This is a genomic window from Lacticaseibacillus camelliae DSM 22697 = JCM 13995 (assembly GCF_001311195.1).
GTDB classification, from domain to species: domain Bacteria; phylum Bacillota; class Bacilli; order Lactobacillales; family Lactobacillaceae; genus Lacticaseibacillus; species Lacticaseibacillus camelliae.
The window spans coordinates 1-44,022 of the sequence record NZ_BBAJ01000014.1; the positions used below are offsets into that span (position 1 = coordinate 1).

39 protein-coding genes, 1 tRNA gene and 17 pseudogenes are annotated in these 44,022 nt (G+C 52.0%); 42 read left to right on the plus strand and 15 right to left on the minus strand.

The features are described from left to right. A partial coding sequence (locus tag JCM13995_RS03990; RefSeq protein ID WP_225350706.1) for an LPXTG cell wall anchor domain-containing protein occupies nt 1-632 on the plus strand: 632 nt, incomplete at its 5' end. Nucleotides 633-853: 221 nt separating this feature from the next. Here JCM13995_RS03990 and JCM13995_RS14300 read toward each other — a convergent pair. The 4 genes and pseudogenes from JCM13995_RS14300 to JCM13995_RS04010 form a co-directional block, all read right to left on the minus strand. Next, nucleotides 854-1,000: a hypothetical protein gene (locus JCM13995_RS14300; RefSeq protein WP_156314313.1), complete on the minus strand. Its 147-nt coding sequence runs from the start codon at nt 998-1,000 to the stop codon at nt 854-856. Next, on the minus strand, nt 994-1,350 hold the full coding sequence (locus JCM13995_RS03995; protein ID WP_054662738.1) for a GNAT family N-acetyltransferase: 357 nt from the start codon (nt 1,348-1,350) through the stop codon (nt 994-996). The genes JCM13995_RS14300 and JCM13995_RS03995 overlap by 7 nt, the downstream gene beginning before the upstream one ends. Before the next feature lie 1,252 nt (nt 1,351-2,602). Next, nucleotides 2,603-3,759 (minus strand): annotated as a pseudogene (locus JCM13995_RS04000) (site-specific integrase). A 117-nt stretch (nt 3,760-3,876) separates the two neighbouring features. After that, on the minus strand, nt 3,877-4,488 hold the full coding sequence (locus JCM13995_RS04010) for a helix-turn-helix transcriptional regulator (protein ID WP_054662744.1): 612 nt from the start codon (nt 4,486-4,488) through the stop codon (nt 3,877-3,879). A gap of 122 nt (nt 4,489-4,610) precedes the next feature. On the opposite strand from JCM13995_RS04010, the gene JCM13995_RS04015 reads away from it, so the two are divergent. From JCM13995_RS04015 to JCM13995_RS04090, 17 genes and pseudogenes are all read left to right on the plus strand, one after another. After that, nucleotides 4,611-4,889: a helix-turn-helix domain-containing protein gene (locus JCM13995_RS04015; RefSeq protein WP_054662747.1), complete on the plus strand. Its 279-nt coding sequence runs from the start codon at nt 4,611-4,613 to the stop codon at nt 4,887-4,889. A 70-nt stretch (nt 4,890-4,959) separates the two neighbouring features. After that, a complete protein-coding gene (locus JCM13995_RS04020; RefSeq protein ID WP_054662750.1) occupies nt 4,960-5,181 on the plus strand; it encodes a hypothetical protein in 222 nt (73 codons plus the stop codon). Between the two features lie 110 nt (nt 5,182-5,291). Then, a complete protein-coding gene (locus JCM13995_RS04025; RefSeq protein WP_054662753.1) occupies nt 5,292-5,483 on the plus strand; it encodes a hypothetical protein in 192 nt (63 codons plus the stop codon). Between the two features lie 46 nt (nt 5,484-5,529). Continuing rightward, a complete protein-coding gene (locus tag JCM13995_RS16695) occupies nt 5,530-5,661 on the plus strand; it encodes a hypothetical protein (protein WP_263849556.1) in 132 nt (43 codons plus the stop codon). Next, the gene (locus tag JCM13995_RS04030; protein ID WP_225350707.1) at nt 5,624-5,806 is read left to right on the plus strand and encodes a hypothetical protein; all 183 of its coding nucleotides are present in this window, start codon (nt 5,624-5,626) and stop codon (nt 5,804-5,806) included. The genes JCM13995_RS16695 and JCM13995_RS04030 overlap by 38 nt, the downstream gene beginning before the upstream one ends. Beyond that, nucleotides 5,790-6,612 (plus strand): annotated as a pseudogene (locus JCM13995_RS04035) (bifunctional DNA primase/polymerase). The gene JCM13995_RS04030 and the pseudogene JCM13995_RS04035 overlap by 17 nt, the downstream one beginning before the upstream one ends. Then, complete coding sequence (locus JCM13995_RS04040; RefSeq protein ID WP_082397708.1) at nt 6,605-8,029, plus strand: virulence-associated E family protein; 1,425 nt, start codon at nt 6,605-6,607, stop codon at nt 8,027-8,029. The pseudogene JCM13995_RS04035 and the gene JCM13995_RS04040 overlap by 8 nt, the downstream one beginning before the upstream one ends. A 262-nt stretch (nt 8,030-8,291) precedes the next feature. Then, nucleotides 8,292-8,633 carry a hypothetical protein gene (locus tag JCM13995_RS04045; protein WP_054662756.1) on the plus strand — a complete coding sequence of 114 codons (342 nt, stop codon included), beginning with the start codon at nt 8,292-8,294 and terminating at the stop codon, nt 8,631-8,633. A 13-nt stretch (nt 8,634-8,646) separates the two neighbouring features. Further along, nucleotides 8,647-8,982 carry a phage head closure protein gene (locus JCM13995_RS04050; RefSeq protein WP_054662759.1) on the plus strand — a complete coding sequence of 112 codons (336 nt, stop codon included), beginning with the start codon at nt 8,647-8,649 and terminating at the stop codon, nt 8,980-8,982. 4 nt (nt 8,983-8,986) lie between these two features. Continuing rightward, the gene (locus tag JCM13995_RS04055) at nt 8,987-9,184 is read left to right on the plus strand and encodes a hypothetical protein (protein ID WP_054662762.1); all 198 of its coding nucleotides are present in this window, start codon (nt 8,987-8,989) and stop codon (nt 9,182-9,184) included. Beyond that, nucleotides 9,181-9,618 carry an HNH endonuclease signature motif containing protein gene (locus tag JCM13995_RS04060; RefSeq protein ID WP_054662765.1) on the plus strand — a complete coding sequence of 146 codons (438 nt, stop codon included), beginning with the start codon at nt 9,181-9,183 and terminating at the stop codon, nt 9,616-9,618. Before JCM13995_RS04055 ends, JCM13995_RS04060 begins: the two co-directional genes overlap by 4 nt. Nucleotides 9,619-9,719: 101 nt before the next feature. Then, the gene (locus JCM13995_RS04065; RefSeq protein ID WP_054662768.1) at nt 9,720-10,190 is read left to right on the plus strand and encodes a phage terminase small subunit P27 family; all 471 of its coding nucleotides are present in this window, start codon (nt 9,720-9,722) and stop codon (nt 10,188-10,190) included. Beyond that, a pseudogene (locus JCM13995_RS04070) lies at nt 10,187-11,889 on the plus strand (terminase large subunit). Before JCM13995_RS04065 ends, JCM13995_RS04070 begins: the two are co-directional and overlap by 4 nt. Then, nucleotides 11,855-12,034 carry a hypothetical protein gene (locus JCM13995_RS04075; protein WP_054662771.1) on the plus strand — a complete coding sequence of 60 codons (180 nt, stop codon included), beginning with the start codon at nt 11,855-11,857 and terminating at the stop codon, nt 12,032-12,034. The pseudogene JCM13995_RS04070 and the gene JCM13995_RS04075 overlap by 35 nt, the downstream one beginning before the upstream one ends. A 4-nt stretch (nt 12,035-12,038) precedes the next feature. Then, nucleotides 12,039-13,217, plus strand: coding sequence for a phage portal protein (locus JCM13995_RS04080; protein WP_054662774.1), 1,179 nt, complete (start codon nt 12,039-12,041; stop codon nt 13,215-13,217). Beyond that, nucleotides 13,207-14,749, plus strand: a pseudogene (locus JCM13995_RS04085) (phage major capsid protein). Before JCM13995_RS04080 ends, JCM13995_RS04085 begins: the two are co-directional and overlap by 11 nt. A 58-nt stretch (nt 14,750-14,807) precedes the next feature. Continuing rightward, entirely contained in the window at nt 14,808-15,101 is a 294-nt protein-coding gene (locus tag JCM13995_RS04090) for a head-tail connector protein (RefSeq protein WP_054662777.1), read from the plus strand. A gap of 495 nt (nt 15,102-15,596) precedes the next feature. Here the strand turns inward: JCM13995_RS04090 and JCM13995_RS15155 are convergent, their stop codons facing one another. The 4 genes and pseudogenes from JCM13995_RS15155 to JCM13995_RS04105 form a co-directional block, all read right to left on the minus strand. Then, nucleotides 15,597-15,737, minus strand: a complete 141-nt coding sequence (locus tag JCM13995_RS15155; RefSeq protein ID WP_125580446.1) for a hypothetical protein — start codon at nt 15,735-15,737, stop codon at nt 15,597-15,599. A gap of 14 nt (nt 15,738-15,751) precedes the next feature. Beyond that, nucleotides 15,752-15,999 (minus strand): annotated as a pseudogene (locus tag JCM13995_RS04095) (GlsB/YeaQ/YmgE family stress response membrane protein). Between the two features lie 249 nt (nt 16,000-16,248). Beyond that, nucleotides 16,249-16,321, minus strand: a tRNA-Lys gene (locus JCM13995_RS04100). A gap of 170 nt (nt 16,322-16,491) precedes the next feature. After that, nucleotides 16,492-17,434, minus strand: a pseudogene (locus JCM13995_RS04105) (ribose-phosphate diphosphokinase). A 257-nt stretch (nt 17,435-17,691) separates the two neighbouring features. Between JCM13995_RS04105 and JCM13995_RS04110 the strand changes: the two are divergent. The 6 genes and pseudogenes from JCM13995_RS04110 (at nt 17,692) to JCM13995_RS04130 (ending at nt 22,205) form a co-directional block, all read left to right on the plus strand. Further along, nucleotides 17,692-18,453, plus strand: coding sequence for a tyrosine-protein phosphatase (locus tag JCM13995_RS04110; protein WP_054662780.1), 762 nt, complete (start codon nt 17,692-17,694; stop codon nt 18,451-18,453). A 149-nt stretch (nt 18,454-18,602) separates the two neighbouring features. Beyond that, a pseudogene (gene nagB, locus JCM13995_RS04115) lies at nt 18,603-19,308 on the plus strand (glucosamine-6-phosphate deaminase). 133 nt (nt 19,309-19,441) lie between these two features. Next, entirely contained in the window at nt 19,442-20,185 is a 744-nt protein-coding gene (locus JCM13995_RS04120) for a Cof-type HAD-IIB family hydrolase (RefSeq protein ID WP_439645199.1), read from the plus strand. Between the two features lie 600 nt (nt 20,186-20,785). After that, a pseudogene (locus JCM13995_RS17505) lies at nt 20,786-21,044 on the plus strand (hypothetical protein). Nucleotides 21,045-21,062: 18 nt separating this feature from the next. Continuing rightward, entirely contained in the window at nt 21,063-21,239 is a 177-nt protein-coding gene (locus JCM13995_RS15160; RefSeq protein ID WP_169790456.1) for a hypothetical protein, read from the plus strand. A 261-nt stretch (nt 21,240-21,500) separates the two neighbouring features. Beyond that, nucleotides 21,501-22,205 carry a deoxynucleoside kinase gene (locus JCM13995_RS04130; RefSeq protein ID WP_054662786.1) on the plus strand — a complete coding sequence of 235 codons (705 nt, stop codon included), beginning with the start codon at nt 21,501-21,503 and terminating at the stop codon, nt 22,203-22,205. A 54-nt stretch (nt 22,206-22,259) separates the two neighbouring features. Here the strand turns inward: JCM13995_RS04130 and JCM13995_RS17510 are convergent, their stop codons facing one another. From JCM13995_RS17510 to rpmH, 7 genes and pseudogenes are all read right to left on the minus strand, one after another. Beyond that, on the minus strand, nt 22,260-22,973 hold the full coding sequence (locus JCM13995_RS17510; protein WP_369385600.1) for a tRNA modifying enzyme MnmG family protein: 714 nt from the start codon (nt 22,971-22,973) through the stop codon (nt 22,260-22,262). After that, nucleotides 22,913-24,171: pseudogene (mnmG, locus tag JCM13995_RS04135) on the minus strand (tRNA uridine-5-carboxymethylaminomethyl(34) synthesis enzyme MnmG). Before mnmG ends, JCM13995_RS17510 begins: the two are co-directional and overlap by 61 nt. Nucleotides 24,172-24,220: 49 nt before the next feature. Continuing rightward, nucleotides 24,221-25,607: pseudogene (gene mnmE / locus JCM13995_RS04140) on the minus strand (tRNA uridine-5-carboxymethylaminomethyl(34) synthesis GTPase MnmE). A gap of 395 nt (nt 25,608-26,002) precedes the next feature. After that, nucleotides 26,003-26,740, minus strand: a complete 738-nt coding sequence (jag, locus tag JCM13995_RS04145) for an RNA-binding cell elongation regulator Jag/EloR (RefSeq protein WP_054662789.1) — start codon at nt 26,738-26,740, stop codon at nt 26,003-26,005. 13 nt (nt 26,741-26,753) lie between these two features. Further along, a pseudogene (locus JCM13995_RS04150) lies at nt 26,754-27,580 on the minus strand (membrane protein insertase YidC). A gap of 26 nt (nt 27,581-27,606) precedes the next feature. Continuing rightward, the gene (gene rnpA / locus JCM13995_RS04155; RefSeq protein WP_054662792.1) at nt 27,607-27,966 is read right to left on the minus strand and encodes a ribonuclease P protein component; all 360 of its coding nucleotides are present in this window, start codon (nt 27,964-27,966) and stop codon (nt 27,607-27,609) included. Between the two features lie 219 nt (nt 27,967-28,185). Next, nucleotides 28,186-28,326 (minus strand): 50S ribosomal protein L34, encoded by a 141-nt coding sequence (rpmH, locus tag JCM13995_RS04160; RefSeq protein WP_003568442.1) that lies wholly within the window; start codon nt 28,324-28,326, stop codon nt 28,186-28,188. A 635-nt stretch (nt 28,327-28,961) separates the two neighbouring features. Here rpmH and JCM13995_RS18165 point away from each other — a divergent pair. From JCM13995_RS18165 to JCM13995_RS04240, 18 genes and pseudogenes are all read left to right on the plus strand, one after another. Continuing rightward, nucleotides 28,962-29,033, plus strand: a pseudogene (locus tag JCM13995_RS18165) (hypothetical protein); the annotation flags it as partial. A gap of 204 nt (nt 29,034-29,237) precedes the next feature. Beyond that, a pseudogene (dnaA, locus tag JCM13995_RS04165) lies at nt 29,238-30,273 on the plus strand (chromosomal replication initiator protein DnaA); the annotation flags it as partial. Nucleotides 30,274-30,444: 171 nt separating this feature from the next. After that, a pseudogene (gene dnaN, locus JCM13995_RS04170) lies at nt 30,445-31,582 on the plus strand (DNA polymerase III subunit beta). A gap of 88 nt (nt 31,583-31,670) precedes the next feature. Continuing rightward, entirely contained in the window at nt 31,671-32,996 is a 1,326-nt protein-coding gene (locus JCM13995_RS04175; RefSeq protein ID WP_054662795.1) for a hypothetical protein, read from the plus strand. 250 nt (nt 32,997-33,246) lie between these two features. Further along, nucleotides 33,247-33,462 carry a S4 domain-containing protein YaaA gene (yaaA, locus tag JCM13995_RS04180; protein WP_054662798.1) on the plus strand — a complete coding sequence of 72 codons (216 nt, stop codon included), beginning with the start codon at nt 33,247-33,249 and terminating at the stop codon, nt 33,460-33,462. Then, a complete protein-coding gene (gene recF / locus JCM13995_RS04185) occupies nt 33,459-34,586 on the plus strand; it encodes a DNA replication/repair protein RecF (protein WP_054662801.1) in 1,128 nt (375 codons plus the stop codon). Before yaaA ends, recF begins: the two co-directional genes overlap by 4 nt. A gap of 12 nt (nt 34,587-34,598) precedes the next feature. Beyond that, nucleotides 34,599-36,570 (plus strand): annotated as a pseudogene (gene gyrB / locus JCM13995_RS04190) (DNA topoisomerase (ATP-hydrolyzing) subunit B). Between the two features lie 306 nt (nt 36,571-36,876). Further along, entirely contained in the window at nt 36,877-39,474 is a 2,598-nt protein-coding gene (gyrA, locus tag JCM13995_RS04195; RefSeq protein WP_054662804.1) for a DNA gyrase subunit A, read from the plus strand. A gap of 151 nt (nt 39,475-39,625) precedes the next feature. Continuing rightward, nucleotides 39,626-40,330, plus strand: a complete 705-nt coding sequence (locus JCM13995_RS04200; protein WP_054662807.1) for an MgtC/SapB family protein — start codon at nt 39,626-39,628, stop codon at nt 40,328-40,330. A 374-nt stretch (nt 40,331-40,704) separates the two neighbouring features. Continuing rightward, nucleotides 40,705-41,001, plus strand: coding sequence for a 30S ribosomal protein S6 (rpsF, locus tag JCM13995_RS04205; protein ID WP_054662810.1), 297 nt, complete (start codon nt 40,705-40,707; stop codon nt 40,999-41,001). Nucleotides 41,002-41,024: 23 nt separating this feature from the next. Then, nucleotides 41,025-41,602: pseudogene (ssb, locus tag JCM13995_RS04210) on the plus strand (single-stranded DNA-binding protein). Nucleotides 41,603-41,660: 58 nt separating this feature from the next. Continuing rightward, nucleotides 41,661-41,897, plus strand: a complete 237-nt coding sequence (gene rpsR / locus JCM13995_RS04215; protein WP_054662813.1) for a 30S ribosomal protein S18 — start codon at nt 41,661-41,663, stop codon at nt 41,895-41,897. 214 nt (nt 41,898-42,111) lie between these two features. Continuing rightward, nucleotides 42,112-42,354 carry a ClbS/DfsB family four-helix bundle protein gene (locus JCM13995_RS14870; RefSeq protein WP_054662816.1) on the plus strand — a complete coding sequence of 81 codons (243 nt, stop codon included), beginning with the start codon at nt 42,112-42,114 and terminating at the stop codon, nt 42,352-42,354. Then, nucleotides 42,338-42,484 carry a ClbS/DfsB family four-helix bundle protein gene (locus JCM13995_RS17515; RefSeq protein ID WP_369385603.1) on the plus strand — a complete coding sequence of 49 codons (147 nt, stop codon included), beginning with the start codon at nt 42,338-42,340 and terminating at the stop codon, nt 42,482-42,484. The genes JCM13995_RS14870 and JCM13995_RS17515 overlap by 17 nt, the downstream gene beginning before the upstream one ends. Next, nucleotides 42,438-42,647 (plus strand): annotated as a pseudogene (locus JCM13995_RS16705) (ClbS/DfsB family four-helix bundle protein); the annotation flags it as partial. The gene JCM13995_RS17515 and the pseudogene JCM13995_RS16705, both read left to right, overlap by 47 nt. A gap of 54 nt (nt 42,648-42,701) precedes the next feature. Next, the gene (locus tag JCM13995_RS04230) at nt 42,702-42,944 is read left to right on the plus strand and encodes a hypothetical protein (protein ID WP_054662822.1); all 243 of its coding nucleotides are present in this window, start codon (nt 42,702-42,704) and stop codon (nt 42,942-42,944) included. Continuing rightward, nucleotides 42,895-43,437: a hypothetical protein gene (locus tag JCM13995_RS04235; protein ID WP_156314314.1), complete on the plus strand. Its 543-nt coding sequence runs from the start codon at nt 42,895-42,897 to the stop codon at nt 43,435-43,437. Before JCM13995_RS04230 ends, JCM13995_RS04235 begins: the two co-directional genes overlap by 50 nt. Nucleotides 43,438-43,675: 238 nt before the next feature. Further along, the gene (locus JCM13995_RS04240) at nt 43,676-43,990 is read left to right on the plus strand and encodes a helix-turn-helix domain-containing protein (protein ID WP_054662828.1); all 315 of its coding nucleotides are present in this window, start codon (nt 43,676-43,678) and stop codon (nt 43,988-43,990) included. Nucleotides 43,991-44,022: the final 32 nt, after the last annotated feature.

The window sequence follows — 44,022 nt, forward strand, 5'->3', positions numbered from 1 at the left end:
CCGAGATTATCGGCCGCGCCACGATGAACGACATCAAAGACGGTTACGCCATCGGTCGCCAGGGCAAGTCCCCTACTGCCACAGCACTGAAAAATCAGGCTTTCACCAAGGGATACGAGCAAGGCGTAACGGATAGAAACAAAGTAATGAACGCCACGGCGGCAGCTCTAGCTCAACAGCGGCAAGATCAGGCCAACACCACTTTTAATGAATTTAAAAAGCAGGAAGCCCAAGCACTGTCGGATAAGTACTCGTTTAATAAAACTCAAGTAGGTACGCCAGAATCCATTACAATTGATGAATTAAAACAAGCCGGGTTTGATGCCAATGGTTTACCCTTAGTTAAGACTCGTACAGTTGTTGGCGACCCCCTTTTTGTCACAAAGGATCAGCTCCGCCAGGCAGGCTATGACGATAATGGGTGGGCGCTAGTTAAAGCTCCTACCAAAACTGACGCACCAGCTTCAATCACAAAAAAGCAACCCCAGAAAACGGTAGCAATGAGTAAACCAATCAGAAAGACATTGCCACAAACTGGTAGCACCAACAATGTGGTTGCGGCTAGTGTTGGCGCATTATCAGTCCTTGGGGCATTGTTTGGCATGGCTGGAAATCAGCGCAAGCACATCTAAACACTAGAAACGCAAAATTTTAACTCCCCTTACATTTTCTTCTTACACCAATAGCCTCATTCCATTTTTATGGGATGAGGTTTTCGTTTGGCGCAACTTTAAACTACTACTTTTACAATTTAGCTACCCCGTCCGGCGAAGATTGCGCTGAACAATCGCTTATCACAATCTGCTTAACGCATCACATACAAGTCGAATATGATTGAAATAATCAGCAAGGCTCACAGGCTTAACACTAGAGCAACTGCTTCATGTATCTGACCACGACTATCACGCCAGGATACCGCCTGGTGAGGATCTTGCTTAAAGCTCACCTTGGCATAAACATGCAGTGCGACCTCATTTGCTGCATCAACTTCAATCACCACATGTTTCGCGCCTGTGCACGCGCCACTATGGGCAGATGCTCGCGCAGTACTTGGCTACCAAAGCCATTTTGCTGGCAACTGAAATCCCCAATCGTGATATCAAACGTCAACGCATCCGAAGTTTTCATACTGTAAATGAATTCACCGATTGGCCGATCGTCGAGTAGGATGATATCCCACCCGGCGCCTGGCCGCGCCATATCGCGTGCGACCGTTGCGGCAATCTGATCAGTGGTTTTACTTATCCCCTCGGGAAAACCCACCGGCGCCATCACCCGGGGATCCCTGTACCAAGCCGCCATCACAGGATAGTCATCGGGTCTCACGGATCGGTATGATAATCTTCTCATCAACAACTCCCCTTTTCGAATAACCAGACAAATCTTCCGTTAAGGCAGGATGATTGTGCAGGCTCATAGTCGAGTTCTCCTTGTTGTGGTGATTCCATTCTACAAAGACTAAAGCGATGGACTTTTCTATTTAGTTAATTTGTTGCACTTGTGGTGTAAATCCTCGACGCATCATTCCAACTAGTTTCAATGATGTGACATCTCTTAGCTAAGCGTTGGGAAACCGAATTACAACCCGTTATAACGCTCGTAAGAGTCGCTCAGAAGCTCTCCCTGATCAATTTGGCATGGTTTACCATACCACAGCGCATAATAGGCCCGCCCTACGGTGATTAGGCAGAAGCACAAACATAGCCACGCACTCAAGAAGACGACATATTTCAGAATTTTTGGATAGTTGGGCACTGAGTTACTGCTTACTGGTTCGTTCTAATTTAAACATAGTGGCGACTGTCCCCAACCATAAAATCAGTGATATAAACCCCGTATGGACAACATGCGACATTAGAACAGACACAATGAGACACCAAAAGGGCAAGCCTTTGTAAAATTTTGGGTTAAACTTTATTTTCATCGTAGGCGCCCCTATTGCCGTAGTAACCGCTTCATACCGAATTGTACACCGCGTTCACAATCAATGCAGTATCAATTAATTAGGGAGTTTAGCTCGCTCCCCTGTCTGCAGAAATGCGATTAACCTCAGACGGGGATCCGGTCGTATGGTCCCGATATCCGGAATAATCCTAGATCACTCGCGCGAGAGGGTGTACGCTTCAGAAACCTGTAAAAATCTGACACCCGCGCATGATCCTACCTGCAATAACCTGCACTCGTAGCAATGAGCACCCATTTATCTCTTAGGTAGCGCGTAGTCGGAATGAACTCCCTAGCTCCGCTATCCCACAAATAAGCCCAGAAAACGCGACCTGGGGGGATTCTAGGACTCAATAATTATCTAAACAAAAAAACGCGTGACCTGTGAAAGGCCGCGCATCCCCGCTCGCTAATCGGATTTTCATTCTAAAAATCGCAAGAGTCGCTCTTTTGAATAGCCCGCTGTATCTCGGTAACTTTCCGCGAAATAAAAACGCGGTGCACCGGGCTTTATATAGCCACATGCACCACGATAATGTTGCTTTCTGGGTGGTCAGGGGAAACGTAACTGTTTCACATGAAACGCCTTAACCATGCACCCTAGAGCTGTTACCAACCAGCCTTAAAACTCCCGTGGTTTTCTCTGTGGTTTTCTAATTCAATTTTGCATATATTTGGCAAGTGCAGCAGTGGCCTCCGATTCTTGTTTCGCGCTGACATGAGCATACACGCCAAGCGTAATAGTCGGATCAGTGTGCCCGACCAACTTCTGTACCGAAGTGACAGGAACGCCGGCAATCAACAAGTTTGATATAAAACTGTGCCGAAACCCGTGGATAGTGATCCTTGGGGTGAGGTCATTATCATCTTGAATTTTATGCAGACGCTTTGAGGGCGTGTTCAATGACTGATAACCGTTTTTAGTATTGGTAAACAACAACTGGTCAGGCCCAATAGTATTGATGCCCAGTCTTAAGAACGATTTCTGCTGAATTCTGCGCCATCGCTTCAAGTACGCAATCGTTTGGTTGTCTACCGGAATTGTACGCCGCCCCGCTCGCGTCTTTGGCGCCTGAACTATTTGCCGTCCCTTATCGCCTTGCGTCAGTGTCTTGTTGACCTTCACGCTGTTGTCTTTGAAACTGACATCGTTCCAAGTCAACGCTAGTAACTCACCACGTCGAACACCGGTATAGGCTAATACCCTAAACATGACGAAAATGTCGAAGTGAGCTGCTTGGTCAATGCAAGAAAAGAAATGATTCATCTGTTCCTTAGTCCAGAAGTTCTCAGGCTCATCACCCGCTAGATCGTCATGGTGCGGTAGCACAACGGCTTTGGCTGGATTCTTGTCCATGTACCCTTGCCGAACTGCATAGTCCATAACCGATGAAACATAGTTATACCAACGCTTATAGTTCGCTGACGTGAACTCGAACCACTGTTTGACAGCCTTCTGAACGTCCTTAGTGGTTATAGTGGCGATCCGCTTATCACCAAATGCCGGTAGAATATGGTTGTCAAACATGCCAGCCGTTCGGGCCCACGTAGATTCTCTTACCGTATTAATATAGTTTCCATACCACTCCTCATATACATCCCGAAAGAACACGGGTGTTGGCTTTTCTTCTTCTAAGTCACCGTTGCTGATTGCTAGTTCAAGTCTAGCTGCTGCAACAGTGGCTTCTCTTTTTGTCTTGAACCTCGCCGCACCTTGTACTTCTTGTGGCCAGTCTGTGGATCATTACCAGCAAAGACCTGAACGCGCCAGAACTCTTTGCCGTCTTTCGTTGCGTACTTTTTAATTGATGCCATATTCTTCTCCTATCCGTCACGCTGGGCAGGCGGTGTTAGATTGGAGAGTTTTACTCAAATTCGAGTAAAAGGTGGCGGCCGAGTTATCGGCCACGATAACTACGAATTGGTTATAAATTATTCCTCCGGAGGATCTGGTTCTTTGTCGAGTTTTTCCAAATATTTTTGAGCGACGTCCCAGCCCTTTCGATCGGAAAGCCTCATGAACTCTAATACTTGTTTTGGAAGAACGTCGTACGGTTCTTCATAATCCAAAGAATCGACTATTTGCTGCTTAACGTTTTCTCGCTTCTTTCTCTCTTTAGAGTATTCATTAAGCATTTTATACTCAGACGAAGCATATCTAACTAATCCATCTACCTCGTCAAGAAGATTTTTATATTGACCATCGGTGAACAAATCTAAATGATTTAACAGCCATAGTGACAGTTCTAGAACAGTTTCTTTCGACAAATTATCATAATAAATCTTCTTATCGTGAAACTTTGTTAGCAAATCTATTACATCTTCAGTTGAGGAAAACGAATAGTCTCGTTTATCAGTATGCATTAATAAATAGTCTAACGAGACATTAAAAAAATCAGCAATTTCTTCCCATAATCCAAGTTGAGGGTTTCTTTTTCCTGTTTCGTATTGGCTTAAAGTGTTGTCTCGAACGTTAAGAATTTTCCCCAATTGTTTAAGCGTCAATCCCTTTTCATTACGTAAAAGTGCAAGCCTATTTTCCACGAATTCACCTTCTTTCAAAGTTGATAATAGCACATTGACTCACAGCATGTGATTTCATTTGACATTCACGATATGTGAGTTTATGATATTCTCATATTGTGAGTGAAAGGGGGCGAATTCAAATGGCTTCAATGAAAGCAGAACTATTGTTGTCCGAGGACTTCGACAAGCAGCTACAAGGCCGTATTCATCAGGAAGTGATCCAAGCGGTTAGCGAGCTTGCACCACGGCATGAAGAATCCAAAAAGTTGAACATCGGACAAGCAGCAGTTTATGCCGGTGTTGCTCGTAACACACTGTTGTCTTGGACTAGAAAAGGTTTGCCGATGCAAGTGGTTGGTGGCGTTAAGCGGATCAATACCGTAGACATCGACAACTACATGAAGAACAACGGCAAATAATCACGCTGGGCAGGCGGCAAATTGTAAGCAACTTATGACAGGCGCAGGAGCGTCAGGAAGGCACAACATCATGAAGCTATTCAGTAAAGAAGAGATGGCACTAGACCGCGAACTCGGAGACTTGATGGACGACATTAACCTCAACATTCTGGCCATTACAGAAGACAGCAATGTCACGGTTGGCGGTAAGTATGTCCCCAACAGTGAGCTGGCAATCACGGCTGCAAAAGAGCTGCTGCGGGTATCGGAGATCCTAAAGCTGTATGAAAACGAGGAGGCCGCTGATGATTAATCTCATTGCGTGGCTACTAAGCCACCCGCTCACCGTCCCGGCACTCTGCATGGCATTCCTGATTGGGGCTGTCTGCGGTGCTTACGTTCAATTCTCGGAGGACGATCGTCATGCCGAAAATGGTTAGCACAAGGTTCGGATTTCAGTGGCGAGACTACGTGCAAGCCGATGCCGAGTGTGATCGGTACTGGCAAGCGCAAAAAGCCGAAAAGCGCTCACTGATTGAAGCCACAAAAAAATCGCCAAGAGCGGCAACTCAAGGCGAGAAGAAGACAAGCGAAAAGATCTATATTCCTTTTTAGCTTGCCTCTAGTTAGATGCTTTTGTCAAGGAAAATGGAGGCAATTTATGATGGATATTAATGATTTGGGAGAAGTTAACGTAATTCTAACAGACGCAAGCAACATTGGCCTAGCACTATCTGACAAAATTCAGGCTCTGTATGATTTATCAAGTGGCGGTATTAACAAAAAAAGATGAAGGACGCGTGCTCTTAGAAGTGACGCGTTCAAGTGGTACGTACGAAGCTTTACTTAGCTGCATGATGGACAAGATCATCGACAGCCGTCGGTTGCTAGAAGCTGGTATGAAGCAAGGTGGTGATCCCGATGCCGACAATGCTTGAGATGGCCCTCTCATACCAGCAACACGCTTTGCCGTCTATCCCCTAGCACCAGGCACCAGAACACCGCTCAAAGGCTCACACGGGTATAAGGATGCTACCACGGACCTAAGCAAGCCGAGGCATGGTGGGGTGAACACCCGGACTACAATATCGGCCTAGGACTTGACGGCATGCTGGTATTCGACATTGACATGGGCCACAAGAGTGCCGCTGATGGCAATGAATCGCTGGCAAAACTAAGCGCTGATGGGCGCGCTGGCCAGATACCGTCTACCTATATTGAAACTACCCCAAACGGTGGACTTCATATGTTCTTCACCTATCCCAAGAATATCAAGCTAACTAGTCGGGCCGATCTGTTCTCCAAGTCTGGAGAGAAAACCGGTCTCGATTACACGGCGCTGGGCGTGCCGGTTTTTCCTAGCATTCGCGAGAACGGCATGTATCAACCACTTAAAGGGCACAAGATCACCAAGCTATCACCCGCGCCTCAGTGGTTACTTACTGAGATTCAGCGTGTCAACCATCCGAACCCGAATCTGGGTTCCGCTGCTTACACAGGAAAGCGCTGGTCCGGTCGCCTGCTCGACGAGATGGTAGCCGGTACTGGAAATGGAAACCGCAACGACTTCTTAACTAGGATTGCTGGCAAGCTGTTCTTTACGGGTGCAGACCCAGTAACAGTGTATAACTTGCTGTTTACCACTAACGACAGCTACTTAGACAGCCCACTACCAGAAGCCGAAGTGAACAAGATTTTCAAGTCAGTATTGAAAGCCGAAGAGAGGAGGCGTGCCGTTGGTTAAAACAATGCCAGAAGATATTAAAGAGGAAGCTGACAAAGTGGTCAGTGTCGACTTTTCGGGCAAAGAGAAGTGGCGAGAAGAACTCAAGGTTGACGGTAACGGTGGGATCAAGAAAGATTCAGTCGTCAACCTACAACTGCTAATAGAACATGATCCTAGCTTTGCCGGAGTGATTGCATGGGACGACTTCTCAGAGTTACTCATCAAGACCAAAGGCGCAAAAGGATTACCAATCCGCAAAGGATTCTGGACCGATGAAGACGATGCTATCGTCCGCTCATACATTGAACGCAAGCACAATATATTGTTCAGTAAGCAAAACGAACAAGACGCGATGGTCAACATTGGCAAAGAGCAGTCGATCAACCCGGTTAAAGACTGGATCGAAACGGAACAATGGGACGGCACCCCGAGAGCTGAACGGTACTTCATCGACTACCTAGGTGCCGAGGACAGCGAATATACACGCATCGTGACGCGCAAGTGGTTAGCTGGTGCAGTGAAACGAGTCTACAAGCCCGGTTGCAAGTTTGAGCTCGTTCCAATTCTCGAAGGCAAACAAGGGCTAGGCAAGAGCACCGCTGCTCGTAACTTATTCCCGGAGAAGTTCAGCGATTCACTGAAATCGATGGGCAAGACCGATGAGGATTACAAGAAACTACAAGGCAACTGGGTCATGGAACTCGGTGAGCTTTCCGCTATGAAAAAGACCGAGATTGAATCAGCTAAGAGTTTCATTAGCGCCCAGTCTGATTCATATCGCGGCAGTTATAGCCATTACGTATACCCACACTTACGCAAGTGTGTATTCATTGGTAGCACTAATCAACAGGACTATTTGAAAGACGCCACTGGTGAACGTCGTTTCTTCCCTATCAGATGTGGCGTTACAAAGCCCACAAAGGTGGTGTGGCGCAATGAAGAAAGCGTGCCGAAGATCAACCACGATGTACATCAGGTACTGGCAGAGGTCAAAACATGGGTGGATGCAGGTGAGAGTGTCTTTGCTGACGATAAGCTGATGCAACTGGCGAAACCATATCAACAGGAAGCAGAGACCGTGGACCCGATGAAAGAGGCCATTGAGGACTTCCTCAACATGAAAGTACCGTCGAATTGGGAAAAGCTGTCATTGAGCCTAAAAGCCAGCTTCTTTCACACGCATATTGACCATAACGGCGATGTTGCTACTTGGTTACAACAGCACTTAGACGCCGGTGAATTACAACCACTGCAACAAACCACAACAAGAGAAATCATGGAAGTGGTGTTTGACAAGTCAGTGGATCGTTACCTGATGGGGCGTACAAACTCTGACGCAAAACGGATCAAGCTCATTATGGACAACATGGAAGGCTGGCAAGCGCAAAGGTTACGCATCCACGGAAACCGGCCACATGGGTATGTGCGGATATAGTTTTCTAGTTTCTAACGTGGTCCACGTGGTCCACGTGGTCAATCCCAGGCACAGCAATGGATTGCGAGTTTTGCTACGTGGGCTATACGTGGTCCATGCGTGGTCCACCATTTACAGCTAATAAACTGGACCGGGTATGGACCGGGTATGGACCACGTAAGCTGTAACTCAAAACGCCGATATACCGGCGTTTGCCCGGGTGGACCACGTGGACCACGTAAAAGACAAACAAGTTTAAAACTATACGCGAGGAGAAATTAAAATGACAAAAACAGCATATCGCAGAGCAGCACTCTTAGACGTTAACCACGATCGGGACAAGTGGACTGAACTCGGGGCGCTTGTGAAGGAACACTACGTAGTGCGCAGCATGACACCAAAAGATTGGTTCATCATTGTTAAGCAACGTGAAGGCTATGAAATCGAAGTATATCCAACGTTTGAAATATCAGATGGTTTTCAATTCTCACACGTTAACCTATTGACACGATCTTCATATGGAAGCATTAGCCATATTGCATACCATGAACTTTGTTTCTCAGCAAGTGACACCATTAGTTCAATTGAACGCATGATTGATCTTGTCAAGGATAAGAGATATTAGGAGCGTTAATCACATGAAGAACTATTCAATTGCCCGCCTGAACAAGGTGGCTGAAATCGGTAAGACAGTTAACCACAGGACTGGCGCAGGTATTAACATCTCTACATTTGAGCCGACTGGAACCCTGTTCTATGGATCATATAACCGCACCGTTACACAGACCTACCAGATCACTGGCACAGACTTAGAGGACACCATCGCCATCGTGGTACGTCACACTGACGCGCTAGACGACAGCATGATGATAAAGCTGAACAGCGCACTGTACACAATTAAGTCTATTGCCTATGACGATGATCCGAACGCGTTCGATATTGTGACGCTCAAGAAGACAACCAAAGGAGCTTAGAACTATGAAAGAATTTGAAGTAGCAGGAACAGAGAAAGAGGTCAACCGCATGCTGACAGCATTCTTTGCGATTCATTCGGTAGAGGTCAAAAGTATTCAGGTATATCAGGAGCCAGCAAATAAACTTCTAGAAATGGAACACCACAAGCTAGTAGTCAGCGTCTACTATGTCGACCAGCAACAAGCAGGCGTATTGGCATGATCATGAAGCTATGTAACCACGCTGGGTGCAACACCATGGTGCCGTTCAATCAACGGTACTGTGACAAGCACCAGCCAGAACCGCGAGCGTCCGACAACGAACGCTATGCACACCGCAAAGAGATCGGTGGTCGCTACTTCCAATTCTACAAGTCCAAGTCATGGCGCAAGCTGTCGTATTCCTATCGCCTAGCACATCCGCTGTGTGAACGATGCAAGGCCAACGGCTTATACGTGCAAGCCGACGTCGTAGATCATATTGTACCGATACGTGTGGACTGGAGCCGACGCTTCGACGAGAGCAACCTACAAAGCTTGTGCAACACTTGCCATGGCGTGAAGACGAAAGTCGAAGACGCCGCACGCTATCCCCATCTAGTTATGGGGGCTAGGTCATGCAGTCATGGGGACCAAGCATCCCAGATTAACCATTGAAAATCAGTGATTACCGTAATTAATTATGTAAACTAGAAAATTCGTGTTATAATTAGATTAGATAAGTCTGATCCAAATTATAAAGAAAGGACGCGATAGCAATGGGCGCACCGCTTAAATCCATTACCCAAATGCGTGGCACGATGAGCAAGAAGAAGCTCGCCGATCGGCGCGACATGGAAGAATCATTATTTACCTATCAAGAATTAGTTGAGCAGCCCCCTGCATGGCTTGATGACTATGCCGTGACCGAGTGGCAACGTATTGTGCCGTTACTCAAGAAAGACATTCCAGTGAGCGAACTGGACGCTGCCCTGATTGCCAGTCACTGCCAAGCCTATTCTGACATTCAGAAAGCGGCCGAGCTTGTAAAAGAGCAAGGCATGACGGTTGAAACCACTGATAGCGTGAAAGCCAATCCGGCCGTGAAGATGAAGCTAGATGCCACGAACCAGATGATCCGCATCGATGACTTGCTGGGTCTATCCGTCTACAGCCGGGCTAAGTTAGCAGTGAAGAGCGAGACTAAGAAGAAGCCTGACGACCCGTTCGCGGAGTTGATAGCCCAATGAACTATGCGACTGAATATACCGACAAGGTAATAAGCGGCGACATCGTGGCCGGCAAGAAAATCAAGCAAGCTGCAAGACGTTATCGGCGAGACCTAAAAGCCAGCAAGCGCAAGAAGAACCCATGGCCGTATTACTTCGATGAGGACTTTGCCAACAAAGCCATTGAATTCATCGAACTGATGCCGGCACGTGATGGGTCACCACTCAAGTTAGAGCTGTTTCAGAAGTGGTTGATTTCAGAGCTGTTCGGCTGGCGTGATAAGGAAACCGGCAACCGCCGGTATGATCGAGCCTACATCAGCATGGCACGCAAGAATGGTAAGAGCTTCCTGATGGCTGATCTAGGTGCGTTGTATCTCCTCAGGGAGAACAAGCCAGCCATGAACCGAGAGATCGTCTATACAGCCAACAGCAACGCTCAAGCACACTTAGCATTCGATATGTTGTCTAGCGGCTTACGTCAAGTTTGGAAAGTTTCTACCTCTGTGCGAGAACGTTTGAAGATTAACCGCAACGAGATCATTGACTTGCCGAGCAACAGCCGAGCCGTGCCGCTTGCGTCTGATCTGCACAGCCTAGATGGCTATCAAAGTGACTTGGCTATTATTGATGAATTCGCCTTAGCTCGTACCGATGAGATTCTACGAACACTCAAATCTGGCCAGATCAACAGTGATAACAGTTACTAGCCGTCATCTCAACGACGGGGCCAGACATGAACGGCCCAATGTATAAGGAATACAAATTCGTTTCCAAAATCTTAACCGGTCGCGAACAAGCTGATCGGTATTTTATTGCCATTTTTGAGCAGGATAGCAAAGACGAAGCCTTTTCACCAGAGACTTGGGAGAAGTCCAATCCACTACTGGCCAATGCTGAAAGAGCAAGGACAATGCGGCCTAGCCTGCAAGCAGACGTGGACCTGTCAGCCAAGCAAGGAACATTGCGACCGATCCTCGTCAAGAATTTCAACATGTGGCAATCAGCTAGAGCAGACAGCTACATCAGTCTGGACGACTGGGAGAAAGCTACTATCGAGCCGCCAGACACCAAAGGAAAAGACGTGTATATCGGGCTGGACCTCTCCAAGTCTAGTGACCTGACCAGCATCTCATGGCTAGTTCCAGAAGATGGCTACCTGTATGCTGACAGCCATTCATTCGTGGGGACTAAGTACGGACTGGAAGAGAAAATCAAACGTGACGGGTTCGATTACATCAGTGGCGCCAGTCGCGGCGAGTGCAGCATTACCAAACTCGACAGCGGCATGATCGACTATGACGAGGTGCTACGCTTCATTCTCGACATAATCGAGCGGAACCACTGGAGTGTGCGCGCCATCTGTTACGATCCGTGGTCATTCGGCTACCTACTGCCAGAATTTGAGAAACGAGACTTGCCAATGGTTGAGGTACGCCAAGGCCAGCGCACGCTGTCAATACCGACTGTGCGGTTCCGTGATGATCTATTTAACGGCCTCCTAAAGCACGCAGACAACCAACTACTGGCCTATGCGGTGAACAACGCCATTCTAAAGTATGACGCCAACAACAACCCGATCATCGACAAGGCACACAATGCGACACGGATCGACCCCATAGCGGCTTTGATGAATGCCTACACCATTGCCATGGATCAAAACAAAGAAAGCGAGGTAGCGGACAATGACTTTTATTCGGGCGATGACTTCAGCTTTTAACGCACAGACCGTGCTATTACTGCTAGGCATGATCTGTATCGTCACTGGTATCTGGTGGCTGTTCGGGTGTGGCGTTGGCATGGTAGCAATCGGCGCAGCCCTGATCGCCATCGCAGTCATCATCAACTTCAACAAAGGGAGGTGAAACAATGAGCTTTTTCACGAATGACACAACACAACCTCGCGATGACAACAGCGAACCGTTCCTAGATGCCCTTGTCAGCATGACGAGCAACGACAGCGGCGTTTATGTGGGCGTTCATGCTTTGCGAAACTCGGACGTATTTACGGCGGTGCGCGTGATTGCCAGCGACCTCGCGACTAACCCGATTGAATACAATGACAAGCGTATCAGCGGGTTACTCAACAAGGCCCCTAACGATCACATGACAGCATGGTCGTTCAAGTTTGCCCTAGTGGCCAACATGCTGCTGAATGGTAATAGCTTCGCACGCGTTACTAAGAACCCTAGCGGACAAGTCACCGGCTTCGAGTTTGTTCCAAACAGCCAAATGGTGGTCAAGCAAGACGATACGACCGGCATTATCAGCTACACGTATACGCCCCAGAATGGTCGCTCACAGCGTTTAAGCGCCAACGAGGTATTGCACTTCAAGTGCTTCACACAAGACGGATACAAGGGCCTATCGCCTCTTTACAGCTTGCATGATGAAGTTCGGGTGCAACATGCGGGACACAAGCTACTCAAAGGCTTCTTCGATACCGGTGTCCAAGGGACTGGCATACTCAAGGTGAACAAGTCCCAGCTCGATGCCAAGGCCAAGGAGAATATCCGATCAAAGTTTGAGACTGCTAACAGCGGTGACAATGCCCTCAAGACCATCATTCTCGACAATGATATGGACTACAAGCAACTCGAAGTTAATACTGACGTGCTGAATCTAGTCAATTCTAGCGATTGGACAACGAAACAGATTGCCAAAGCGTTCGGCTTACCACTAGATCGATTAGGTATTGAGAGCGAGCACTCTAACGCCGTGCAATCAAACCTAGTCTATCTGCAAAACACGCTGGTGCAATACTTCACCTGCTTCACTAGTGAGATGGACGCCAAGCTGTCAACGGGTGACAACCGGTTTAGTTTTAACACAGACAAGCTGTTCAGTGCTGACCCCACGACGATGCAAGAACTAGCCATTAAGGGGCTGCAAGGCGGACTGCTGACCACCAATGAAGCACGCGCTAAGTTGAACCTGCCATCAATTCCCGGTGGAGATGAGATCATGGCCAGCCTGAACTATACGCCGCTAAGCAACCTTGTCACTTATCAAGATAAACAGAAAGGAAGTGCGTCAAATGAACAATGATGACGTAGAAAAGCGCCTGAATCCTGACGCTGATCTAACTGCCGCTGATCCTACCACAGCAGACGACAGCCAAGACCAAAAGGATCCAAGCACCGCACCAAATGATACACCCAAGAAGCTCACCGGCTATGCCGTAGTCTTCAATAGTCCAAGCAAGGATCTAGGTGGCTTTAAGGAAGTCGTCGATCCTAGTGCCTTCGATGGCGTGGATCTGTCAGACGTCTATCTGGTATCTGATCACGATTTTAGCAAGGTCCTCGCCAGCACTAAAGCCGGCACCCTACAACTTGACGTAGACGACAAGGGACTTCACTTTGAAGCTACTCTCCCCGACACCACCACCGCCAACGATGCGTACACGAACGTCCAAGCTGGAAACCTGTCAGCCATGAGCTTCACTTTCAACGCAGCACCCGATGGTGACACGTTCACTAAGGACGACAGTGGCCAAGTGATCCGTACCATCAAGCAAGTCAAGAGCCTGTTTGACGTCTCACTGGTAGCTATTCCAGCGTATGACGATACCAACGTCCAAGTGGACAAACGCAGCTACACCGAGTGGCTGAAAACTAATACTGAACAACCAGAAAAAGGAGATAAAACCATGACTGAAAAAAACCATTATTGATAATGAAGAATACACCGCATCGCGGGCCTACGAAGACTACATTCGTAGCATGGGTGAGCAACGTGACGGCCTGACCACAACCACCGCCGGTGCTGTCGTCCCTCAAGAAGTCATTGAAGACGTCTGGAACCTCAAGAAATCCGACTATGACTTGGCTAAATACGTGACGGTAAAGCAAGTTGGTACCCCAGTCGGCACCTACCCGATCGCCCTCACCAACAACGGCGTACTGGCCACCAAGGAAGAACTCGCCGACGTTCCGGAGATCGATGCGACCCTGTTCCGCGGTGTCGATTACAAAGTCGCGACCCGTGCTGGCAAGATCTATCTGTCTAATGAACTGGTAGAAGACAGTGAAGTTGATATTGTTGCCGAGGTTAAGAATCAACTCAAGAAGCTGGTACAAAACACGGACAATAGCAACATTATCAGCGTTCTGACTGGCAAGACGGGCACCAACGATAACTTCAAGCACATCACCGGTACCGGCTTAGACGACATCAAGCAGACGTTCAACATCGAACTGGACCCGGCGCTGTCCCTGTCTGTGATCGTTAATCAGGACGCCTACAACTACCTTGACACCCTCAAGGACAGCGAAGGTCGCTACCTGCTTCAACCCTCTATCACGGCACCATCTGGCAAGCAGCTGTTCGGTGCACCGGTGATCGTGATTGCTAACAAAGTATTGCCGACTGATAAGGCGGGCACCTATCGGATCATCATCGGAGACTTTTCTCAAGCAATTTTCTTAGCCCAGAAGAACGAGGTCAACACCCAGTGGGAACGGTTCGACAGCTACAGCCAAGGGCTGGCCGTGGTCATTCGCAACGACTATGAAGTGGTTGATCCAGACGCTGCTCGAATTGTTGACATCACACCGGTAACCAAGCCAGCAGCTTAATGAAACAGTCTGGGGTGTACCTTGGGGTACGCCCTATTTTTATATAGGAGATGAGCACATGACTGTCACTACTGATAACATTAAAAATAGCCTGCGTGTGCAGACTGATACTGATGACACACTCATTCAAAACTACATTACAGCCGCTCAAGACTACGTCCACAATGCGGTAGACAGCACCGCAGACATTGCCAAGCTGGAAGAATATTCACAGTTCGACGTCGCCGTGGCGATGATGACCGAATTCTGGTATCAAAACCGGGGTGAGGTCAGCACGGCGAGTCAAGAACCACCGTATTCAGTGGTCAGCATGATCCAGCAGCTACGTGGCTTGTTCGCAGCAGACGTATAGTATCAATAACCAATAGATTATGATATAATTAAGACAGTCCTAGGCGATAAGCGGGTAGATCCGTTTTAACCGACGCACGGCATAGCTAACCGGTGGCGCATTTTACAGACCGTGGCTCATCATGCGAAGCGTTTGTACTCCGTAGCCACAAAAATAGACAACTTCACCGGCAGATCGTTCTGCTTTGGAAGCTGACTACGTGACTTGCCGTTTTCATCTAGCGGGCAGAAATGCCCGTTTTTTTTGTGTGCTGATAATCCGTTATGGGCAAGAGCCATCAGGATTTAAGGTCAATCTAATTGACCTGGAACAATGGAGTTCTGGAAAAGTCCTAAGTGGCTCAAATCCACTTTGAATACGGCGCTGACAGACGCGTTCTGACACAATTTCAACGACTGTTCCTTGAGGTACGGTCGTGGCTGCACTAGACAACGAATATCAGAACCAGTTACTGGCACAAAAATAGCCGTCCATGATGGACGGCCAGAACACCTATCAATCGTGAATCGAATCTTGCAATTTATCTCCAGCCTTGTCGATCCCCTTAGCTGCCCAAATTGTACCAGCTACCAAGACACCACCAACAAGAAAAGTGCTTGCTACCATGAACTTAAAAACCGATTTTAATGCGTCCATAGTCCGACCTCCCGTCAGTCTTTAGATCTGCCAACAAAGAAAGATACAACAGCGACAATAATAACTGCTCCGACTATCGATGGAATTATGGCCATTCCGGCCAACTGAGGACCCAGTGCCCAAGGAGTGCTTCCCCTAAAGAGGAACCGACAAGGCCAGCAACAATATTTGCAATCCAGCCCATAGACTTGCCCTTGCTTGTAATCGCACCTGCAATAGCGCCGATTATTGCGCCAACAATTAAAGCCCAAAGAAAATGCATGATAATTCCTCCTTTTTGGTTATATTGTCTCTATAGACGAACACAGTATAACATGCAGTAGCAACAATAGATAATAAAATAGCCGCCCATAATGGACGGCCACCGCCTGCCAAGCAGAAATGAACTCCGTGGTTTTCTCGTGGTTTTCTTTTATTGATAATCAATGACAGCCAATAACAATCTGGTTAAAATAAAAACCAGTAACGACGCTGTTTTGACAACGTTTGCTACTGGTTGATAACGCTATTCTGGGTGGTCAGGGGATCGAACCCTGGACCCACGGATTAAGAGTCCGTTGCTCTGCCAGCTGAGCTAACCACCCATGAATCTGGATGTCATCACTTGACGACTTAAATATATTATCATGCAAGCCCTACTGGCGCAACACCTTTTGCCAAAAAAAAGTCCAAAAAAACTGGTCAAACCCGGACATAATTGTGCGAGACCACGCAAAAACGCCAGGCAAATTCGCCTGACGCCGTGATTTACTAATTAATCGTTTTGGGGTTCAAACAACGGGTGGATCGACTGGTTCGTGGAGATCAGTTTAATGGCCTCCGCCAGCATCGGCCCCACGGATAGGATCTTCATGTTCGGCAAGTGTTTTTCCGCTGGCATGTTGATCGTGTCGGTCAGCACGATTTGCTTGAGGTCCAGCTTACTCAGCTTGGTGGCAGCGCCGCGCGACAGGACCGCGTGAGTGGCCGCTGCGTACACGTCAAGCGCACCCGCTTCACGCAGGGCCTTAGCTGCGTCAATTACGCGCTTGCCAGTGTCGATCATGTCATCGATGATGATGGTGTGCTGACCGCGCACATGGCCGATGACACCCACCTCGCCGGTATCGGTTCGCTTGTCGACGATGGCAATCGGCGTGTTGAGCAGCTCCGCCAGCGCCCGGGCGTGCTTGGTGCCGCTGTGATCCGGCGCCACAACGACCACATTTTCGGCGCCGAGGTTCAGGCTCTTGAAGTACTTGGCAAAAAGGGTCATCGCGCGCAGGTGATCGACTGGCAGGTCGAAGAACCCTTGCAGCTGATCGGCGTGCAGATCCACAGCGACAAAGCGGTCGATGCCATCCATGGTCAGCAGGTTCGCGACCAGCTTGGCCGTGATTGGCTCACGCGAACGGGCCTTACGATCCGCACGAGCGTAACCGTAGTAAGGCACGACGACGTTAATGGCGTGCGCGGAAGCCCGGCGCAGCGCATCGATCATGATCAAAAGCTCCATCAGGTTCTCGTTGACCGGGTCCGAAATCGGCTGGATCACGTAAACATCCGCCCCGCGGACAGAATCATCCAGGTCGATCGCGATTTCGCCATCGGCAAAATGCTTGACTGACGCAGGCGCCAGCGGCACCCCGAGTTCTTGTGAGATTTTTTTGCGCCAGCGGCACATTGCCGTTGAGCGTGAACAGTTTGATTCCTGCCATGATTCGCTCCTTTATTTGCGTGCTTGTCGTTTCCGATTATACGCGAAAATGGCGGTTCTGGCTATTCCTAGGCCACCCGCTTTCAGAAAACCAGGTCAAAAAGCTGGTAAACCCTTTAGAAACAGCGTTTGGTGAAACTTCTCTCTGCCCCTTTGCACTCCTGCATCACCAGCCCGATTGAACCTTCTCCAGCTGACTATACTATAATGGATTCAGCATTAAGTTGGAGGCGGATTCATGTCGACCGTTTGATTTCATTGAAAAATAGCGTTAATTTGCGCGAACTCGGCGATTACCCGGCAGCGGATGGCAAGGTCATCGCGTCGCACAAGCTCCTGCGTTCCGGTAGCCTGTCCGAATTGACGCCGGAAGACGCCGTCTGGCTCCGTAAATACGGACTCAATGTCGTCGTCGATCTCCGCTCAGACAGTGAGGTCGCGATGAGTCCAGACGTGCTCGCGCCAGGCGTCACCTACAAGCATCTTTCTGTGTACCCGCTCGACAACAACGGTCTGGTCCAGAAAATTGGTCGCCACCTGCGTGCGCATTTTGATCACCGGATGGATCCGATGGCCGAGGTCTACCTGAAAATGCTCACCGACCCGCATGCGAATAATGTTTACCGCGAGCTGTTCAGCTTGCTGCTGGGCAATCCTGAGCCCGGCCGCTCGGTCCTCTTCCACTGCGCGGCGGGCAAGGACCGCACCGGCATCGGCGCAATGATGATCGAAGGCGCGCTGGGCGTCCCTGAGGCCACGATTCGTGAAGACTACCTGCTGACCAACGCCGTTTTCTTCGCCCCAACGGAAGAGGTTCAGGCCGCGCTGAAAACCGGCGCCAGCGAGCTGGTCGACCGCATGAACAAGAACGCTGCTGAGGCCTCCTGCTACGTCGCCGTAAAAGACCTGATCGATAGCGACTTTGGCGACTGGCCGCATTACGTCATGCAACAGCTGGGCTTTTCGGCGACCGATCTCAGGGATTTGCGCCAGCTGTACTTGACCGATCCGCATCAGTAGGCAAAGTGCGCCCATCTACGTATAATGAAAGCGGTCCTAAGGCGAGTGACACCAGGGCCGCTTTTTTCATGTGAAAATCTGTATAGACCGGTTGACATTTTCTCCTGAACGTTCGATAATGGACTAGACCAAAACAAGGAGGAACAGACATGAAAGTCATTACTGTTAAAGATAAAAACGAGGGCGGCAAGAAAGCCTTCGAGCTGATCAAGCAAGGTATCGACAACGGTGCCAAGGTACTAGGGCTGGCCACCGGCTCCACGCCGATTCCGTTGTACCAAGAAATGGTTGCCAGCGACCTCGACTTCTCCAACATGACCTCTGTCAACCTCGACGAATATGTGGGTCTGCCAGAGGGCAATCCGCAAAGCTATCACCAGTTCATGAAGGACAACCTGTTCAACAAGAAGCCGTTCAAGCACTCGTATGTGCCGGACGGTAACGCCGCTGACATCGAGCAGGCAGCCAAGGACTATGACCAGATCATCGCCGACAACCCTATCGACATCCAGATCCTCGGCATTGGCCGCAACGGTCACATCGGCTTCAACGAACCAGGCTCCAGCTTCGACTCGACGACACACAAGGTTCACCTGACTGAATCGACGATCGAAGCCAACAAGCGCTTCTTCGACGATGAAAAGGACGTGCCGCGGTACGCCATCTCCATGGGCATCGGCTCGATCATGAAGGGCAAGCAGATCATCCTGATGCTTACGGCGAAAATAAGGCCGACGCCATCAAGCCACGATCGAGGGCCCTGTGACCGACCACGTGCCGGCTTCGGTCCTGCAAAACCACAAAGACGCCATCATCATTATTGATGAAGCCGCCGCTTCCAAACTCAGCAAGTAATTTGCCACTAACGGCCGCGAGCTGGTGCTCGCGGCCGTTTTTACGTGCGGGTATGGTAGAATAGCCCTATTAATCTTATTGGAGGATCACATGACCAAAGCAGTTTGTTTTTTTTGACCTCGACGGCACCCTGCTGAACCAAGACAAGCAGGTACCTAAGGAAAACCTGGACGCAATCAAACGGATGCAAGACGAAGATGTCCTGCCGGTGATTTGCACTGGTCGCAACCGTTGGGAGCTGGACGACCTGGTGGCGCAAACCGGCATTGACACGCTGATCTGCGGCAATGGGGCAGACGTGTTTTACAAGGGGCGGCACCTGTACCAAAGCCCAGTGGGGGCACCTCAACTGGCACGGTTTGTGACCCAGGCAGACAAGGACAACGTCGCCATCAGCTTTTACAACGATCAACACGTTGCGGCCACTCACCACGACGCCAACATCGAAGGCAACTACAAGCTCGTACACCAAGCCAACCCGACGGTTGATCACGATTTCTACCTGCACGAACCGACTGTGATGATGCTGCTGTTCACGCCGAACACCGACAAGGGCCGCGAAGTTGGGGCTCAGTATGTCGCCGCCTTTCCGGAACTCGCCTTCTTCCGCAACGGGCCATTCGCGCTGGACGTGGTCAACGCCGGCATCAACAAGGCCACCGGCATCGACATCCTGACGGACCGACCGGAATTTGCGCGGATCCCCACTTACGCCTTTGGTGATGGAAACAACGATATCCCCATGCTGAAGCGCGCCACAGTGGGCGTCGCGATGGGCAACGCACTGCCGCAAGTGGCCGCCATTGCTGACTACCAAACCACTGATTACCAGCAAGGTGGCATTGTGGATGCCTTGACGCACTTCAACCTGATCTAACATCACCCGGGAAATACTTTCTGACCGGAAAGCTCGTGCCACTTGACGCGGGCTTTTCGGCCATTTTTGCCATTAAATAACATTGCAGGCACAGGCGTAGGGGCTGAATGCCTGCTGCCTTCAATTGGCGTGACGTCATTCCGCTTCCGGATGTCGCGACCGCCTCTTTGGGACATTTGAATCCAATCGTCGCGTTCTTCCTGACATAAATGAATTAATTTTCAGTGGTCAACGAATCTCTGTTGACTTGGCAAACATTCGTTCGTATAATCAGTGTCAGTGCAGTCGGACGCACCGACTTTGTGAAATTTAGTTGTCTGGGTGGCCAAGGAAAAATATTTTTTTGTGGCCGCTTGGTGCGTACCATAGTATGCTTTCATCCTTGTTTCAATGCGCCTTTCCTGATTTTGGGGCTTGACAGGCTACTTCTTACGGCCGCGCCAATTTGGACGCTTGTGAAAGTTGATTCACGAGATTTCACAAACTTTTTTTACCGCGCCGGTTGCACCGACTCTGCTATAATTGATGTCACAGCGATTACCTGTTAGCACATTCCGGAAGGCAGGCCATCAGCTCGATTGGAATTTGGAGGAAATGGCGATGTTGGATCAATCAGTTGTTAAGCCGATCGTCGCGCTCGACGATCACAGGTATATTGCAATCATCCCGGACGCGGAATATAATCTCGAAGTCTGGGAAAAAAAAGAACGGCCGGCCGCACCGGATGGGCCGGATGGACTACAAGTTTCACCGTGACACATTTGCCGGTTTTATCTACCGGCTGATGCCTTCGGTCAACCTGGTCCAGATCCACGACCTGCAAAAGCAGATCAATCCCTTTTTTGACCTAGAAGTATAACTGACGCGGAGGCGGCTCATGGACGCACTGGTAATGAAATTATTGATCATGGGGATCGTAGCACTGATCGTCACGCTGGGCCTGATCTTTGCGGAGTGGCGCACCAACCAGCTCTCCTTGCGCGCTACAGGCTTAAAGGGCGTGGTCGCGGTCATTGTTGCCGGCGTCATCATCAGCCTGCTCACGGTGCGCTGAGACCTTTTTACAAGGCCGCCTGGGGACTCCTAAAAATTTGGCAATCAACCCAGTACTTGGGAAATCATTTTCCTGTGGTGCTGGTTTTTTTGCGCCCCCAGTGGCATCCCCGGCACCGCGCCATTTGTTCGGCGTATCTTGTGGGGGCGGGTCGAATACCACCCACATCTGGCCCATTTTGCGCTGTTAAGCCCGCTGATTTCGCGTATAATGGACAACGTTATTGTCTAGAAACTACTGGTCACAGAAAGAAGCAGACTCATGATCTATATCCTCGGAAGTATCGGTGCGGGCAAAACCTCCCTCACAAAAATCCTGTCACAGGATCTCCATTCCTCAGCGTTTTATGAGGACGTCGAAGGCAACGGCATGATCGCCAACATGTTGCAGAAGTTCTACTCCGCTGGCGAAGATAGCCGGAAAACCACTGGGACTATTTTGCAGATCGCCTTTCTGACGTTCCGCTACCAGCAGCTCAAGAAGGCTATCCTGCAGGAGAATGCGGTGATGGATTCCTCACTGGAATCGGACTTCGTCATGGCCAGCCAGCTGCACAAGCACGGTGAAATCGATGATGTCGACTTCAACGTCTATGTCACCTTATCCCAGGAAATGCAGGCCAACGTCAACGGCAGTCCCTGGAATGGCATGCCTGATTTGGCTGTTTACCTGAAAATCGACCCGGAACACGAAATCGATGAGATCCAGGGCCGCGGTCGCGAAATGGAAGATATTCGCCAAAAGCCGGAACTGATCGACTACTACCACCGCGTCAACCAGGCGTACCGCGACTGGTCCAAGGGCTACACGCGTTCCACGCTGCTGACGATCGACCGCGACAAATACGACTTTGTCAACGACCACGATGACCGCAACGCCGTTCTGGACCAGATTGAAAGCAAGCTGGTCGAGCTGGGCAAGCTGCCACCGGCCGAATACAAGCAGATTCAGCAAAAACGCGCTTAACCTATCTCTGTACATGAAAACGGCACTGGCCATTGAGGTCAGTGCCGTTTTTCGTTAGGCGCCAGGCGCCACTTTTGCGATTCTGCCTTGCTCGACATAAACCGACAGGATCGCCACATCTGCTGGGTTGACCCCGCTGATGCGACTGGCCTGGGCCAAGGTCTGCGGCTGAATCTTGGTCAGCTTCTGCCGCGCTTCTGTCGCCAGTCCGTTGATCGCGGAATAATCGATCCGGTCAGGAATCTTCTTGGCTTCCATCCGCTCCAATTTAGCGATGCTTTGCTTTTCCTTTTCAATGTAGCCGGCGTACTTTAGGGAGATTTCAACTTCCTCCGTGACATAATGGTCCAGTGGTATTTCCCGGGGAATAAACTGCATCAGGTCATCGTAAGACACCTCCGGCCGACGCAGAAAATCGCTGGCGAGCACGCCATCTTTAAGTGGCGCAGCGTTGATACTGGCCAGCCAGTCGTTGACTTGACTCGGCTTGAGACGAGTGGTTTCCAGCCGCTTAATTTCTTCCTCAATCGCCGCCTTTTTCTCCTGGAACTTGGCGTAGCGGGCGTCGGAGATCAGACCCAGCTCGTGGCCCATCTCCGTCAGCCGCAGATCCGCGTTATCGTGGCGCAGGATCAAGCGGTACTCGGCACGACTCGTCAGCAGCCGATACGGCTCGTTAGTGCCCTTGGTGACCAAGTCGTCGATCATCACCCCAATGTAGGCGTCGGAGCGGCGTAGCGTGAAGCCAGGCTTGTCCTGGGCACGCAAGGCGGCATTAATGCCCGCATGATGCCTTGACCGGCTGCCTCTTCGTAGCCACTGGTGCCGTTCATCTGGCCGGCAGTGAAGAGATTCTTGACGATCTTCGTTTCCATCGTTGCGGTCAGCTGCCACGGCTCGATCACGTCGTACTCGATGGCATAACCCGGCCGCATCAGCTCAGCGTGCTGAAGCCCGGCGACGGAATGCAGCATTTTCAGCTGGATTTCTTCGGGCATCGACGTCGAAAAGTCGCCGACGTAATACTCTTCAGTGTCGCGGCTTCAGGCTCCAGGAACAGCTGGTGGCGCGGCTTGTCGGCAAAGCGGACGACCTTGTCCTCAATGGACGGGCAGTAGCGCGGCCCAACGCCCTTGATTACCCCCGAAAACATCGGGGCGCGGTCCAGGTTGGCGCGAATAATTTTATGCGTCGTTTCGTTGGTATAGGTCATCCAGCACGACATTTGATCCTTCAGGTACACGGAATCCGGTGTCTCGTAGGAAAACGCGTGCGGCGTGGTGTCGCCCGGCTGCTCCTCGGTCTGCGAAAAGTCGATTGAGTTGCCGTCCACGCGCGGCGGTGTGCCGGTCTTGAAGCGGCGCAACTTAAAGCCTTGGCGCTCCAAGTCCTCTGACAGCTTGATGGAAGGCAAGGAGTTGTTCGGGCCTGAGGAGTACATCAGCTCACCGATGATGATTTTGCCGCGTGAAGACGTACCAGCCGTCAGCACCACGCTCTTGGCGCGGTAGCGTGCCCCTGTGGCCGCAACGACACCGACACAGGTGCCGTCTTCGACCAGCAGCCGCTCAACCAGCCCCTGGCGCAGGTCAAGGTTATTTTCTTTTTCAATCGTGTCCTTCATGGAGCGGTGGTAAGCGGCCTTGTCCGCCTGCGCCCGCAGCGCGCGAACCGCCGGACCCTTGCCAGTGTTGAGCATGCGCATCTGAACGTAGGTCTTGTCGATGTTGCGGCCCATTTCACCGCCCAGTGCGTCGATTTCCCGGACCACGACGCCCTTAGCCGGCCCGCCCACAGACGGGTTGCACGGCATGAAGGCGAGCATTTCCAGGCTAATCGTGATCAGCAAGGTCTTCTCACCCATGCGCGCCGCGGCCAGCGCGGCCTCACAGCCGGCATGACCGGCACCAACCACGATCACGTCGTAGGTGTCAGCCTCGTATTCACGTACTTTTGGATCTGCCATGATTTAAGAACTCCTTTATCGTTAAAAAAATGAACGGTGCCGGCAACCACTACTTGCCCAAGCAAAATTGGCTGAACAACTGGGTGATCAGCTCGTCCGGTGCGGCATCCCCGGTGATTTCACCAAGTTTGTCCCAGGCGGCAGTCATGTCGATTTGAACCAGATCGATGGGCATCCCCGCGTCGATGCCGCTCAGCACGCTCTTGAGACTCGCCTTGGCTGGCGCAACAACCCGCTTTGCCGGGCATTGGTGACCATCACTGTGCTTTGACTGTTTTCAATGCCGCCAAAGAACAGGTTTTTGATCTGCTTGTCCAGCGCGTCCACCCCGGAAACATCCAGCATGCTGGTGCGGATGATCTGCTCCTCCGGCACCAGGTTGGCCAGTGCCGCCATGTCAAGCTGCTGCGGCAGGTCCTGCTTGTTGAGCACGACGATGCGCTTTTTATCCTTGGTCAAATCAAGCAGTTCGCGGTCTTCTGCGGCCAAAGGCTGACTGGCATCCAGTACCAGCAGCACTAAGTCGGCCTGGGTGATTGCCTTACGCGAGCGTTCAACGCCGATTTTTTTCGACCTTGTCCTCAGTTTTGCGAATCCCGGCGGTGTCGACCAACTTCAGCGGCACGCCGCGCACGTTGACGTACTCTTCCAGCACGTCACGCGTGGTCCCGGGCACATCGGTGACAATGGCCTTGTCCTCTTGCAGCATGTGGTTCAGCAGCGAGGACTTGCCGACATTGGGCCGCCCGACAATCGCCGTGGCGAGCCCTTCACGCAGCACCTGGCCCTGGTTAGCCGTTTGCAGCAGCTCGTCAACGCGGCTGAGCACCAGCTCCGCCTTTTCGCGCAGCATCTTGGTGGTCATCTCATCCGTGTCGTACTCGGGGTAGTCAATGTTGACCTCGACTTGGGCGAGCACCTCGAGAATTTCCTGGCGCAGGTTGGTGATCAGCTTGCGCAGGTCACCATCCAGCTGATCGACCGCCACCTGCATCGCGCGGTCCGTTTTGGCGCGGATCAGGTCCATGACCGATTCGGCTTCGGTGAGGTCAATTCGGCCGTTCAAGAAGGCGCGCTTGGTGAACTCCCCAGCTCGGCCATGCGGGCGCCGGCGCCGAGCACCAGCTGCAGGACGCGGTTCGTGCCGACGATGCCGCCGTGGCAGTTGATCTCGACAATGTCCTCGCAGGTGTAGGTCCGCGGCGCACGCATCACGGACGCCATCACTTCGTCGACCACCTCGCCGGAATCCGGATCGATGATGTGCCCGTAGTTAATGGTATTCGTGGGCACTTGGTCAGGTCCTTGCCCTTGAAAAGCTTGTTCGCAGTCTGGACCGCCGTTTCGCCTGACAGGCGCACGATGGAGATCGCCCCTTCGCCAGGCGGCGTCGAAATGGCCGCGATCGTATCGTATTCAGTGACTGTTTGTGCCACGTTAATCGTCCTTTCACTAACTGGGCTCCAAGTTCGCAACGCAGGAGTGGCCAGCTACGCCTAAGGCCCCGCCGCCAAAAACCAGTGGCAATGCCTTAGGCTAGGCTACCCATCCTGCTAAGACCGCGAACTCTGCGCACCTTCACCTTAATCGGGCTACGAGTTCGCAACGCCCGAGCGCTCAGCTACGCCTGAAGGCTCGCCGCCAAAAAAACGGCGGCAAACCTTCAAGCTAGGCTGATCGTCGGGCTAAGACCGCGAACTCTACGCACCATAGCATAAAAAAAGTGCGTCGCCACACTGGTCCCCAGTCTGGGGATCAGCATGGACAAAGCACTTTGACTACTTTATCGCTTATTGAATTGCCTGTATCATACAAAATTGCGGACCATCTGTCAAAAATTCGGCCGCTTCGGCGTGATCACGACGTACCGCCGCGGGTCGAGGCCCTCGGAATGCGTCTCAACGTATTCATTGTCGGCCAGGGTCTGGTGAATCGCCTTGCGCTCAAACGACGGCATCGGGTCGAGATAAATCGCCGTGCCGCGTGCGATGACCTCGCGGGCGGACTTTTCGGCCAACCGGCGAACCGCAGCATCGCGGCGCTCACGATAATCGCCGACGTTCAGCATAATGGTCCATTTACTTTTACCGTAGTGGTTAAACTCGGTTTGGGCCAGGTACTGAATCGCGTTGATAATTTTCCCGTGCTTACCGATGAGCAGCGCATCTTTGGGTGTGGTCATCGCGTACCACACGGTGTCCCCGCGACGCTCGCTGTCGATCGTGGTGGGAATCTGCAGCTGCGTGGTAATGTCTTCGAGATAACTTTGAACCAGCGCAATGGCGGTTTGGTCGTCACGTACGGGTTGATCACGGCGCAACGCCTCTGGCAACTTAGGCTTGGGTAGCGGTGGGCGGTGGTGTGATTTAGGTTCAGGTTTGACCTTGGGTGCGGGGCTTGGCTCCGGATTGATCTGCAGGTTCACAATCGCCGGCCTTTTGCCAATGCCTAAGACGCCCTTTTTGCCTTCTTGCACGACCTCGACAGAAACGGCGGCGCGGTCCTGCTTCATTGCTTTCAGACCGGCGTCGATCGCTTTTTGGATCGTGGCTCCTTGGAAAGTGGGCATGATAACCTCCCGATTACTTCTTCAGTGCACGCTTGTAAGCCTTGCGAACAGCTTTTTCGTGTTCCTTCTCGGCCCGTGCTTTTTCTTCCCGTTCCTTCTTCATCTTGAATGGGTTTTGAAGCAGGAAGGTCTGCGCCAGTGAAAAGGCGTTGGTGACGACCCAGTAAATCGACAGGCACTTGGGAAGCTAAAGGCCACGACTAAAATCATCAGCGGCGAAACGGCGGCCATGATCCAGCTCGTCGATGTCCGCGTCGGCTGAGCCAGCGTGGAAACCACCGACGTTGCCAAGGTGAACAGCGCCGCCAGGATCGGCATGATGAAGTACGGGTCAGGCTTGCCTAGGTTCATCCACAGAAATTGCCCGACTTTCAGCGCCGGGGTCCGGTAAATCGCCTGGTACAGGGCCAGCAGGAACGGCATTTGGACCAGCAGCGGCAAGCTGCCCATAACTGGGTTGACGCCCGCTTCGGCCTGCAGCTTCTGCGTTTCTTCACGCAACTTCTGCTGGGTCTCAGTGTCCTTGGAGCTGTACTTCTTCTGTAGTTCCTTGAGCTGCGGCGCAATCGCCTGCGACTTGCTCATGCTCTTGATCTGGTAGTAACTGAGCGGGAAAATCAGGATCCGGATGATCAGGGTGAATAAGATGATCCCGACACCGACGTTACCACCGGAAATCTTAGCCAGCCAAAGAACAAATTGGGCCGCATTATAAATGACGTAACGGTCCCACGGGTTCGTCGATGCCTTAGTAACTGTCGACGTCCCGCAAGCGCTTAAAACTAGCACCAGCGTAATGATACCAAGACTCAGTAAGAGCCGTTTGGTCGATTTTTTCACGAATAAGTCCTCCAACAAAAACCGTATTATATCGTTGTCACGTCTGATTCAGCGAGTAGGCCAGCCAGCTTCATGACGTGAACCAAGTTCTTCTTGGTCCCGGCCATGTCAAGCTGGTTGGCGCTGCGCCGTGCGATCACGAGAAAATCCGCCTGCGGGTCGATCTCAGGCTTGAGCTCAAGCAGGCTCTGGCGGATGTAACGCTTGATCTGGTTGCGCATCACTGCGGTGTGACCCACCTTCTTGCCGACACTAATGCCAACGCGAAAATGTTTCTGGTCACGCTTTAGGGTGTAGATCACAAAATTGCGGTTCGCGACTGATGCGCCGTTGTCGAACACGTCTTGAAATTCTGATTCCTTTTTAATGCGGTATGACTTTCGCAAAGCGCTCCCTCACAATCTGCTTACTAGTATACAAGACCAGGCCGCGCCTCGCACGGGTTTTTCTGGGGTTTCCACCTATAATAAAAGGTGAGGATCCCTAATCGGGCTTTGCAGTCGCAACTCAGGAGTGGCTAGCTATGCGTAGCGGCTACCCATCCTGCCAAGAGCGCGACTGCAAGGCACCTTGCAAAAAAAACCACTGACGCGGTCAGTGGTTGGTTAGGCAGATAATACTTTACGTCCCTTAGCGCGACGCCGTGCTAACACTTTGCGGCCGTTCTTCGTGCTCATCCGCTTCATGAAGCCGTGTACACGTTCGCGGTGGCGCTTCTTCGGTTGAAAAGTCCGTTTGGTGGTCATAGGAACACCTCCTGTTAAGTTTGCTATTTAATGCGTATTGCTACGCCGAATAACTGATTGTCAGTAAACAACTTTTCATTATACGGACTACCCCCTGCCGCGTCAAGGATTCCTTGAAAAAAATCCCTTCTGGAATTGTCCACAAATTGGCCACTTTGCGCACAAAGCTGTGGACAACCTGTCACCCGACTTTTCGCTATTTTCGGTTATCCCCAGGCTGATGAACGGCTTGTCGGCAAAATCACAGCCTGTTGAGAAAGTTATCAACAGGATGTTTTCAACCTGTTCAAAACTTGTGAAACATGCATCACAACGGGCCCTACGTTTCACACCAGAATGTGCATAACTCGAAAAAAAGCTGACTTTTAGCGGTTTATTCACGCGTTGGGGACAAGATTATCCCTGCGCTGGGGAAACTTGATTTTCTTGGACGGTCAACATGTGGAAAACTTCTGATTCTGTGGAAAACTCTACAGGGCAATGCTAAACTGAAAAGTGCGATGTCGCGAATCGATCATCCATGGGAAAATCGGTTGGCGGCTTGATTTCGACTACATTTTTCGGTTGCGGAGGGGCAATACGTGCCAAATATCGATGAGCTATGGGCATATTTAGAAGAAAAATTCCGGGCAGAAATGACCCCAGTCAGCTTTAACACTTGGGTCGGGGCGGTCAAACCGCTAACGTTGACCCAAACCACGATCACCATTGGGGTCCCGTCACAGCTACACAAAACCTACTGGGAACAGAACCTAGTGACGAAGGTCGTCGAGTGGTGCTACGAGTTCGGCAACCTCGAGATCTCGCCTGTCATTAAAATCATGGGTGACAACTCGACTGCCACCAGCACCGCTGCACCAGGCACCCAGCCTGCCAACTCGCAGGCAGAGTCGGCCCCGATTCCGACCTATAAGGAAACATCTCATCTCAATAGTAAGTACACGTTTGAGACCTTCGTCACCGGCAAGGGCAACCAAATGGCGCACGCCGCGGCCTTAGTCGTGTCCGAGGAACCCGGCGTACTCTACAATCCGCTATTTTTGTACGGTGGCGTGGGGCTGGGCAAGACCCACCTGATGCAGGCCATCGGTCACCAGCTGCTGGAATACAACCCTCAGGCCAACGTGAAGTATGTGACCTCGGAGGCCTTCGCGAACGACTTCATCAACTCCATCCAGACCAAGAAACAGGAGGAGTTTCGGCAGGAGTACCGCAACGTCGACCTCCTGCTGGTCGATGATATTCAGTTCTTCGGCGACAAGGAAGCCACGCAGGAAGAGTTCTTCCACACATTCAACGCCTTATATGAGAACAAAAAAACAAATCGTCCTGACGTCGGACCGGTTGCCCAACGAGATTCCCAAGCTGCAAGAGCGTCTGGTGTCCCGCTTCAAGTGGGGCCTGTCCGTTGATGTGACGCCGCCAGATCTGGAAACTCGGATCGCCATTTTACGCAACAAGGCCAATGCCGAGCACCTCGTCATCCCCGACGACACCCTGTCTTACATCGCCGGCCAAATCGACTCCAACGTGCGTGAGCTGGAAGGCGCGCTGGTGCGGGTCCAGGCTTACGCCACCATGGCCCATGAGGACATCACGACCAGCATGGCAGCTGAGGCGCTCAAGAGTCTGAAGCTGTCGGGCAAGGACTCCGAGCTGTCGATCGCCAAAATTCAGGATATCGTCGCCAAATATTATCAGGTCTCCGTCAGCGATCTGAAAGGCAAAAAGCGCGTCAAGCAAATCGTCATGCCGCGGCAAATCGCGATGTATCTGGCCCGCGAAATGACCGACAACAGTCTGCCGAAAATCGGCCAGGAGTTTGGCGGCAAGGATCACACCACCGTCATTCACGCCCACGAAAAAATCGAGCAAGCCATCACAGACGATTCCACGCTGAAGGATCAGGTCATCGAGCTGAAGAACCGGTTGCGCAACCGTGGATAGGACTTGTGGAAAACTCAGGGATTCAGCACCGACTTTTACGCCGAGTTATCCACAGGTGGAAAACTTATTTGCCTGGGTTTCTCAAGTTTTTCCCCAAGGTCCACAGCCTCTACTACTATTACTTAAAAAGCGTATTATATAGATAACGCTACGCTTGGGAGGACAGAAAAAATGAAATTCACGATCACACGTGCCACGTTCATCAAATCGTTGAATGATGTGTCCAGGGCCATTACCACGAAGACCACCATTCCGATCCTGACGAACCTGAAGATGGACTTAACGGACACTGCTTTAGTGCTGACCGGCAGTGATGCCGACATCTCAATTGAAAGCAAAATCGACGCCACCAGTGAGCAAAACGATCTGCAAATCGAAGACACCGGCAGCATCACCGTGCCAGCACGGTTCTTCACCGAAATCGTTAAGCGCCTGCCAGAGAAGACGATGACCGTGGACGTTCAGGACAACTTCCAGACTGTCATCACCAGTGCTCGTCTGAATTCAAGATCAACGGCTTGGACGCAAACAACTATCCGCGATTGCCAGAAGTGTCCAGCGAGGATGCACTGACGGTGCCAGCCGACGTGTTGCGTCAGCTTATCTCACAAACCGTTATTGCTGTTTCGACCCAGGAGAGTCGGCCGATCCTGACTGGTGTCCACATTCAAATTGAAAAGGGCAAGCTGATTGCCGTTGCGACCGATTCCCACCGCCTGGCTCAGCGCACACTGGATCTGCCCAATGCCGGGGATGCCAGCTACGACGTCATCATTCCAGGTAAGAGTCTGACTGAACTGGGCCGGACACTGACCGATGACATTGAGAATGTCGAAATCCGGTTTGCCTCTAATCAGGTGCTGTTCATCGCCGGTAACACGATGTTCTACTCACGACTTTTGGAAGGCAACTATCCGGATACCAGCCGCCTGATTCCAACAACCAGCACGACCAACATCGAATTCGACGCGCCAACTCTGCTGGCAGCCATTGGCCGGGCCAGCTTACTGTCACACGAAAGCTCCAACAACGTGGTTCGGCTCAGCCTGAACATTGCCAAGCAAACGGCCACGATTTACGGCAACTCGCCTGACGTCGGGAACGTCGAAGAAGCCTCCAGTTCCAGAAGCTGGAAGGCGACGACCTCGAAATTTCGTTCAACCCGGATTACATGAAAGATGCGCTGCAAGGCATTGGCGGGACCTCAATCGTTCTCGCGTTCACTGCGCCACTACGGCCATTCACTTTGGTGCCAACTGAGGACAAAGAGCACTTTGTTCAGCTGATCACACCAGTCCGGACCTTCTAACTAAACCCGTTTTGATATTACCCCTGTGGCCTTTTGGTCGCAGGGGTTTTTGCATTGCGTAATCTACGGCTAGAAAGGGGGCCGCGAGATGCGTAAGTGGTGGTTATGGTTCGTCATGTTGGTCGGAATGTTTTGGGGTGGCGGGCAGCGAGTCGAGGCGGCGCTGCCTTATCAGAATCTGTTGTTTGAAAATGTGACGTGGTCGCCTGGGATGCAAAGTGGGGGTATGTATATGCTTCCCAAAGACCTTTGGACAGTGGTCAATCAAGACGTTAAGCTAAGAACTCCCTGGACATTGGACCACGGACGAAGCTTTTTGGGAAGTCCGAAGTTAATTATTTCAAGAATAAACACAAGCAGTTCAGGTCAGATTCAACCAGCGCCGGAACTATCTATTTCCTTGTTCGGAGACCTGTTAATTAAACCAAGAACGGTTGGTGAACAATTTTATCGGATAAAAACTATCAATCTGGAGAATGAAGAGAGCTTTGAGATGGATTTCACTCTGCATGTCGTTTCAAGTGTTGGCACAGACCCAAAAGCTTTTCGCGTGAATACTAACGGGTATGAAATATTCGATTTTGTCCCGCTTGAACTATTTTTGGTCGATGTAAATGAGCATAAATATGTGCTCCCTTTAAGTAAATGGCATACAGCGGCAGACCCCAATATGCTTTCCTTAGTGTTGACCCCCAATTTGCAACCTTTGTCATCTAATGAAGAGCTTACTGTGTATCGACCGCCAGCGGTCACAGACCTTCAGAGAATCCAAGCAGGCAGCTACAGGGTTATTCATCATCCAAATCCTATTGCTGTCAATCAACGTGGGGAAGCCACCGTTAAGCTGCCTGTTATTGTGCCACCATATGGCGATGGCCAGGTTAGATTTGCATGGGTCAGCGCTAGCGGCAAAAGAACTGTATTACCAATTACAGAAGATGGCACGGTCCATTTTAGCGGCTTAACTAGGGCGAGCTTCCCGATGAAATGGCAGATTGAGTATAAAATCTCACCTTTCAAGAGTGATGACGACAAGGCGTCGCAGGTGTACGATTACGACAATATTTTGGGAACGTTTCTCGATCCACTAACCAGCGACATTCCCGTCGTCCCACTGCCACCGCTTTTCACTGGTACATATACTTTGGCGCAAATCGCCGCCGGCTCGATCGCCGTTGCGCCTGAGTGGCATCAGTTGGACATCACCGCGAACGGACCGTGGACACTGCAAATAAGTCTCAAGGCGCCACCAGCGCTGCCGATGCGGCTGCGTTTGGGCGAGCAGGAGACCGGAACCGAAGAGGCGGCGATTGCGCTTTCTGGAGTTGATAATCAAACCGTGTCCCTAGCCGAAAGTCGGCTGATCATTCCGAAAACGCCGCTGCTTTCACCTGCACTTACACGGCAGAGATAACGTTTAGTCTGATTCGGGGCCCAACCTCATAATAAAGTGGCCATTCTCGCCGAAAAACGCGAGAATGGCCATTTTTTTGCGTTTTTGGCCGTTTTTGCCTTCTTTGTGTACGGTGGACCGTCCCCCACTAAATCAGCCGCAGAGCCGCTTAAAACGCCAAATTGGATTGAAGCTTATGCATTAATACGGTATAATATATAGGTAGTAAATTCGCACATTGCGATAAATCTAACGTCAAAGGAGTGGCAGCATGTCGACTGTGACGATCACAACCGCCTTCATTACACTGGGGCAGCTTTTGAAAGATGCCGGTGTCGTGGATAGCGGCGGCGCGGCTAAGTATTTTCTGAAAGAAAATACGGTGCTGGTCAATGACCAGGCCGAGGACCGGCGTGGGCGCAAGCTTGAGGCTGGCGATACCGTAACTTTACCGGATCACACCAGCTTCACCGTGGCGCGCGCGTGAAGCTTGAGCACCTGACCCTGCATAATTACCGTAATTATGCGGACGTCGATACTGATTTTTCGCCGCAGATCAACGTGCTGATCGGCGAGAACGCACAAGGCAAAACGAACCTGCTCGAGGCGGTGTACGTGTTGGCGTTAGCACGCAGCCACCGCACCAACAATGACCGCGAACTGATCCGTTTTGGTGAAGACTTCGCTCGGGTCAATGGGCGCATCGGTCGCAGCAGTGGCCCGATGCAATTGGAGCTGGTGATTTCAACGCAGGGGAAGCGTGCCCGTGTCAATCAGATCGAGCAGCCGAAGCTCTCCCAATACCTTGGTCGGTTCAACGTGGTGTTATTTGCGCCGGAAGACCTCGCGATTGTCAAAGGTAGCCCGGCCAACCGCCGGCGCTTTATCAACATGGAATTCGGACAGATGAGTCCCAAGTACCTGTACAACCTGACTCAGTACCGCACCATGCTGAAACAGCGCAACGCGTACCTTAAGCAGCTGAAGTACCACCAGGCTAAAGACCTGGTCTACCTTTCCGTTTTGTCGGATCAGCTGGCAGCGTACGGCGCCGAAATTGTCTCTGCGAGAGAGACCCTGCTTCACCAGATGGCAGGCTTTGCCGCGGTAATCCACAGCGGCATCACCAAAGGCCAGGAGAAGCTGACGTTCGAGTACCGGACGCAAGTGCCGTCAAGTGCCCGTGGCGATGTCAAAACGGCCTACAAGGCGCTTCAGGACCTTTATAGCGAACACCAAAGCCGGGAGATCGACCAAGGCACCTCGCTGGTCGGCGCCCACCGCGATGATGTGGCGTTCATTGTGAACGGCAAAGACGTGGCAAATTTTGGCAGCCAGGGTCAGCAGCGCACCACTGCGCTGGCTGTGAAGCTCGCCGAAATCGACCTGATGAAGGCCCAAACCGGGGAGTACCCGGTGCTGCTGCTTGACGATGTGCTGTCCGAACTGGATGACACGCGCCAGACTCATTTACTGAAGGCCATCCAAAACAAGGTGCAGACTTTTCTCACCACCACTAGCCTGGATGGCATTGCCCAGGAAATAATTGAGACCCCGGCCGTGTATCACGTGCAAAATGGGGTTCTGACCGCAGACTCTGCGGAAGCGTAAGGAGGAGCATGAATGGCAGAAGATAAAGAAACCCAAGAAGAGCTCGTCAAGGAAAAAGAGGAAAAGGCCGCCGAATACGACGCCAGCCAGATCCAAGTCCTTGAAGGTCTTGAAGCGGTCCGCAAGCGGCCGGGGATGTACATTGGGACGACCTCGAGTCAGGGTCTGCACCACCTGGTGTGGGAAATCATCGACAACGGGATTGACGAAGCCCTTGCCGGGTTTGCCAGCGAAATCGATGTCGTGGTTGAGCCGGACAATTCCATCACCGTCACCGATGACGGACGCGGGATCCCAGTCGACATTCAAAAGAAAACCGGCCGGCCAGCGTTGGAGACGGTTTACACTATTCTGCACGCCGGCGGTAAGTTTGGCGGCGGCGGATACAAGGTGTCCGGCGGGCTGCACGGGGTTGGCGCGTCTGTCGTCAACGCCCTTTCGACCGAACTGGATGTCGTGGTCACCCGTGGCGGCAAGCGTTACTACATCGACTTCACGCGCGGCAAAGTGAAGACCCCGATGAAGATTATCGGGGATGCGCCGGAGCATGAGCACGGCACCAAGGTTCATTTTGTACCGGACCCGGACATTTTCACTGAAACCACGACCTATGACGACAAAATTCTGGTGCAGCGCATTCGCGAGCTGGCCTTCCTGAACAAGGGCCTGCAGCTGAACTTCACCGACAAGCGCAAGGACACCGCCGAAAAGCTGTCGTTCAAGGCGGAAGGCGGCATTCGCGAGTACGTCGAATTCCTCGACAAGGGGAAGGACAACCTGCTGCCGGAGCCGATTTACGTGGAAGGCCAGTACAAAGGCATCACCGTTGAAGTCGCGCTTCAGTACGCCACCAACGCTACGCCAGCAACCTGTTGACGTTTGCCAACAACATCCACACCATCGAAGGCGGGACTCACGAAACCGGCTTTAAGGCCGCGCTGACGCGTGTCATCAACGACTACGCCCACAAGTCAGGTGCCTTGAAGGAAAACGACGAGCCGCTGTCTGGTGAAGATGTGCGTGAAGGCATGACCGCTGTGGTTTCCGTCAAGCACCCGGATCCGCAATTTGAAGGTCAGACCAAGACCAAGCTTGGCAATGCTGACGCCCGGACGGCCGTTGACCGTATGTTCTCCGAGCACTTCTCCAAGTTCTTGATGGAGCACCCGGCAGAGGGTAAGCAGCTGATCGACAAGGCCATGCTGGCGAATAAGGCCCGCGCCGCTGCTAAACGTGCGCGTGAGGTCACCCGCAAGAAGTCTGGGCTGAAATTTCCAACTTACCAGGCAAGCTGGCGGATAACTCCAGCAAGGATCCTGAGATTTCCGAGCTGTTCATCGTCGAAGGGGATTCCGCGGGCGGTTCCGCGAAGTCCGGCCGCAGTCGCTTGACGCAGGCCATCCTGCCGATTCGGGGGAAGATCCTGAACGTTGAAAAAGCCAGCATGGAGCGCATTTTGGCTAACGAGGAAATTCGGACGCTGTTCACCGCCATGGGCACCGGGTTTGGCGATGACTTCGACGTCTCCAAGGCTCGTTATCACAAACTGATCATCATGACCGATGCCGATGTTGACGGTGCGCACATTCGCACGCTGCTTCTGACGCTGATTTATCGCTATATGCGGCCGCTTCTGGATGCCGGCTACGTCTACATCGCCCAGCCGCCGCTGTATCGGGTGCGTCAAGGCAAAATGATGAAGTACATCGACTCCGACGAAGAACTGGAAGAAACGCTGGGGCAGCTGCCACCGTCACCAAAGCCGGAGATTCAGCGTTACAAAGGGCTTGGCGAAATGGATGCCAGCCAGCTCTGGGAAACCACCATGGATCCGGACAAGCGCCGGCTTCTGCGGGTTTCCCCAGAGGACGCCGAGAACGCTGATGGTATTTTCGAAATGCTGATGGGCGACTCGGTCGGCCCGCGCCGCCAGTTCATCGAAGATAACGCGGTTTACGTCGACAGCAAGAACATCGATGCTTAATCGGGGGGCCTTGTGACCTACGCCGGGAATGGCTGGCGACGCGTAGCTAGAAGTAGCGGACACCGCTTCGAGCCTCGCAAGCGAGTCTCTCAGTCGGGTCTTCTGCTAGGCGGTAAACCGCCAAGCAGAATTTCGAAACTGACATTCCCGGCTCCGGCCACAAGACGGCATCACCGATGGCAGATATGTCCCCTCGAGCGCGTCGCTACATTGCTTGTACGGAGGCCACTCCCGAGGCATCAGTAAACTTTTTAAGTAAACAGAAGTACCACTAAACAGCACCACTGAGAGGAGCTAAGAATTCACATGGATGATCGTCAAGAAAGCCGGATCACCACCGTTAATCTGGCCAAAACCATGAAGACCTCATTCCTGGAGTACGCGATGAGCGTCATCGTGGCACGGGCCTTGCCCGATGTCAGAGACGGCCTCAAGCCGGTCCAGCGCCGGATCCTGTACGGCATGAATGAACTCGGGGTCACACCGGATAAGCCATACAAGAAGTCCGCACGTATCGTTGGGGATGTCATGGGGAAATATCACCCGCATGGTGACTCATCGATTTACGAAGGCATGGTCCGCATGGCGCAGGACTTTTCCTACCGCTACATGCTGGTCGACGGGCACGGGAACTTCGGCTCTGTCGACGGCGATGGTGCCGCCGCGATGCGGTACACCGAAGCCCGCATGAGCAAGATCACAATGGAAATGCTCCGCGACATCAACAAGGACACCATCGATTATCAGGACAATTACGATGGCACCGAAAAAGAGCCGACCGTGCTGCCGGCGCGCTTCCCGAACCTGCTGGTCAACGGCGCGACCGGGATCGCCGTGGGGATGACCACTAACATTCCGCCGCACAACCTGGCGGAGGTCATTTCCGCGCTGCACATCTTGATGGATAATCCGGACGCGACGACAGCGGACCTGATGTCTGCGCTGCCTGGGCCCGATTTTCCGACTGGCGGGCTGGTCATCGGCAAGTCTGGCATTCGCCGGGCATACGAAACCGGCAAGGGCACGATCATCGTGCGCGCCAAGACCGAGATTCAAACGTCGAAAACCGGCAAGGAACGCATCATCGTCACCGAAATTCCGTACATGGTCAACAAGGCGAAAATGGTTGAACGCATCGCCGAGCTGGCCCGGGAAAAGAAGATCGATGGCATCACCGACCTGAACGATGAGTCCGACCGCGACGGGATGCGCATTGTCATTGATGTGCGCCGCGACATGAGCGCTTCCGTGGTGCTGAACAACTTGTACAAGCTGACACCGATGCAGACCGGTTTTTCCTTCAACATGGTCGCCATTGTCAACGGGGCGCCGAAGACCCTCAGCCTCAAGGAAATCCTGCAGTACTACCTGAAGCATCAGGAAGAAGTCATTCGCCGGCGGACCGAGTTTGATCTGAAAAAGGCCCAGGCGCGGGAGCACATCCTGGCCGGGTTGAAAATCGCGCTGGATCACATCGACGAGATCATCAGCATCATCCGCGGCAGTGAAACCGGGGATAAGGCTAAGGTCATCCTGATGGATAAGTTCGGCCTGTCTGATAAGCAAAGCCAGGCCATTCTCGACATGCGGCTGGTCCGCCTGACCGGTCTGGAACGCGAGAAGGTCGAAAACGAGTACAAAGACGTGCTCGCTGCCATTGCCGATTACAAGGACATTTTGGCCAAGCCTGAACGCATCCACCAAATCATTTACGACGAACTGCTCGACATCCAAAAGAAGTTCGGTGACAAGCGCCGCACTGAACTGCTGGTCGGCGAGGACCTGACCATCGAAGACGAAGACCTCATTGAAGAGGAAAACGTTGTGATCACCCTCACGCACAACGGCTACATCAAGCGCCTGCCAAGCGATGAGTTCAAGGCGCAAAACCGCGGCGGCCGTGGAGTCCAAGGAACTGGTGTGCACGACGATGACTTTGTCGAGCACCTGGTCACGACTTCGACCCATGACATGCTGCTGTTCTTCACCAACACCGGTAAGGTTTACCGGATGAAGGGCTACGAAGTCCCTGAGTACAGCCGCACGGCCAAGGGCATCCCAATCATCAACCTGCTGGGCATTGACAACAACGAAAAGATTCAGACGGTGCTGAATGTGAAGCGCCACGACACAGACGCGGATGAGGACGCCGAGGCTGCCAGCGATGACTACCTGTTCTTCGTCACCCGCAACGGGGTCGTCAAGCGCACGCCGACGCGGGAGTTCTACAACATCCGCAAGAACGGCCTGATTGCCTTGAACATGAAAGACGGCGACGAGCTGAGCAACGTCATTTCGACCACCGGCGAAAACACCATCTTCATTGGCACGCACCTGGGCTACTCTGTGACCTTCAAGGAGCAGGACGTCCGCAGCATGGGCCGTTCTGCTACCGGGGTCCGCGGCGTGCGCCTGCGGGACGGGGACTACGTGGTTGGTTCCGACATTCTCAAGCCGGATTCGGAAGTCTTCGTGATCTCCGAAAAAGGCTACGGAAAGCGGACCGCCGCCTCTGAGTACCCAATCAAAGGGCGCGGTGGTAAGGGCATCAAGACTGCCAATATCACCGAAAAGAACGGGCCGCTGGCCGGCGTCACCACCGTTGATGGCACTGAAGACATCATGGTGATCACCGATGCTGGGGTCATGATCCGCTTCAACATTGACACGGTTTCGCAAACTGGGCGGTCCACGCTTGGCGTGCGGCTGATCAAGGTCGATGATGGCGCCAAGGTTGCAACGATGGCAAAGCTGGCCCCAGAGCCAGATGAGCCAGAACCAACCGATAGTGCGGCAAGTGCTGACGGCAGTGCGCAGCGGCCGCCGACCAGCCTGCAGGCAGCGACGCAGCAAGTGCCGGCTCCTACGCTGGGGATGCAGACTCGCAGGTCAACGAGTTGCTGAAGCGCGCGAGGATGATCAAGATGATCAATCGGCCAGCGATAGCAACGACAGTGATGACAGTTCAGACGACGATCAATAATTGTTACTTAGATACGGACCGGGCGGGGGATTTTACCTTCCCGGTCCTTTTTGAAAGAAGTGGGTAAAGACAATGCACTATTCTTTGAGTCTGCTAGAGATCATTGGGCGGCTGCTGCTGGCGATGTTGATCTCTGGGGTAATCGGCTACGACCGTGAGCATAAGAACCGGCCAGCGGGCATTAAGACTCATGTGCTGGTGTGCGTGGGCGCATGCATGATTGCGCTGATGCAAAAAGAGATCGGCTTTAACGCGTTGAACACCGCGTTGGCTGAACCTAAGCTCTCCGGTGTGCTGCGGGCCGATGACGCACGTCTGATCGCCCAGGTCGTTTCCGGCATCGGGTTCCTGGGTGCCGGCACCATCATCGTGCAGCACCGCACCGTGCGCGGCCTGACGACTGCGGCGAGTCTGTGGGCCGTTGCCGCCATCGGCTTGGCGATCGGGATGGGTAACTACGACATCGCGATTCCGGGCTCCATCCTGATTATTTTGGTGCTGGTCTTCGCCAAAAATCTACTGCACGTCAACACGATGAAACGATTGTTGGTTCAGTACCATCACCGGGTCGAAACCAAGGAATTCATCCAGCAGTACTTTGACGATCACCACATCAAGGTCACCGACGTCAACTTCCGTGTGACCCAGTCGGACACCGATTCGGTTTACACCAACATCTATGAAATCGAGCTGCCGCGGGGCATGAATTACGCGGACATCATTGAGGACATTTCGATGAACAAGAACATCATGCAGATCCAGACCGTGTCGATCTGACCTTTATGTTTGGGGTCCTAATTAGTGTTACATATAGAGAATAGGAGTAGCGACCGGAGGCGGAATCAGCTCAGTGGTGAAATTGGTGTTAGCGGCTTGAGCTTAGAGTAAGCGGCTTTGCCGCATACTCTAAGCCATGCGTAGCTGCCGCTTACACCGAGGCTCGAAGCGGTGCCCACCATTTCGAGCTCCGCGTCGCCAGCCGAATTCCGCCGGAGGTCGCCGCTCCGCCCCCCCTAGGTGCCGCCCGAAATTCCTTGAGTAAAACCATTCGGTATGATACACTACTAGCTTGTGAGCATGTGCCCTTTTGGCACGCTTACTCCTTGCCCTAGGGAATAGGGCCAATAGTCCATAAGGAGGTGACATGTCAAATGGCTGAAACTAAGTATGAAGTGACCTACATCATTCGTCCAGATATCGACGAAGAGGCCAAGGCTCAATTAGTTGAACGTTTTGACAATATCTTGAAGGAAAATGGTGCCAGCATCATTGATTCCAAGGATTGGCAGAAGCGTAAGTTTGCCTATGAAATCAAGAATTTCACAGAAGGCACTTACCACATCGTTAACCTGACCGCTAACGATTCCAAGGCGATCGACGAATTCGACCGACTTGCTAAGATCAGTAGCGAAATTCTTCGCCACATGATCGTTGTCCGCAACGACTAGTTATCGTTAAGGGGGAAACTTGAATGATCAATAATGTATCATTGACCGGGCGTTTAACGCGCGATGTGACCTACGTTACACCCAAAGTGGGACCGCGGTCGGGTCATTCACCCTGGCTGTTGACCGGCAGTTCACCAATGCCCAAGGCCAGCGCGAGACGGACTTCATTAACTGTGTGATCTGGCGCAAGAGTGCTGAGAACTTCAGCAATTTCACGCGCAAGGGGTCACTGGTCGGCGTCGAGGGGCACATTCAAACGCGCACCTATGACAACGCCCAAGGCCAGCGGGTCTACGTCACCGAAGTCGTCGTCGAGAACTTCGCGCTGCTGGAAAGCAAGGCGACCACCCAAGCGCGGCCGTCTGAACCGGCAACCGGCAACAACCAAGCACAGGCTGGCGGCTTCGGCCAACAGCCTCAGTCAGGATTTGGCGGCGGGCAGCCTCAACAACGGGCCCCGCAAACACCAAACTTTGGCGCCCCTGCATCATCAGCAGCCAGTGCGAGCCAGCAAAAGCCGGCTCAGTCTGACAACAGTGCCGATCCGTTTGCCAACAATGGCAAGACAATCGACATCTCTGATGATGATCTGCCGTTTTAATCCAATCAGTCTCACCTAGGTAAGGCTGAATCAATCAATGAGTAAAGGAGTGACATCCATGGCACAACAGCGTCGTGGTGGCCGTCGTCGTCGCAAAGTCGACTTCATCGCCGCAAACCACATCGATTACATCGATTACAAAGACACCAATTTGTTGGAACGGTTCATCTCTGAACGGGGCAAGATCTTGCCGCGTCGGGTGACCGGTACCAGCGCCAAAAACCAGCGCAAGCTGACGATCGCAATCAAGCGGTCACGCATCATGGGTCTTCTGCCATTTGTCGTTGAAGACTAGTACCATCCGTCCTTTGCAGAGATGCAAAGGGCTTTTTTTTATCGATTCCGTCTGGTGACGGCGAGTTTTCTGCATTCGCTTTCTGTTATATTTTAAAATATTTGTTTGTCAATTCTAAGGCCCGGCCTTGAAAATTTTCGCGTTTAGGCCCACCATAGAGAGTGGAGACAGTGTTGAATGCGTTTATCTCAAATCCCTCAGGAGGCGATTAAACTTGGCAGAGCCACATTCACGGCAGTCATTGATTTTGGCAACGTTTGAGCGGCACGATAAGCTCGATCAGATTTTAAGCGACATGTCAGATGAAGAATTAAACGGGACCTTTCCTTTCAAAGGCCGCGATCGTAACGTTCGCGACGTTTTGGTCCAGCTGGCAGCTTGCAAAAAAAATGTACCTGGATTGGAGCAAAGCAAACCTGGCTGGGACCGCAAAGCGTTTCATGCCGAAACCCTATAGTTGGAAGAATAGCGGTAAGCTGAGCCGCAAGATCTGGCAGGCCAACCAGAAGACCACGCTGACGGAGGCCAAAAAAAGCCTTCGAAAGTTTGTACAGCGATCTGATGGACCAGTTCGAGCAAGCCAATAATGAGGAAATGTTCCTCAGGGGCTTCTACCCCTGGACCGGCAGCCTGTCGCTTGGCGAGTTTGCGACCATGGTTGCTTCCACACACTACGCTTGGGCAATCAAAGTCCTGACGCAGTACCTGAAAACAACGCGGGCGGAAAAGCCGCTTGCTAAGACGAAGTAACATCCGCTGAAAAGCGACCGCGCTGGCCGCTTTTTTTATCTCAAGGAGAAAAACATGAAACTGACAATGACAGTGACCATGACTGACACGGAGACACGCGTGACCCTAGGCGATGGGCTGGGCACCATGCTGCTGACGCGCGACCTGGAGCAACCGGTGCCTGCAAATGATGTGCGCCTCGCGACGGCCGCTAAGGTGTTGGTCGGCGTTGGCGACGTACCAGCGAAGGCGGACGGTGTGATTATCCTTGGCGTCCCGGACAGCGTGGACGGGGTCAAGGTCCAGCGCTTTTTTTGAACAGCTGATCGCAGACGGCAGTGCTTCGGCCACCGGGACAGCGGTTCAGCAATTGCTGGAGGCGCAGATGTGGGTGTTGGTCCGCTTAGGCATTCAGCTGAAGGATGCCGCTCCGACTAAGAAGCGGCCCCCCAAGGCCCGGCATCGCTTCAACAAGGCGCTGAAGACGCACGCGTTCCACGTGAAACGCGGCGGTAGCGAGGCGACGGTGTACTGGACTGCAGCCAAGGAAATGACTATTGTGCCTGGGGCCAAGCTGGTCCGTGAGCCGATGCTCAATCGCGACGGTTCGCAGAGCTACGGCACCAAGTACGGAGACAAGTTGCGCGCAGACAACGCGGCTAAGATTTCTGATTACACCACGACTGCCGCGGTGACCCTGCGCAGTGTGAACGAAGTCGGTCTGTTTCTGTATTACGGCGACACGAATGGCTGGTTAGAATTGATCGATGACGATGGGAAAACGTTGGATGAGCTGACCCGAGTCGACTGAATTGATGGTTAACCCGCAGATAGTCTCCATATACAGAAAAAAATATTTCTAAATCTAAGTTTTTTTATTTGCTGAAAATAAGCACGATTTTCACCGCGGCCGCGGCTTTCATTTATTATTTTCTTCTGAAACTGTTATTTTTATTTTCTGCATCTTTTAAGCTCTTTAATTGAAACCGTTTTTCTTATACCGTGTAGGCTAGTTAAGTGTGTTAAGTGTGAATGGAGCTGAACGGCGATTGAAAAATATTAGTCGGCTGGTGCGCGCGCAACGCAAAAAGCTCGGCTTGACGATCGAACAACTGGCAGAGCAAGCTGGCGTTTCGGTCAGCTTGCTTTCCCGAGTTGAACGCGGCGACGTTGATAACATCAGCATCAAGAAATTAACGGAAATCGGCGATGCGTTGGGACTTACTCTGGCTGACTTTTTTGCGGCCGACCAGTTCGCCGATATCAACACCCTGGCGTTGCTGAATTACCTCAAAACTTTGCCAGAAGCAAAGCGGCAGCAAATCTCAGCGGCTTTGTTGACATTGTTGCAGTCCTTCGAATAAAAAAGTGGATAATGAAGTCGCGGTGCGTCCAA

Excerpts from the sequence above, each read along its gene's own strand:
- JCM13995_RS03995 (WP_054662738.1), bottom strand. The coding sequence starts at position 1,350 with ATGAGAAGATTATCATACCGATCCGTGAGACCCGATGACTATCCTGTG.
- JCM13995_RS04015 (WP_054662747.1), top strand. The coding sequence starts at position 4,611 with ATGGCTTCAATGAAAGCAGAACTATTGTTGTCCGAGGACTTCGACAAG.
- JCM13995_RS04020 (WP_054662750.1), top strand. The coding sequence starts at position 4,960 with ATGAAGCTATTCAGTAAAGAAGAGATGGCACTAGACCGCGAACTCGGA.
- JCM13995_RS04025 (WP_054662753.1), top strand. The coding sequence starts at position 5,292 with ATGCCGAAAATGGTTAGCACAAGGTTCGGATTTCAGTGGCGAGACTAC.
- JCM13995_RS16695 (WP_263849556.1), top strand. The coding sequence starts at position 5,530 with ATGATGGATATTAATGATTTGGGAGAAGTTAACGTAATTCTAACAGAC.
- JCM13995_RS04030 (WP_225350707.1), top strand. The coding sequence starts at position 5,624 with ATGATTTATCAAGTGGCGGTATTAACAAAAAAAGATGAAGGACGCGTG.
- JCM13995_RS04045 (WP_054662756.1), top strand. The coding sequence starts at position 8,292 with ATGACAAAAACAGCATATCGCAGAGCAGCACTCTTAGACGTTAACCAC.
- JCM13995_RS04050 (WP_054662759.1), top strand. The coding sequence starts at position 8,647 with ATGAAGAACTATTCAATTGCCCGCCTGAACAAGGTGGCTGAAATCGGT.
- JCM13995_RS04055 (WP_054662762.1), top strand. The coding sequence starts at position 8,987 with ATGAAAGAATTTGAAGTAGCAGGAACAGAGAAAGAGGTCAACCGCATG.
- JCM13995_RS04060 (WP_054662765.1), top strand. The coding sequence starts at position 9,181 with ATGATCATGAAGCTATGTAACCACGCTGGGTGCAACACCATGGTGCCG.
- JCM13995_RS04065 (WP_054662768.1), top strand. The coding sequence starts at position 9,720 with ATGGGCGCACCGCTTAAATCCATTACCCAAATGCGTGGCACGATGAGC.
- JCM13995_RS04075 (WP_054662771.1), top strand. The coding sequence starts at position 11,855 with ATGACTTTTATTCGGGCGATGACTTCAGCTTTTAACGCACAGACCGTG.
- JCM13995_RS04080 (WP_054662774.1), top strand. The coding sequence starts at position 12,039 with ATGAGCTTTTTCACGAATGACACAACACAACCTCGCGATGACAACAGC.
- JCM13995_RS04090 (WP_054662777.1), top strand. The coding sequence starts at position 14,808 with ATGACTGTCACTACTGATAACATTAAAAATAGCCTGCGTGTGCAGACT.
- JCM13995_RS15155 (WP_125580446.1), bottom strand. The coding sequence starts at position 15,737 with ATGGACGCATTAAAATCGGTTTTTAAGTTCATGGTAGCAAGCACTTTT.
- JCM13995_RS15160 (WP_169790456.1), top strand. The coding sequence starts at position 21,063 with ATGGACGCACTGGTAATGAAATTATTGATCATGGGGATCGTAGCACTG.
- JCM13995_RS04130 (WP_054662786.1), top strand. The coding sequence starts at position 21,501 with ATGATCTATATCCTCGGAAGTATCGGTGCGGGCAAAACCTCCCTCACA.
- jag (WP_054662789.1), bottom strand. The coding sequence starts at position 26,740 with ATGCCCACTTTCCAAGGAGCCACGATCCAAAAAGCGATCGACGCCGGT.
- rpmH (WP_003568442.1), bottom strand. The coding sequence starts at position 28,326 with ATGACCACCAAACGGACTTTTCAACCGAAGAAGCGCCACCGCGAACGT.
- JCM13995_RS04175 (WP_054662795.1), top strand. The coding sequence starts at position 31,671 with ATGCGTAAGTGGTGGTTATGGTTCGTCATGTTGGTCGGAATGTTTTGG.
- yaaA (WP_054662798.1), top strand. The coding sequence starts at position 33,247 with ATGTCGACTGTGACGATCACAACCGCCTTCATTACACTGGGGCAGCTT.
- gyrA (WP_054662804.1), top strand. The coding sequence starts at position 36,877 with ATGGATGATCGTCAAGAAAGCCGGATCACCACCGTTAATCTGGCCAAA.
- JCM13995_RS04200 (WP_054662807.1), top strand. The coding sequence starts at position 39,626 with ATGCACTATTCTTTGAGTCTGCTAGAGATCATTGGGCGGCTGCTGCTG.
- rpsF (WP_054662810.1), top strand. The coding sequence starts at position 40,705 with ATGGCTGAAACTAAGTATGAAGTGACCTACATCATTCGTCCAGATATC.
- rpsR (WP_054662813.1), top strand. The coding sequence starts at position 41,661 with ATGGCACAACAGCGTCGTGGTGGCCGTCGTCGTCGCAAAGTCGACTTC.
- JCM13995_RS17515 (WP_369385603.1), top strand. The coding sequence starts at position 42,338 with ATGCCGAAACCCTATAGTTGGAAGAATAGCGGTAAGCTGAGCCGCAAG.
- JCM13995_RS04230 (WP_054662822.1), top strand. The coding sequence starts at position 42,702 with ATGAAACTGACAATGACAGTGACCATGACTGACACGGAGACACGCGTG.